52 protein-coding genes and 4 pseudogenes (1 of these 56 only partly in view) are annotated in these 56,196 nt (G+C 60.6%); 25 read left to right on the top strand and 31 right to left on the bottom strand.

Annotated elements, in window-relative coordinates; all coding sequences use genetic code 11:
• Nucleotides 1–367, bottom strand: partial view of an MFS transporter gene (locus K7431_RS19475; RefSeq protein ID WP_012723346.1) — the 5' portion only. 785 nt of this gene lie to the left of the window's left edge; only the first 367 of its 1,152 coding nucleotides appear in the window; its start codon is at nt 365–367; its stop codon lies beyond the left edge, outside the window.
• 349 nt (nt 368–716) lie between these two features.
• Here K7431_RS19475 and K7431_RS19470 point away from each other — a divergent pair, with 349 nt between their 5' ends.
• From K7431_RS19470 to K7431_RS19450, 5 genes are all read left to right on the top strand, one after another.
• Nucleotides 717–1,703: a DeoR family transcriptional regulator gene (locus K7431_RS19470; RefSeq protein WP_043205125.1), complete on the top strand. Its 987-nt coding sequence runs from the start codon at nt 717–719 to the stop codon at nt 1,701–1,703.
• A 302-nt stretch (nt 1,704–2,005) separates the two neighbouring features.
• The gene (gene tssI, locus K7431_RS19465; RefSeq protein ID WP_012723348.1) at nt 2,006–4,024 is read left to right on the top strand and encodes a type VI secretion system tip protein TssI/VgrG; all 2,019 of its coding nucleotides are present in this window, start codon (nt 2,006–2,008) and stop codon (nt 4,022–4,024) included.
• The gene (locus K7431_RS19460) at nt 4,024–4,860 is read left to right on the top strand and encodes a DUF4123 domain-containing protein (RefSeq protein ID WP_012723349.1); all 837 of its coding nucleotides are present in this window, start codon (nt 4,024–4,026) and stop codon (nt 4,858–4,860) included. Before tssI ends, K7431_RS19460 begins: the two co-directional genes overlap by 1 nt.
• The gene (locus tag K7431_RS19455) at nt 4,853–5,632 is read left to right on the top strand and encodes a hypothetical protein (RefSeq protein ID WP_012723350.1); all 780 of its coding nucleotides are present in this window, start codon (nt 4,853–4,855) and stop codon (nt 5,630–5,632) included. Before K7431_RS19460 ends, K7431_RS19455 begins: the two co-directional genes overlap by 8 nt.
• Nucleotides 5,633–5,646: 14 nt before the next feature.
• Nucleotides 5,647–7,797, top strand: coding sequence for a lipase family protein (locus K7431_RS19450; RefSeq protein ID WP_012723351.1), 2,151 nt, complete (start codon nt 5,647–5,649; stop codon nt 7,795–7,797).
• A gap of 9 nt (nt 7,798–7,806) precedes the next feature.
• Here K7431_RS19450 and codA read toward each other — a convergent pair whose 3' ends face one another.
• From codA to K7431_RS19405, 9 genes are all read right to left on the bottom strand, one after another.
• Complete coding sequence (gene codA, locus K7431_RS19445) at nt 7,807–9,042, bottom strand: cytosine deaminase (RefSeq protein WP_012723352.1); 1,236 nt, start codon at nt 9,040–9,042, stop codon at nt 7,807–7,809.
• Nucleotides 9,043–9,069: 27 nt separating this feature from the next.
• Nucleotides 9,070–10,275: a PucR family transcriptional regulator gene (locus K7431_RS19440; protein WP_012723353.1), complete on the bottom strand. Its 1,206-nt coding sequence runs from the start codon at nt 10,273–10,275 to the stop codon at nt 9,070–9,072.
• Nucleotides 10,272–11,540 carry a cytosine permease gene (codB, locus tag K7431_RS19435; protein ID WP_012723354.1) on the bottom strand — a complete coding sequence of 423 codons (1,269 nt, stop codon included), beginning with the start codon at nt 11,538–11,540 and terminating at the stop codon, nt 10,272–10,274. The genes K7431_RS19440 and codB overlap by 4 nt, the downstream gene beginning before the upstream one ends.
• A 191-nt stretch (nt 11,541–11,731) precedes the next feature.
• The gene (locus K7431_RS19430; protein WP_012723355.1) at nt 11,732–12,355 is read right to left on the bottom strand and encodes an NUDIX hydrolase; all 624 of its coding nucleotides are present in this window, start codon (nt 12,353–12,355) and stop codon (nt 11,732–11,734) included.
• Nucleotides 12,356–12,358: 3 nt separating this feature from the next.
• Nucleotides 12,359–12,805 (bottom strand): GNAT family N-acetyltransferase, encoded by a 447-nt coding sequence (locus K7431_RS19425; RefSeq protein WP_043205126.1) that lies wholly within the window; start codon nt 12,803–12,805, stop codon nt 12,359–12,361.
• A 26-nt stretch (nt 12,806–12,831) separates the two neighbouring features.
• A complete protein-coding gene (locus tag K7431_RS19420; protein ID WP_012723357.1) occupies nt 12,832–13,029 on the bottom strand; it encodes a helix-turn-helix transcriptional regulator in 198 nt (65 codons plus the stop codon).
• Nucleotides 13,026–13,400, bottom strand: coding sequence for a hypothetical protein (locus K7431_RS19415; RefSeq protein WP_043205127.1), 375 nt, complete (start codon nt 13,398–13,400; stop codon nt 13,026–13,028). Before K7431_RS19415 ends, K7431_RS19420 begins: the two co-directional genes overlap by 4 nt.
• Before the next feature lie 126 nt (nt 13,401–13,526).
• Nucleotides 13,527–13,883, bottom strand: coding sequence for a 6-carboxytetrahydropterin synthase QueD (queD, locus tag K7431_RS19410; protein WP_003190259.1), 357 nt, complete (start codon nt 13,881–13,883; stop codon nt 13,527–13,529).
• A gap of 1,107 nt (nt 13,884–14,990) precedes the next feature.
• Nucleotides 14,991–16,070, bottom strand: a complete 1,080-nt coding sequence (locus K7431_RS19405) for a hypothetical protein (protein ID WP_012723359.1) — start codon at nt 16,068–16,070, stop codon at nt 14,991–14,993.
• Between the two features lie 158 nt (nt 16,071–16,228).
• On the opposite strand from K7431_RS19405, the gene K7431_RS19400 reads away from it, so the two are divergent.
• The 4 genes from K7431_RS19400 to K7431_RS19385 are packed head-to-tail and all read left to right on the top strand — an operon-like array spanning nt 16,229 to nt 18,868.
• Complete coding sequence (locus tag K7431_RS19400) at nt 16,229–16,531, top strand: PepSY domain-containing protein (protein WP_012723360.1); 303 nt, start codon at nt 16,229–16,231, stop codon at nt 16,529–16,531.
• Nucleotides 16,531–16,842 (top strand): PepSY domain-containing protein, encoded by a 312-nt coding sequence (locus tag K7431_RS19395; RefSeq protein WP_012723361.1) that lies wholly within the window; start codon nt 16,531–16,533, stop codon nt 16,840–16,842. Before K7431_RS19400 ends, K7431_RS19395 begins: the two co-directional genes overlap by 1 nt.
• Entirely contained in the window at nt 16,842–17,510 is a 669-nt protein-coding gene (locus tag K7431_RS19390) for a response regulator transcription factor (RefSeq protein WP_012723362.1), read from the top strand. The genes K7431_RS19395 and K7431_RS19390 overlap by 1 nt, the downstream gene beginning before the upstream one ends.
• Nucleotides 17,507–18,868, top strand: a complete 1,362-nt coding sequence (locus K7431_RS19385) for a sensor histidine kinase (RefSeq protein ID WP_012723363.1) — start codon at nt 17,507–17,509, stop codon at nt 18,866–18,868. Before K7431_RS19390 ends, K7431_RS19385 begins: the two co-directional genes overlap by 4 nt.
• 68 nt (nt 18,869–18,936) lie before the next feature.
• On the opposite strand, the pseudogene K7431_RS31260 reads toward K7431_RS19385, so the two are convergent.
• Together K7431_RS31260 and K7431_RS31445 are read right to left on the bottom strand one after the other, a co-directional pair.
• A pseudogene (locus K7431_RS31260) lies at nt 18,937–19,452 on the bottom strand (methyl-accepting chemotaxis protein); the annotation flags it as partial.
• 342 nt (nt 19,453–19,794) lie between these two features.
• Nucleotides 19,795–20,865: pseudogene (locus K7431_RS31445) on the bottom strand (HAMP domain-containing protein); the annotation flags it as partial.
• Between the two features lie 448 nt (nt 20,866–21,313).
• Between K7431_RS31445 and K7431_RS19375 the strand changes: the two are divergent.
• From K7431_RS19375 to K7431_RS31245, 3 genes and pseudogenes are all read left to right on the top strand, one after another.
• Nucleotides 21,314–22,633 (top strand): Na+/H+ antiporter family protein, encoded by a 1,320-nt coding sequence (locus tag K7431_RS19375; RefSeq protein ID WP_162471077.1) that lies wholly within the window; start codon nt 21,314–21,316, stop codon nt 22,631–22,633.
• A 214-nt stretch (nt 22,634–22,847) separates the two neighbouring features.
• Nucleotides 22,848–23,669: pseudogene (locus K7431_RS31250) on the top strand (cache domain-containing protein); the annotation flags it as partial.
• A 36-nt stretch (nt 23,670–23,705) separates the two neighbouring features.
• Nucleotides 23,706–24,527 (top strand): methyl-accepting chemotaxis protein, encoded by an 822-nt coding sequence (locus tag K7431_RS31245; RefSeq protein WP_370636135.1) that lies wholly within the window; start codon nt 23,706–23,708, stop codon nt 24,525–24,527.
• Between the two features lie 285 nt (nt 24,528–24,812).
• On the opposite strand, the gene trhP is transcribed toward K7431_RS31245, so the two are convergent.
• Complete coding sequence (trhP, locus tag K7431_RS19365; RefSeq protein ID WP_012723367.1) at nt 24,813–26,126, bottom strand: prephenate-dependent tRNA uridine(34) hydroxylase TrhP; 1,314 nt, start codon at nt 26,124–26,126, stop codon at nt 24,813–24,815.
• 224 nt (nt 26,127–26,350) lie between these two features.
• On the opposite strand from trhP, the gene K7431_RS19360 reads away from it, so the two are divergent.
• The 3 genes from K7431_RS19360 (at nt 26,351) to K7431_RS19350 (ending at nt 29,021) form a co-directional block, all read left to right on the top strand.
• Entirely contained in the window at nt 26,351–26,614 is a 264-nt protein-coding gene (locus K7431_RS19360; protein ID WP_012723368.1) for a DUF2790 domain-containing protein, read from the top strand.
• Nucleotides 26,615–26,640: 26 nt separating this feature from the next.
• Nucleotides 26,641–27,849, top strand: coding sequence for a cytochrome c biogenesis protein DipZ (locus K7431_RS19355; RefSeq protein WP_043205129.1), 1,209 nt, complete (start codon nt 26,641–26,643; stop codon nt 27,847–27,849).
• A gap of 104 nt (nt 27,850–27,953) precedes the next feature.
• Complete coding sequence (locus K7431_RS19350) at nt 27,954–29,021, top strand: AI-2E family transporter (protein ID WP_012723370.1); 1,068 nt, start codon at nt 27,954–27,956, stop codon at nt 29,019–29,021.
• 2 nt (nt 29,022–29,023) lie between these two features.
• Here K7431_RS19350 and K7431_RS19345 read toward each other — a convergent pair whose 3' ends face one another.
• The 3 genes from K7431_RS19345 to K7431_RS19335 all read right to left on the bottom strand — a co-directional run bounded on the left by K7431_RS19345 (nt 29,024) and on the right by K7431_RS19335 (nt 30,081).
• The gene (locus K7431_RS19345; protein ID WP_012723371.1) at nt 29,024–29,206 is read right to left on the bottom strand and encodes a hypothetical protein; all 183 of its coding nucleotides are present in this window, start codon (nt 29,204–29,206) and stop codon (nt 29,024–29,026) included.
• 91 nt (nt 29,207–29,297) lie between these two features.
• Nucleotides 29,298–29,492, bottom strand: a complete 195-nt coding sequence (locus K7431_RS19340; RefSeq protein WP_010211349.1) for a hypothetical protein — start codon at nt 29,490–29,492, stop codon at nt 29,298–29,300.
• Nucleotides 29,493–29,727: 235 nt separating this feature from the next.
• Nucleotides 29,728–30,081, bottom strand: a complete 354-nt coding sequence (locus K7431_RS19335) for a hypothetical protein (protein ID WP_012723373.1) — start codon at nt 30,079–30,081, stop codon at nt 29,728–29,730.
• A 156-nt stretch (nt 30,082–30,237) separates the two neighbouring features.
• On the opposite strand from K7431_RS19335, the gene K7431_RS19330 reads away from it, so the two are divergent.
• Nucleotides 30,238–31,056 carry a shikimate 5-dehydrogenase gene (locus tag K7431_RS19330; RefSeq protein ID WP_012723374.1) on the top strand — a complete coding sequence of 273 codons (819 nt, stop codon included), beginning with the start codon at nt 30,238–30,240 and terminating at the stop codon, nt 31,054–31,056.
• 57 nt (nt 31,057–31,113) lie between these two features.
• Here K7431_RS19330 and K7431_RS19325 read toward each other — a convergent pair whose 3' ends face one another.
• A complete protein-coding gene (locus tag K7431_RS19325) occupies nt 31,114–31,767 on the bottom strand; it encodes a YceH family protein (protein WP_012723375.1) in 654 nt (217 codons plus the stop codon).
• A gap of 116 nt (nt 31,768–31,883) precedes the next feature.
• Between K7431_RS19325 and K7431_RS19320 the strand changes: the two genes are divergently transcribed.
• On the top strand, nt 31,884–32,393 hold the full coding sequence (locus K7431_RS19320; protein WP_010211342.1) for a DUF1993 domain-containing protein: 510 nt from the start codon (nt 31,884–31,886) through the stop codon (nt 32,391–32,393).
• A 58-nt stretch (nt 32,394–32,451) separates the two neighbouring features.
• Here K7431_RS19320 and K7431_RS19315 read toward each other — a convergent pair whose 3' ends face one another.
• From K7431_RS19315 to sstT, 3 genes are all read right to left on the bottom strand, one after another.
• On the bottom strand, nt 32,452–34,443 hold the full coding sequence (locus K7431_RS19315) for a UvrD-helicase domain-containing protein (RefSeq protein ID WP_012723376.1): 1,992 nt from the start codon (nt 34,441–34,443) through the stop codon (nt 32,452–32,454).
• Complete coding sequence (locus K7431_RS19310; RefSeq protein WP_012723377.1) at nt 34,440–36,173, bottom strand: DEAD/DEAH box helicase; 1,734 nt, start codon at nt 36,171–36,173, stop codon at nt 34,440–34,442. Before K7431_RS19310 ends, K7431_RS19315 begins: the two co-directional genes overlap by 4 nt.
• Before the next feature lie 166 nt (nt 36,174–36,339).
• Complete coding sequence (sstT, locus tag K7431_RS19305; protein ID WP_012723378.1) at nt 36,340–37,560, bottom strand: serine/threonine transporter SstT; 1,221 nt, start codon at nt 37,558–37,560, stop codon at nt 36,340–36,342.
• Nucleotides 37,561–37,788: 228 nt separating this feature from the next.
• On the opposite strand from sstT, the gene K7431_RS19300 reads away from it, so the two are divergent.
• A complete protein-coding gene (locus K7431_RS19300) occupies nt 37,789–38,943 on the top strand; it encodes an MFS transporter (protein ID WP_012723379.1) in 1,155 nt (384 codons plus the stop codon).
• Nucleotides 38,944–39,070: 127 nt separating this feature from the next.
• On the opposite strand, the gene nhaR is transcribed toward K7431_RS19300, so the two are convergent.
• On the bottom strand, nt 39,071–39,973 hold the full coding sequence (nhaR, locus tag K7431_RS19295; protein ID WP_012723380.1) for a transcriptional activator NhaR: 903 nt from the start codon (nt 39,971–39,973) through the stop codon (nt 39,071–39,073).
• Nucleotides 39,974–40,107: 134 nt separating this feature from the next.
• On the opposite strand from nhaR, the gene K7431_RS19290 reads away from it, so the two are divergent.
• Both K7431_RS19290 and K7431_RS19285 read left to right on the top strand, forming a co-directional pair.
• The gene (locus K7431_RS19290; RefSeq protein ID WP_012723381.1) at nt 40,108–40,359 is read left to right on the top strand and encodes a hypothetical protein; all 252 of its coding nucleotides are present in this window, start codon (nt 40,108–40,110) and stop codon (nt 40,357–40,359) included.
• A 28-nt stretch (nt 40,360–40,387) separates the two neighbouring features.
• Nucleotides 40,388–41,137: a TerC family protein gene (locus K7431_RS19285; RefSeq protein ID WP_012723382.1), complete on the top strand. Its 750-nt coding sequence runs from the start codon at nt 40,388–40,390 to the stop codon at nt 41,135–41,137.
• A 550-nt stretch (nt 41,138–41,687) separates the two neighbouring features.
• On the opposite strand, the gene K7431_RS19280 is transcribed toward K7431_RS19285, so the two are convergent.
• Nucleotides 41,688–42,389, bottom strand: a complete 702-nt coding sequence (locus K7431_RS19280; protein WP_043205131.1) for a hypothetical protein — start codon at nt 42,387–42,389, stop codon at nt 41,688–41,690.
• Nucleotides 42,390–42,637: 248 nt separating this feature from the next.
• Between K7431_RS19280 and K7431_RS19275 the strand changes: the two genes are divergently transcribed.
• The 4 genes from K7431_RS19275 to K7431_RS19260 all read left to right on the top strand — a co-directional run bounded on the left by K7431_RS19275 (nt 42,638) and on the right by K7431_RS19260 (nt 46,458).
• Nucleotides 42,638–43,336, top strand: coding sequence for a glutathione S-transferase N-terminal domain-containing protein (locus K7431_RS19275; protein ID WP_012723384.1), 699 nt, complete (start codon nt 42,638–42,640; stop codon nt 43,334–43,336).
• A gap of 3 nt (nt 43,337–43,339) precedes the next feature.
• Nucleotides 43,340–44,182 carry a PhzF family phenazine biosynthesis protein gene (locus tag K7431_RS19270; RefSeq protein WP_012723385.1) on the top strand — a complete coding sequence of 281 codons (843 nt, stop codon included), beginning with the start codon at nt 43,340–43,342 and terminating at the stop codon, nt 44,180–44,182.
• A gap of 116 nt (nt 44,183–44,298) precedes the next feature.
• Complete coding sequence (hemB, locus tag K7431_RS19265; RefSeq protein WP_012723386.1) at nt 44,299–45,273, top strand: porphobilinogen synthase; 975 nt, start codon at nt 44,299–44,301, stop codon at nt 45,271–45,273.
• Between the two features lie 99 nt (nt 45,274–45,372).
• The gene (locus K7431_RS19260) at nt 45,373–46,458 is read left to right on the top strand and encodes a DUF1615 domain-containing protein (RefSeq protein WP_012723387.1); all 1,086 of its coding nucleotides are present in this window, start codon (nt 45,373–45,375) and stop codon (nt 46,456–46,458) included.
• A 125-nt stretch (nt 46,459–46,583) separates the two neighbouring features.
• Here the strand turns inward: K7431_RS19260 and K7431_RS19255 are convergent, their stop codons facing one another.
• The 4 genes from K7431_RS19255 to K7431_RS19240 form a co-directional block, all read right to left on the bottom strand.
• Nucleotides 46,584–47,438, bottom strand: a complete 855-nt coding sequence (locus K7431_RS19255) for a DUF4349 domain-containing protein (RefSeq protein ID WP_012723388.1) — start codon at nt 47,436–47,438, stop codon at nt 46,584–46,586.
• Nucleotides 47,439–47,719: 281 nt separating this feature from the next.
• Nucleotides 47,720–48,901, bottom strand: coding sequence for an acetyl-CoA C-acetyltransferase (locus K7431_RS19250; protein WP_012723389.1), 1,182 nt, complete (start codon nt 48,899–48,901; stop codon nt 47,720–47,722).
• Between the two features lie 11 nt (nt 48,902–48,912).
• Entirely contained in the window at nt 48,913–49,572 is a 660-nt protein-coding gene (locus tag K7431_RS19245) for a CoA transferase subunit B (RefSeq protein WP_012723390.1), read from the bottom strand.
• A gap of 34 nt (nt 49,573–49,606) precedes the next feature.
• Nucleotides 49,607–50,305 carry a CoA transferase subunit A gene (locus tag K7431_RS19240; RefSeq protein WP_010211319.1) on the bottom strand — a complete coding sequence of 233 codons (699 nt, stop codon included), beginning with the start codon at nt 50,303–50,305 and terminating at the stop codon, nt 49,607–49,609.
• Between the two features lie 134 nt (nt 50,306–50,439).
• Between K7431_RS19240 and K7431_RS19235 the strand changes: the two genes are divergently transcribed.
• Nucleotides 50,440–51,339 (top strand): LysR family transcriptional regulator, encoded by a 900-nt coding sequence (locus tag K7431_RS19235; protein WP_012723391.1) that lies wholly within the window; start codon nt 50,440–50,442, stop codon nt 51,337–51,339.
• A 100-nt stretch (nt 51,340–51,439) separates the two neighbouring features.
• On the opposite strand, the gene K7431_RS19230 is transcribed toward K7431_RS19235, so the two are convergent.
• The 5 genes and pseudogenes from K7431_RS19230 to K7431_RS19210 all read right to left on the bottom strand — a co-directional run.
• Nucleotides 51,440–51,769: a hypothetical protein gene (locus tag K7431_RS19230; protein ID WP_012723392.1), complete on the bottom strand. Its 330-nt coding sequence runs from the start codon at nt 51,767–51,769 to the stop codon at nt 51,440–51,442.
• Nucleotides 51,770–52,274: 505 nt separating this feature from the next.
• On the bottom strand, nt 52,275–53,120 hold the full coding sequence (locus tag K7431_RS19225) for an NAD-dependent protein deacetylase (protein WP_012723393.1): 846 nt from the start codon (nt 53,118–53,120) through the stop codon (nt 52,275–52,277).
• 8 nt (nt 53,121–53,128) lie between these two features.
• Nucleotides 53,129–53,569, bottom strand: coding sequence for a CBS domain-containing protein (locus K7431_RS19220; RefSeq protein ID WP_012723394.1), 441 nt, complete (start codon nt 53,567–53,569; stop codon nt 53,129–53,131).
• Between the two features lie 131 nt (nt 53,570–53,700).
• Complete coding sequence (locus K7431_RS19215) at nt 53,701–55,650, bottom strand: DNA topoisomerase III (protein WP_012723395.1); 1,950 nt, start codon at nt 55,648–55,650, stop codon at nt 53,701–53,703.
• Between the two features lie 167 nt (nt 55,651–55,817).
• Nucleotides 55,818–56,196 (bottom strand): annotated as a pseudogene (locus K7431_RS19210) (IS481 family transposase); the annotation flags it as partial.

Here is a 56,196-nt window from a genome sequence, read left to right as displayed (position 1 = left end):
TGGAATCCACCGTGCCTAAACCGGCACCAAACAGGAACAAACCCGCCATCAGCAACGGAATCGAACTGACCGTCGCCAACACCGGCAAAGCCAGGCAGATCATGATCGTCCCGGCACTCAGCACGCGTCGGCAACCAAAGCGCGATGCCAAGGCACCCGCTGCGGGCATGGCAATGATCGAGCCGACGCCCAGGCACAACAGCAGCAGGCCCAGTGTGCCTTCACTCAGTTCGGCACGGGCTTTGGCATACGGCACCAGCGGTGCCCAGGCGGCAATGCCGAAGCCGGCAATGAAGAAGGCGATACGGGTCGACATTTGCTCCAGCCGCCCGGGAACCACGGGCGCTGAGGTGGAGATGGCAGTCATGAAAAGTCCTTGGTTTGGCGTTCAACGAACGATGTCCGGCGCGACATCCTTGCATATCAGGCGTTGGTGCGCGAGCGGGGTTCCCTTGGCGTTTTGCCGGGCGTGAATTTTATTTTTACACACTTGGAACGGCTGGGCAGTTTGCAGCCACGTAAGAAGTATCGGGTGTGTAGGAGGCGGCCTGGAAGGTGCGTAATCTCCGTGAGGGCTTTTGAACCCCTTCGTGCTCACGGTGATTACCACCTTCCAGGCCGCCTCCCATTGTCGGTAGGTTCTGTAATACGCTGTTGCCTGAGTGTGCAGGCAACCAAACGGACGAACCGATGAAGCTGTTCAGGCAAACCACGCTATGACCCTGTTCTACGATGCTCGCGGCAACATCTATGGCGTGGTCAGCCCAGCCTTGTTAAGAAACAAGGGCATTGAGGTGCCCGACAGCGCGGCGTTGGCCGCGCGTACTCGCAGCCGTTGGACAGCATCGGCCGTCGCTTCCGAATGCGGCTGGGGCGCGATACCACGCCCGGCTGATGCCAAGGCGCATCGCTGTGATGGTTTGTTGGTCGGGCCGTTCCAGGCCGAGCCGCCGTTTGACCTGTTGATCGTTAACACGGATGGCTCTTTGGCCGAGCGCAGCGGCAATGGCTTGACGATTTTTGCCCAGGCGCTGACCGAACAGGCCCTGATGACTGACGCCTGTGAATTGCGCGTACACCACGACAAAACGGATGCGGTATCGCCCGTCGCCACTCGGGTGGAACCGTCCGTTCGTGAGGACGTTGCGGGGTTCTGGCTTGAACTGGGGTTGCCCACGTTCGGACCCTCGGCGGTGGGGGCCCAAGGGGTTGATCAAGCCTTTCTGGAGGGGGCCGAACTGAGCCACATCAGTGAGCTGACGGCGATCAACCCTCAGTGGGCCACGAGTCAATTTGTACGGGTGGGCAACCCCCATTGTGTGACGTTGGTCGAGCGGGTGTCGGCATTGCCCGACAACGCACAAATGCAGCAGCCCGCCCTGTTCGAAGCCTTGAAGGCGATTGCCTTTGCACCTCCCGCAGGCGGTGGGCAACCCTGTGCGGCTGGGGTCAACCTGCAATGGGCGGCGCGAGAGTCCCGCAATCGACTCATCGCGCGCGTGTTCGAACGCGGAGAGGGGCCCACTGCGTCTTCCGGAACCAGCGCCAGTGCCGTGGCATGCGCGGCATGGCGTGCAGGCTGGGTTGAGAGCGGTGATATTGCCGTGGTCATGCCTGGTGGCATTGCGCCGGTGCGCTTGCACACTCAGGACAAGACGTTGCTGAGCGTCAGTCTGTTCGGTGCAGCGCGGCTGCAAGGGTGAGGTTTCTTAACGGCTGACGCTGTGATTTGGCGTCGGCTGTTTCTCTGTTAGTTAGTTATCGTGACGAACTTTAATGTAGGGCATTTCTTATGACTAAGAAGTGGCGCATTGCCTCGTTTTTTCATTTGGTAAAAGACACTTCCAACTTCTTCGTACGAAACTTCTTTTTTATTTTTACGCGGCCGATTCTTCCCCGTAATCGCTAAGCTTTGAGGTGTTCAGGCGCTTTTTTCTCGGTCACTTATTCTTTAGCGAGAGAGAGTATTTCAGGGCGGTCATTCATTAGCGGCGGGTAACAACGGATGGTTAACGCGTTTGTTTCGTCACGTTTCAAACTTATTCTTCCATGCATAAATATCGACTTCCAAGTGCTGGCATTCAACGGCAGCGAGGTCCTTGATCAAGCGTTTTTCATCCACGTACAGGTCGTGAGCGAAAACCCCTCCCTAGCGCTGGAGACGTTGCTCCACCAACCCGCCTACCTGGATTTCGGCGACGCGAACGAAGGCCTGCATGGGCATATCTACGCGATAGGCCGAGATGACCCAGGTCAGCGCACCACGCGCTACCACCTGACCCTGGCACCTCGGCTGGCCTATCTTGCGCATCGGCGCGACCAAAGGATTTTCCAGCGGCGCAGCGTGCCGCAGATCATCGCCGCCGTCCTCGAACAGCATGGCATTCTGGCGGACGCCTACGTGTTCGAGCTGGGCCCCGTGGTTTATCCGCCGCGCACGTTCTGTGTGCAGTACGCGGAAAGTGACCTGCACTTCATCCAGCGGCTGTGTGAAGAGGAGGGCATTCACTACCATTTTCGTCACAGCACGGACGCTCATCTGTTGGTGTTCGGTGACGACCAGACGGTGTTTCGCCGCTTGCCGGTGCAGCGCTATTACCCGGCTGGCGGGCCGCAGGCCGAAACGCAGGTTATCCAGCGTTTCGAGGTGCGTTTGGGCACACGCAGCCAGGCGACGGTGCGCCGCGATCATGATTTCGAACACCCTTCGTTGCTTCTGCAGGACACCGCCGGTTCTGCTCCGGCGCATCCTCTTGAGGATTATCACTACCCAGCAGGATTCAGCGGCCATGTCCGGGGTAAGCGCTTGGCGCGGCGGGGGTTGGAGCGTCACCAACGTGACCGTCTTCGGGCATTGGGCAGGAGTGATCAACCCGCGCTGCGCAGTGGACATTTTCTTGAATTACGCGATCACCCCGACCCGTCCTGCAACGATTTGTGGCTCATCACTTCGGTGCGTCACGAGGGGTATCAACCGCAGGTGCTGGAGGAGGCTGCGCCCGCGACTGACCGGTTCCTGGGGTATCGCAATCGCTTCACGGCGACCCCTTGGCAAGCGGTACATCGACCGTCCCTCAAACATCCCAAGCCGAGCATCCATGGCAGCCAGACCGCAACCGTGACCGGGCCGCCCGGAGAGGAGGTGCATTGCGACGCTTATGGCCGGGTGAAGGTGCGCTTTCACTGGGACCGCCTGAATACGTCGGATGATACAAGCAGTTGTTGGGTCCGGGTGGCGTCCGGATGGGCCGGTGACGGGTTCGGTGCAACGCTGATTCCGCGTGTGGGCATGGAGGTGCTGGTGACCTTCCTGGAAGGGGACCCGGACCAACCGTTGATCAACGGTTGCCTGCCGAATGCGTCGCACAGGTCGGCCTATCCCCTCCCGCAGTACAAGACCCGCAGTGTCTTGCGCAGCTGCAGTTCCCCTGGCGGCGCGGGCGCCAATGAGCTGTACCTGGAGGACCGCCGCGGCGAGGAGTTGATTTATCTTCGCGCACAGCGGGACCTGGAGCAGCAGGTCGGCCATGACAGCCGGTTGGAGGTGGCGGGCGAACGCCGGGAAGTCATCCAGGGTATGAGCACCACTCACCTGGGCAGCGAGGAGCATCGCCAGGTCACGGGTGATCGCAGCGTCGTACTCAAGGCCAGCGATCACCTCGATGTACACGGCGATAGCCGGACCCACGTTGGCCAGACTTTGTTCGTCGAAGCGGGGCAGCAGCTTCACCTCAAGTCCGGTGCCAGCCTGGTGATCGATGCCGGGGCGCAACTGAGCCTCAAGGCGGGCGGCGAGCACCTGGTCATCCAGGCGGGGGGCATCTTCAGCAGTCGGCCCATCACCCTGGGCGGTTCACCCTCCGTGACCCGAGCGGCGAATGCGTTAGCGGCGGCCGACAGGCCAGCGATCTCCGTGGTGCAAGGCTCCCTCATGAACCTGGCCAGCCAACTGGGGGCCGACTACTGCCCGGTGTGCGAGCGCTGCCGCGAAGGCCTGTGTGATCTGCCGGGGAGGGCTGCTTGATGCAGAGCATGCCAGGCCAATGGATGGATCAACAGCATCAGGCAGGACATCGGTTGTGTTTGATCCTTGAGGGGCAGCATGAAGCCTGTCAGCCACTGCTGGCGACGCGCGACGTTTCACAGTATCGCAGCCTCTACGCCGAGACCGACTTGGCGGAACTGGCGGGGCAAGGCCCAGTGATTTTGTTGCTGGAGCAGATGAACGAGCCTGCATTGCTCGGCCTTTTGCAGCAGCCCGAGAACAACTGGGGCTGGCTGGGCAGCCTGCCAAGCGAAGACCTGTACGTCGTGACTCGGCACTGGCGTGACAGGCTGCTGGTGGGCCCGGAAGGTGCGCAATCGATGTACCGCTTTCACGACAACCGCACCCTGGCACGCGCACTGGCCTATCTGCGCGCGGAACATTGGCCGCAATTCCTCGGCCCGTTGTTCAGCGTTTGCTACTGGCACGAAGAGCGCTGGCGCACGGCTGACAACCCGGCCCCCGGTGAACATCCGGTGCCCAACCCCGCGCCTTGGCTGAACACCCCCAACCCGAACGCTGAAGCCATCCTGCAGGCCAATATCCTGCGTTACCTGTTGACCGAGCACAGTGAAGACCTGGTCGCGTTAGCGGAATTCCAGGACCCAAGAATCTGGCTGGCGCAGGTATTGGAGCAGGCTCGCACCTGGCAGTGGCGAAGGCCCGAGCAACTGGAGTTTCTGGTGGTACGACGGTTGGAAGAGGCCACACGGGGCACGGTCGTTCAGTGGGGGCCGCGGGGTGGGGAGGCACCGGGAGAGCATTTTGAACGGGTGGCAGCCCAGTGGGAATTGACAGGAGGAAAAAATGGCTAGGCGAAGGTGGGGCGTGTTGATTGTGCTGGCGATGATAGGGCTGGCGGGGTGCGTGAGCAAACCGGTTGAACGGTTTACGTTGGAGGTGGATTTGCCGGCGGAGTTTCGCTTCATCGGCGGCGCCAACTATGGTCCCGCGACTGGGGAAACGTGCACGTTGCCGAGACGTCGAGGTAAAAGGCCCGAGAGGAAAATCTTTATTGCGCGTTACAAACCGGTGGCTGAACGCGTGAGTTTTGAGCTACCGCTGACGGAGATCATTGAAGGGTGCCCTACGGTTTTGCGCAGTGTGGATTTTAGAACGTATGCGAAGTGGGGGACCCGATATTCAGACGTCGGGGGAGACCTGGCAGGTTTCTCAATCACAGATCCCTCGAACGCCGATATACCTGGGATGCCAGATTCGGGCGTTCAGGAATTGCATAAGCAATGTCAGTGGTTGTTTCGGACGGCGGGGCCGCAACACGCGATCATCAAGGTTCTTTCATGCAAGGCTTTTGAGGTGGCCCGTCACCCACACGGACAGGGATCAGGACACGTGGTGCAGCGGGATCAGTTGCCGGGAAAGACACTCAGGGTGACGCTGACTTTAATTGACGAGGAAGAACCGTATTTTGACGGTACCTGGGTGGCAGTACCTGGCGGATGGAAGCGTTGTAAAGGTAGCAGCTTTGAAGACCTGTACGCGTTTTGCAACGGTAATACCACCGACTTTAAGCCTATAAAAATGCCCGATGGTCGCATCTGTGATGTCTACCCATCGTGCAAGTAACAAGGAGCAAACTCATGATGTTGGACGCGCGGAAGCAACCTTTTTTCAGTGATAACAAGCCGGCTTGTCCATTGCGCGGGCATTGGGTGAGTTTTTGCCTGGCAGATGAACTCGGCGTTGGGACGGCCTACGGTGGGTTGCCTTACACCCTTCACGATAGCGCGGGGCAAGAATACAAAGGCAGGCTGGACGGAAACGGATTCGCCACACTCAAAGATATTTACTGTGGGCCTGTGGCCCTTGTTTTTGACGACCTGTATTCAGGAACGGAGCCGTTGTATCAGCAACTGATGTCGCGCCGAGCTTACAAGCTCCCTATCACCGAGCTTCAAATTCGGGCGGAACACACTCGATTTGCTCGCTCCGACGGTCGGCGTACTGAGGGTGATCCGGCTCAACCAACAACCAGTCGGTTTTATCAAGTTGAAGTTCGCGACTTGGTCCGTCATGTCGCCCACTTGCCACCGGTTACGCAGCGAACTCATCAACCCCAGCGGCACGCGTTAAAGATGCTGGAGGACCTTGGCTTCGGGCCGCCCCAATCGACCTTGGCGGGGATCGTATTATTTCCCAACAACCATACCGTCCTGGAGGTTCGGCCACTGCGAGCGTTGCGTCCGATGCTTTCAACCGAAGACAGCTTCTGTGCCTTGAACCTGTATCAGCTGGCGTTGATGGCCACCTTGAGTTATTGCAATTTCGGCCAGGAGCCACCTCAACGGCCTCGGGACGCAGTTCGATTCCCCTTCGACCCAAGCGTCGGTCATTTTTTTGCTGAAAAGCTCTCGGGTTATCACGAAGCCTGGCGAGTCGATGCAGATCAACAGCAACGGTTCTATCCGCTCTACGAAGAGGTCCCGTATTCCCGGCGCTTCGAGATTTTGCCTTTCGATCCCACGCTGTACCCCCAAAACCGACCGGAATTGGCGGAGAAGCAGGAGCACCCCGCGAGTTTGCATTTTTTTGACGATGAAGAATTTGGTACTGACACGCAGGCATTTATCAGTCATCACGATGAGGTGATCCTGATTGCGGTACGGGGTACTGCCAGCGCTGCAGATGGGCTACGGGATGCAGACGCTCATCAGGTGGCTTTCGCCGAGGGTATCGGCAAGGCGCACGAAGGGTTTTATCAGGCTTATCGGGCGATGCGTGATTTCGTGCTGCATTACCTCACTCAGTTTCACACCGGCCAACGAATAATCATCTGCGGCCACAGCCTGGGTGGCGCAATCGCTTTGCTCTTGGCAGAAGGCCTGCGCCGAGCGCCGGAGGGGAACTACAACATCCTCCTCTACACCTACGGTGCCCCGCGCGCCGCCGACTCCGAATTCACCCTCGGTGCCTCAAGCCTGGTCCACCACCGCATCGTCAACCACAACGATCCGGTCCCCAGCGTCCCGGCTCCGTGGATGAACACCACCGCCAAACTCTGGATCCCCGGCGCCGTCACGCTCTTCAGCGCTCCCGCGTCCGGTGGCCTGCTGTTTGCGGCCGGCCTGGTACGTTTCGGTGGCAATCCCTACCAGCACCATGGCGAACAGCAACACTTCATGCCGATCATGCTCGCAGATGGCACGCATTCTTCAGTGTTGTGGAAACCTGGTTGTGAGTCCATCCAGGAAGCCGGCTGCAACCGAGCGTTGCAACTCCACGGTGACATGCCTGACCGTGACAACCTGCTGAAACAGCTGTTTCAGGCCAATCAGCACTTCATGACCGCCAGCTATATCCCAGCCGCCTGGGCGACGCTACGTCGGTGGCAACAAACCCAGGAAAGTAGCGGGCCCTTGGTCACACCGAGAGAATTTGAACGGCTCGATCACGCACTCGAAACCATGCGCCAGCAACTGCGCAACAAACGCCGCGAACTGGTCCGCCTGAAGCCCGCCAACGATCGGGGCTATGAGCACAACGAAGCCTTGAACGCCGAGATCGACCGCTTGCACACCAGTCGTGAGCGCCTTGCGACCCTGCGCTGGCGCCGTTTGGAAGCCCGTGATGTCTACGGCAGTCAAGCCCACAGCGCCAGCTTGCAACCGAGCCTCAGGCGCTGGTTCAGCCACCGTGAAAACCGCGAGCTGGCCCAGGTCGCCAGTATCCCTCCCGCCATGCCTGGCGAATGGGGGAGGGCGCAAACACTGGATATCGACTCGATTGCCTGAACAGAGCCTTTACACAAACTCCACCTGCGCCGGCTGACGTTTCATCAAGACCTTGCCGTTGCGGATCGAGTAAAGCGGCAGGCCCTGGCTACGGATGACCTCGTAGTCGCTGTGCGCCGAGAGGATCAGCAGGTTGGCTGGCCGTCCAGGCTCCAGGCCGTATCGTTCGCCCAGGGCCATGGCTTTGGCGCTGTTGTCGGTCACCAGGTCCAGCGCGCTTTGCAGGTTGCGGTAGCCAAGCATGTGGCAGATGTGCAAACCGGCTTCCAGCACCCGCAGGATGTTGCCGTTGCCCAAGGGGTACCAGGGATCAACGATGGAGTCTTGGCCGAAGCACACGTTCATGCCGGCCTCCAGCAGTTCGTTGACCCGAGTGACGCCACGGCGTTTCGGGAACGTATCGAAGCGGCCTTGCAGGTGAATGCTCTCGGTGGGGCAGGAAACGAAGCTGATACCGGAGTGCCCCAACAGGCGGAAGAGCTTGGCGCAGTAGGCATTGTCATAGGAGCCCATGGCGGTGGTGTGGCTGGCGGTAACGCGAGCGCCCATGTCACGGCTGCGGGCTTCTTCGGCCAGCACTTCGAGAAAGCGCGAATGCGGGTCGTCGGTTTCGTCGCAGTGCACGTCCACCAGGCAGCCGGTGCGTTCGGCCAGGTCCATCAGGAACTTCACCGAACTCACGCCCTGGTCGCGGGTGTACTCAAAGTGAGGGATGCCGCCGATTACATCGGCGCCGAGGCGAATGGCTTCTTCCATCAGTTCGCGACCGTTGCGGTATGACTCGATGCCTTCCTGGGGGAACGCGACGATCTGCAGGTCGATCAGGTGCGTACTTTCCTGGCGCACTTCCAGCATGGCCTTGAGCGCCGTGAGGTCCGGGTCGGTGACGTCGACGTGGGTGCGCACATGTTGGATGCCGTGGGCGGCCAGGGCCTGGATCGTTTTTTTGGCGCGGGTCTTGGTGTCTGCCTGGGTGATGGTGGCCTTACGTTCGCCCCAGCATTCGATGCCTTCGAACAGGGTGCCGCTCATGTTCCAGCGCGGCTCGCCTGCGGTCAGTGTGGCGTCGAGGTGGATATGGGGTTCGACGAAGGGCGGAATCACCAGATTGCCGGCGGCGTCCAGGTCGTCGGCCGCGGCAGTCGTTGTACCCGATTGGGGGGTGATGCTGGCGATCCGGCCATGTTCCAGGTGCAGATCATGCAGGCCTTCACGGTTGCGCAGGCGGGCGTTGATGATGTGCATGGGCAAGTTCCTCTTGGCTAAAAACAATCAGGCAGACAGCCGCCAGATCATCAGCGCAATGCCAATGTCCAGGCGGTCATAAGCGTTATCCAGCGTCAGGCCGCACAGGGCTTCGATGCGCTGGACACGGTGTGTCAGGGTATTGCGGTGCACGGCCAGCCGTTGGGCGGCGGCCACAAGGTTACCATTCTCGTGAAACCAGGCTTCCAGGGTCGGCATCAGGCTGGGGCCATGGTGCACGTCGTGGCGCAGTAATGGGCCGAGGCGTTCATTCAGGAATTGGTCGAGCAGGGCGCGATCACGCACACCGCTGAGCAGTTTGAGCACGCCCAGTTCGTCGTACATGCAGAGCCCGGCCCGCTCGCTGAAACGCCGCGCAGCGGCCAACGCCTGGCGCGCTTCATCCTGCGCCTGGGCCAGGCGTACCGGTGGGTGCGCGGCGGCGCTGAGGCCGATAAACAGTTTGAGCGGCGCCAGGCGCAGGTTCAGCGGGTTGAGCCAGTTGGCCAATTGCTGGCGGTTGGCCAAGGCGGCGACAGCGTCCGGCGCCGGCAGCAGCAGTGTCCATTGCCCGGCCCGTCCGAGTACCGGCAACCCGGCAGACACCTGACGCAAACGCCGACTGATAGCGTCATGTTGCCGCGCCAGCTGCGCCTCTACATAGGCGGCATCGCCCTGGGCAAACAGCCATTCGCTGCCTTCCAATTGCAGTTGCACAACCTGCCAGTGCCCGGCCAGCGACAGGCCCAATTGCACTGCACGATGCAGCAGCAAATCCAGGGATTGGTAATCGCCGGTCAGCAAGCGCTCCAACACATCGTGCCGCGAGCGCCCCAATTGCTCGGACTGGATCAGCGCCGAGCCAATGGCCTGGGTCACCAGCACCATTTTCAGCGAATAAGGCTGTTCGATCAGTGGCATGCCGGCGGCTTCGGCAGCCTCCAGCAAACGCGGGGGAATCGCCTGGATATATGCCGGCCCCGTGAGTATCACCAACCCAGCCACTTGGCGCTGACAGGCTTCATCCAGCAATTGCAGCAAGTTGGCTTCATCCCGTGGGTGATTGATCCCGGTCACGAACACCAGCTCGCCGCCCAAGACCCATTCGGCAATCCCGCTGTTCTCCGCGACATAGGGCCAGCGCACGGTATTATCCAGGCCAACGGCGCCTGCGCGCAGGCGCATTGATTCCAAGCCCGGCAGGGCCAGTACATCGGCAAGGGTCAGGCTCATGCGCGGGCGTCAGCCAGCGGCGCGCGCACCCGGAGTACGGTGGTGAGCACGATGTAGGTCAACGACGCAGCAACGATGCCCACCAACGGCGCGACCCAGGGCGAGCTGAAGGCCAGCACCGTGCCCACCGCATACGCCACCAGCCCAGGCCAGTTGAACGCCGGCAGGCGAGCGTCGGCCAGGCGCGGATAGTGGCCGCGGTAACGGTAGAAGAAGTCCGCCATGATCACCCCGCCAATCGGTGGGATCACCGTGCCCAGCAGGATCAAGTACGGCACCAGCAGGTCGTACATGCCAAGCAATGCCAGCAGGGTGCCGATCACCGCGCCGGCCAGGGTCACGGTCTTGCGCCGCTTAGTGCGCAGCAGGTTGCAGCCGGCCACCGCGAAGTTATAAATGGTGTTGTCCTGGGTGCTCCAGATGTTGAGCAGCAACATGGCCATCGCTGCCATGGCAAAGCCCTGCAGCAGCAACACTTCGACCACATCCGGTTGTTGATAGACGATGGCACCGTAGGCGCCGATCAGCACCATCAAGCCGTTGCCGATAAAGAAACCGATCAGGCTGGCCAGCACCGCCACCTTGGCCGAACGCGAAAAGCGCGTCCAATTGGTGGCCTGGGTCGCGCCGCTGACAAAGGTGCCGAACACCAGAGTGATTGCCGTGGACAAGTCCAACGCACCGCTCGGCACCACCGCCAACAACCCCTCCAGCCCGCCGACTTTCACGGTCGCTACCCACATCGACAGACACAGCAGGATGCCCATCGCCGGCACCGCGATGTAGGACAGAATCTCCAGCCCGCGATAACCAATATAGGCCGTGGCGCAAAACACCAGGCCAAACAGCACCATCAACGCCAGCACGCTGCCCTGGCTCAGTTCGAAATACTTGCCCAGCACCACGGCGGCCGTGGCGGTACCCCAGGCGTACCAGCCAATCTGGGTAAAACCGAGGATCAAGTCGCTGAGCTTGCTGCCCAGTTCGCCGAAGCAGAAGCGCCCCATCAGCACCGAATTCAGCCCGCTCTTGAACGCGATGTAACCCAGGCCTGCGGCGTAGATACCCAACAACAGGTTACCCAGGGCCACGACGCCGAGCATGTCGATAAAGCTGAACGCCACCCCCAGCTTGCCGCCGGCAAACATGGTCGCGGTAAAAAACGTAAAGCCCAGCAGCACCATGGCGGTCGACGCCAGGCCTTTGCGCGCATGCATCGGGACTTCGCTGAGGGGGTAATCATTGCCCGGTTCTTGCTGCGTCATGTGCCTTGCTCCCTGAATGAGTGACGCAGGCCTACTGCACCGTGCGTGCCAAACCGGCGGCAGTGACAGGCGCACGGTCGACGCTGTGCATCGTGCACACTATTTATAGCCAAACACGGGAGAAACGCAGGAAGAGTTGTACGCCGTGCCCAGTCGGGCACGAAAGCGGTGCAGCGGTGATACAAATTGGATCAGTCGAACAGCGTGTAGGTCGTCTCGCCGCGATGAAAGGCGAATGCCGCCTCCAGATCACTTTCGATGGTGCGCCCACGGGACAGCGGCGGCAGCGCATCGAGGCGGAAAAAGCCCACTTCCGTAGTCTCGAAACCCGCCATCGGTGCGCACTGATCCACCGGTTCACACAGGAAGTACAGCTTGTAGAAGTCCCGCACGTCCGGACGATACAAACCCTTGGCCTTGTGCGTGACGCTGTACAGCGCCCGCGCGGTGACCGTCAACCCGGCTTCCTCGCGAATCTCCTTGACGATGTTTTCCGCTGCCGACAAACCGATATCGGCATAACCGCCCGGCAACGCCCAGCAGCCATCGGTCAACTCGCGCACCAGCAGAATTCGGTCGTCCTCGATGATTGCACCCCGTACGTCGATCATCGGTGTCGAATAGCGCTGGGCAAAGTCGGTGACTAACCCGGTGATGCGCTCCAAAGGCACATTGCCCAATTGCGCGAGCATGCTGTGGGCAATCGCGGCAATTTCTTCCAGGCGCTCGCGCTCGAAATCATCAGTGCAAAAGTGCAGCCCCGTGGACGCCAACGCCTGCAAGCGTTTGGCTTGGGCCAGCCAGGTGTTTTCCATGGGTTACTCCTGGAGTTGTTTGGTCATGTATACGCGGTGCAGGCCATGTTCTTCGGCCCGGTGGGTTTCGACATAGCCACGGCGCGTGTACAGCCTGATGTTCTCGGCCATGGTTTCATTTGTGTACAGGCGGATGGCGGCGAAGCCTGCGGCGAGCGCCTGTTGCTCGGCAAAATCCATCAGCAACCGCCCGAGGCCCAGGCCCTGGGCATCCGGGGCGACGGCCAGATTATCCAGCAGCAGTGCGTCATCAGCATCCAGCAGGATGATAAAACCCTGAACCCGCCCGGCATTTTCCAGCACGTGTACGCCTCCGGCTTTCACTTGTTGGTGATAATCCTCCAGCATCGGCCCTGGCTTGCGGCCGATCCGTTCGATGTACGGCGAGTAGGCCGCCTGGACGATAGCCTCGATGGCAGCAACATCAGCAACAGTGGCGAGGCGCATCATTGCAATGTGCTCCTTTGGACAGTCGATCAATCTGTCGGCGCTTCGAAGATCCCTTCGATAGGCCGTTCGAACACCTTGGCAATCTTGAACGCCAACGGCAAGCTTGGGTCGTAGCGGCCGGTCTCGATGGCATTGATGGTCTGGCGCGATACGCCAAGGCGCTCGGCAAGGTCGGCCTGGGACCAGCCCAGTTCCGAGCGTAACTGACGCATCAGGTTATTCATTGGTAGCGCCTTGTGCCGATGATCGTGGCCACGCACCAGACGCCACCCATGATCGGCCACACCATAAAGGCCGATAAGCGTGGGAAGCCGGCAGTTTCCAGGAAGCCGTAGCTGAAGGTCGTGAGCGCCGTGCACACAAACGCCACGGCCAGCGCGTCCAGCTGGATCTTGCGGCCCATTTCATCCATGGCGTTCAGCCGGCGGATGATCGTAACCGCCATCGCGATCATCGGAATCACTGGTAGCAAGGCCAAGGCGATTTTTGCGGCGCCGTCGGACATGGACGACACATAGGCGCTGGAAATGACGACGCACAGCATGTACGCCAGCATTATCACCGCGAATTCCACCAGAAAGCGTTTGACCGACATGACCCTCTCCACAAGTAAAGGGTGCTTTACATTAGGTTTGGATTATTGCCGTGTCAAGGATGCTTTACATTGGGGGTGGCAGACGTAAAAAAACCACCCGCAGGTGGTTCTTCAACGCGCAATCGCTTACTCGCCGCGATAGATGCAACCGCTGGTGCAAGTCTCGTGGATGCGAATCGCACTGAGCTCAGGCAGCAGGGGTTTCAGCTCATTCCAGATCCACTTGGCCAGCACTTCGCTGGTCGGGTTTTCCAGGCCTGGGATGTCATTGAGGTAGTTGTGATCGAGACGTTCATAGAGCGGTTTGAAAATCGCCTTGATCTCCGAGAAGTCGCGAATCCAGCCGGTATGGGGATCGAGGTCGCCGCTCAGGTGGATCGCCACCTTGAACGAATGCCCGTGCAGGCGCCCGCATTTATGGCCTTCCGGTACGTGGGGCAGGCGGTGGGCGGATTCGAATGTAAATTCCTTGAAGATTTCCACAGTGTTTTCAGCTCGGTCGGTGTCTGGCAGGCGGCGAGTTTAACAGCTTGATCCCTTGGCGCGCATACCGTCCCTCGCTGTATAGGTATCTACTCGGGGTATGGCGCTGGAACTGTGTTGAGGGAGCTTGCTCCCGTTGGCTGCCTGACAGCTGACCGCCATCTAACGGTTACCCCGCGATCCAAATGTGGGAGGGGGCTTGCCCCCGATAGCGGTGTGTCAGTCGATTCATCAGGTGACTGATTCAGCGCCATCGGGGCCTCGGCATCTACACAATTCTGGCTATGGCGCTGAACCTGTGGCGAGGGAGCTTGCTCCCGCCGGCGGCCTGACAGCTGACCACAATCTAACGGTTACCCCGCGATCCAAATGTGGGAGGGGGCTTGCCCCCGATAGCGGTGTGTCAGTCGATTCATCAGGTGACTGATTCAGCGCCATCGGGGCGTCGGTATCTACACAATTCTGGCTATGGCGCTGGACCTGTGGCGAGGGAGCTTGCTCCCGCTGACGGCCTGACAGCTGACCGCCATCTAAATGTTACCCCGCGATCCAAATGTGGGAGGGGGCTTGCCCTCGATAGCGGTGTGTCAGTCGATTCATCAGGTGACTGATTCAGCGCCATCGAGGCATCGGTATCTACACCACTCTGGCTATGGCGCTGGACCTGTGGCGAGGGAGCTTGCTCCCGTGGCGGCCTGACAGCTGACCTGGATGCTGGATCAGACCGGGTACATATCCGTTATTTAGGTAACGGCCGCTATGGGTTCCGCTTTTACAGCGGCTCACTTTTGAAAAGCGCAAAAGTAAGCAAAACGCTCTTGCCCCAACACTCGGCACCTCGCTCACGCTCGGTGTGCCCGTAATCCGACAGGGATTTGGGGGGCCGCCGCCACGCGCCATCCATGGCGCGGGGCGGCTAAACCGGCATCCCTGCCGGTTTACCCCCCAAATCCCTGTCGAATTCCGGCCAGCGTGTTTGACGGGGCGCCTGAGATCAAAAGCGAGATCAAGATCAAGATCAAGAGCGGCTCGCTTCGCATCGTGGTTAGTGGTTGAGGGGCTGCACAGTTGTGTCGATAACTTTGGTTATCGCTGGTAAGCCGCCGTCTACAAGACTTGTAGTCTCTCGCCCAATCCGCCGTTATCCGCCAATGCCAGAAACTCATCCCCTAGCCGCCGGCTTTCGCTCATCGCTGTCTGCCAGTATTTGTTGCGGCTTGGGTCGTCGCCCATGAAGCGCTTGAAGTCGCTGCGGTCCGGGAGTTTGCCGTGGGGCAGACGGGCGAGGTAGTCCTTGGATGGCGCCAGCAGTAACACGTCCTGCAGGCCCTGTGGGTTGCTGCGCCGCCACGGCAGGCCCTTGTCGAACCAGCCGGGGATGACCCGGTCGGTGAAGTGCGGGTACAGCACGATGTCATCGCCGTGGTAGGGCAGGTCGAGGTGGTAGTCCAGCAGGCCGCCGTCGCGGTAGGTGCCGGCGCCTGCGCCGGGCAGGTCGCGCACGCCTTGCATGACCATCGGGATTGAGCCCGACGCCAGCAGTGCCTGGCGCAGGTTGCCCAGTTCCAGGGCCAGGAAGCGCGAGGGGAAATCCTTTAGCGGGTGCACGGGCGGGGCCTGGCGCGGGTCGTGGATGATCAGCCGTTCGAAGTGCCGCGACAGCCGCGCGCGGCCGCGCAGGTTGTCGGCGATTACTGAGGACAGGCCCAGCCCGAGGCGCCCACGGTGGTCATCGGCAAGCAGGCCATGGCTCTTGACCACCATGATGTTGAGGCGGTAGTCCGGGTTGTCCAGCACCCGTGCATCGCGGCCGGCCAGCAGGTCGTCGAGCATGCGCCGGCAGCTGTGGCTGACTTCGGCCATGGTCACGCCTTTGGCAAAGCGCTGTTCGTTATATAAGCGGCCAAGGTCCAGCAGGCCTTGCACCGGGTCGGGCAGGCAGGCGCTGGCAAACCGCCACGAACCGATGGACGCGCCGATCAGCGCCCGCTCGCGTGGTGCGCGGGGCAGCCAGTTGCCGAACAGCGCCAGGTCCAGGCCCTGGATGCCCAGCGCCTTGGGGCCACCGGCCGCGCCGGGCAGGATGCCGACATCGGCAGGCTTGAGGCCTTGCTCGCGAATCCGGGCAAAGGCGCGTTTGCCGGCCTTGAGGGTCAGGGCGGGAAACTTGATGTGGATGGCTGTCATACCGGTCTCTGTTGAAGCGAGCGGGGCAGTATAGAAAATCTCGCGGGATGAGGGAAAAAGGTCAGGCCTGGAATTGCCATGGTGGCAATTCAGTTTCAGTTAAGTTGCAGCGCGTACGGTGGCTGGCGTAGGAAAACATCCTGTAACGGAGACTTATCATGAAGCGCCTCACCGCTCTGGTTGCCGCCGGTATCATCGCTCTCACGGCGACCCAGGCCCGAGCCGTGGACCCCGACAAGCCACTGAAAGTGCCGGCCACTGTTACTATTGTCGCCTTTGACCAACTGGAAGCGGCGGCCCTGGCCCTGCACCCCGGTTCAACACTGCTGGATACCGACCTGGACGAGGCCTATGGCAAGTACGTCTACGAGGTCGAATTGGAAGATGCCCACGGCATCGAATGGGATGTTGAATTGGACGCGCTCACCGGGCAGGTTCTCAAGAATCATCAGGATACGTAATGAAGGTAAATTTACGCGCCGGCAGTCGCGTGGCGCTGGTGCTCATGGCATTTTGCTCCAGCCTGGCGGCCCGCGACCTCAATCAGGATGAAGCCTTGGCACTGCGCCAGCAGGGAATAATCCTGCCGCTCGAACAGCTGTTGCATCAGGCCATGGCGCGCTATCCCGGCTCACGCCTGCTGGAAGCCGAGCTGGAAAAGAAACACGGGCAATATGCCTATGAAGTGGAACTGGTGACCACCGACGGTGTGGTGCGCGAGATCAAGCTGGACGCGAGCACCGGTGTGCTGATCAAAGACGAGGAAGACTGATGCGCCTGCTGCTGGTGGAAGACAACGTACCCTTGGCCGATGAACTGTTGGCTGGCCTCCAGCGCCAGGGCTATGCCGTCGATTGGCTGGCCGACGGGCGCGATGCCGTTTACCAGGGGCGAAGCGAGCCCTACGACCTGATCATTCTCGACCTTGGCCTGCCCGGCCTGCCTGGACTCGAGGTGCTGGCACAGTGGCGTGCCGCCGCGTTGGCAATCCCGGTGCTGATTCTCACCGCCCGCGATTCCTGGGCCGAGCGCATCGAAGGGCTCAAGGCCGGCGCGGACGATTACCTGGCCAAACCCTTTCACCCTGAAGAGTTATACCTGCGTATCCAGGCGTTGTTGCGCCGTTCCCATGGCCAAACTAACCAGCCCACGTTGCAAGCCGCCGGCCTGCACTTGGATGAAGGCCGCCAGTGCGTGTTGCGCGATGGCGCCGAGATCCAGCTGACCGCCGCCGAATTCCGCCTGTTGCGCTATTTCATGCTGCACCCCGAACAGATCCTGTCGAAAAGCCACCTGGCCGAGCACCTGTACGATGGCGAGACCGAGCGGGATTCCAATGTGCTGGAAGTGCACGTCAATCACCTGCGCCGCAAGCTGGGCCGCAGCGTGATCGAGACCCGGCGCGGCCAGGGTTACCGGTTTGGCGCCAACCCTGCATGAGGTCGATCCAGCGGCGCCTGAGCCTTGGCCTTATCAGTGTGATGGTGATCGTCGGCGTGGTGCTGGCGCAGACCAGCCTGTGGTTGTTCGAAGCCGGTTTGCAGCGCTACCTGGAAGCTGGTCTGCGCAACGATGCCGAAAACCTGCTGGTGGCTCTGGTGCGCGGACCCAACGGCGTGCAGCTGGATGAACAACGCCTGTCGCCGGCCTATCAGCGGCCGTTTTCCGGGCACTACTTCCGCATCGATTTTGCCGAGACCCACTGGCGCTCCCGCTCCTTATGGGACCAGGAACTGCCGCGCCTGCCCGAGATCGGGCTCAAGGGCAATCTGCAACTGGGCCCGGAAGGCCAGCAATTGCTGGTGTTGCGTTCGGACTACAAACGCTTCGGCCAGTCGATTTCCATCAGCGTGGCCCAGGACTACACCCCGGTGCGTGAAAGCTTCCGCCTGATGCGTCAGATCGGCCTGGTGCTGGGGTTGGCGGCGCTGCTGCTGGTGTTGGTCCTGCAGCGGGTCACCGTACGCCGCGCATTGCGCCCGCTGGAAACCGCGCGCAACCAGATCGCCCAACTGCAGCAGGGCCAACGTTCGCAGCTCGACACCCAGGTACCGCTGGAGCTGGAGCCGTTGGTGGCGCAGATCAACCACTTGCTGGCCCACACCGAAGACAGCCTCAAGCGCTCGCGCAATGCCCTCGGCAACCTTGGCCACGCGCTCAAAACCCCGTTGGCGGTGCTGTTGAGCGCGGCATCGAGCGAAGCGCTCAAAGATCGTCCTGAGGTGAGCAAACTGTTGCGTGACCAGTTGGAGCAGGTGCAACAACGCCTCAACCGCGAACTTAACCGCGCCCGCCTGGCGGGTGAAACCCTGCCCGGTGCGTTGTTCGATTGCGATAAAGAACTGCCTGGCCTGCTCGCCACCCTGACCATGATCCACGGCGAGCACCTAGACCTCAGCTACCACGCTGCGCCCGGCCTGCAGTTGCCCTGGGACCGTGAAGATCTGTTGGAACTGCTCGGCAATCTGTTGGACAACGCCTGCAAATGGGCGGACGCCGATGTGCGCCTGAGCATCATCGAGACTGAGCACAGCTACCGGTTGGCGGTGGAAGATGACGGTCCCGGCATTCCCGAAGCGCAGCGTGACCAGGTGTTCAGCCGTGGCGCGCGCCTGGATGAACAGATAGACGGCCACGGCCTTGGGTTGGGGATCGTGCGGGACATTGTCGAGGTGTGGGGCGGGGTGTTGCAGTTGCACGAAAGTGAGTTGGGTGGGTTGAAAGTGCTGATCGAATTACCCCGTGTGAGGGGGCTTGCTTCCGATGGCGGTGTGTCAGCCAACGCCTCTATCGACTGATTCATCGCTATCGGGAGCAAGCCCCCTCCCACTGTTGATCTGCGTCAGTTCAGGTGGCGTGCAGTCGCTCAGACGCGGAACTGATCCATCAACCCCTGTTGTTGATTCGCCAGGCTGTTCAATGCTTGGCTCACCCTGGCCGACTCATTCGCCTGCTCCGACAGCGACTCGGTCACATCGCGAATGGTTGCCACATTGCTGTTGATCTCCTCGGCCACTGCGCTTTGTTCTTCGGCGGCGCTGGCGATTTGCAGGTTCATGTCGCTGATCACTGTGACCGCATCGCCAATCTGACGCAGGGCAGTCACGGCCTCGCCGACTTGTTCGACGCTGCCCTGGGCCTGGCGATAGCTGTTACCCATGGCGCCGACGACATCGACGGTGCCGCTTTGCAACTGCTCGATCACCAGGCGGGTTTCTTCCACCGATTCCTGGGTGCGTTGCGCCAAGTTGCGCACTTCGTCGGCCACCACCGCAAAGCCACGGCCGGCCTCACCGGCGCGGGCGGCTTCGATGGCGGCGTTGAGGGCCAGCAGGTTGGTCTGCTCGGCGATGCCGCGAATCACTTCCAGCACCGAATCGATCTTCTCGCTATTGGCGGCCAGGCCTTCGACTTGGGCCATGGCGGTGCTCATGTCCGCCGCCAGGTGGCCGATGTTGGCGGTGGTGCGGTCGATCACGGTCAGGCCGTCGCGGGTCGCCTGGTCGGCTTCGCGGGCCGCTTGCGCCGCCTGCGCCGCGCTGCGCGCCACGTCCTGGGCGGTGGCGCTCATTTCGTGGGAGGCGGTGGCCACCTGATCGACCTGGCGGTACTGCTGTTCCATGCCGGCGCTGGTTTGCGTGGCAATGGCGGCGGACTGGTCGGCGGTGCCACGGGCGTCCTGCACCGAGCGTTTCACCTCGGCGATGATCGGTTGCAGCTTGTCGAGGAAACGGTTGAACCAGCCGGCCAGTTGGCCCAGCTCATCCTGTTTGTCGTAGGCCAGGCGGCGAGTCAGGTCGCCTTCGCCGCTGGCGATGTCTTCGAGCATGTGTGCCACGCCGAGGATCGGCCGGGTCACACTGCGCGCCATCAGCCACACCAGGATCAGGCCGACCACGGCTGCAATCAGGCCCAGGCTCAGTTCCAGCAGGGTGCCCTTGGCATTGTCGGCATCCAGTTGGGCTTTCAGCGCTTCGGCGGGGGCCACCAGGACGTTCTCTGGCACGTCCAGCAACACGCCCCACGGTTTGCCCTCCGGAATCGGCGCAAACGGTGCCAGTACCTTGAGCTGATGGTCGCTGCGCAGGCTGCGGATCTGTGTACTGCCGGCCAGGGCGCTGATCAACTGCGCACCGTTGGTGGTGTCGACCTGGTCCAGGCGCTGGCTGAGTTTGCTCGCGTCCGGACTGTAGCCGGCGAGCAAGCCGGTGGGGCTGAGGATGCTGACTTGGGTCTGACCGTCATACAACTTCTGGCTGGCCTGTTGGCTCACGGCCTGCAGGCTGTTGAGGTTGATGTCCACCGACAACGAAGCGATGACGTTGCCATTGACCATCAGCGGGAAGACGATGCTGGTCATCAGCACGTTTTGCCCATCGATCTTGTAGAAGTAGGGCTCGATCACGCAGGGTTTGAGGGTCGTACGCGGGCAGGTGAACCAGGCGTTGGCCTTCTCGCCGCTGGGGCTGAGCTGGGTATTGGACATGTCGCTTTCCGGCAACGCCATCGAGGTCAGCTTGCCCGGCGTCGGTTGCGACCAGTACAGGGCGAAGCGGCCCTTGTCATTACTGCCCAGTTCGGCCTGGCCGGCGAATAACTCATCCTTGCCGTCCAGGGCGTTGGCTTCGAACACCAGGGATAAACCGAGCAAGTCCGGGTTGGCCTGCAGGGCGGCCTTGACTTGGCGGGTCAGGTCTTCACGGGTGTCGAAGGCGTCGAGGAAGCGCTTTTCAGCCTGCTCACGCAAAAACAGCACCTGGCGGGAAAAACCGTGGCCGTATTGGTAGGCGTCCATGAATTGGCGACGAATGCCCAACGCTTGCACTTCACCCTGCGCCTCGATGCGCGCCTGGGCGGCTTCATCCAGCATCTGCATGCTGGAGGCTTTGACCTGCTGAGAGCTCTGCGCCATGCGATACAACGAAAGACCCACCAGCAGGGTCACGATCCCCAGCAGGCACAGGCCGGCGAGCAGGGTGATTTTCCATTGAATAGAGAGCTGCCTAAGCGACATCGGAAATCCTTAACCTAAAATACAAACAGAGGCTCTGTATCGGCGGTTTCAGAGGTTTCTTTATTAAAACAGTCATCCTCACCACAGGTTTTTTGACATGCGGGCCCACCTGCTGCAAAGTGCGCGCCCTCTAATAAGACCTCCTTCAAGCCTGCACGCTGGCTGCCATCCGATGGCTGCCTGGGCGCGGGCATGCCTGTTTTTTATGTTTCTGCTTGAGGTAACCATGATTAACGCAGTCATTGCCGCGGTCGGCACCATGCTGGTGCTCAGCCTGTCCCGCGTGCATGTGGTCATCGCCATCATCGTCGGTGCCCTGGTCGGTGGCCTTACCGGTGGCCTGGGTATCGACGCCACGCTCAAAGCCTTCAATGGCGGCTTGGGCGGTGGTGCAACTGTGGCGTTGTCCTACGCCTTGCTCGGCGCTTTCGCCGTAGCGATTGCCAAATCCGGCCTGGCCCACGCCCTGGCCGACAAGGCGCTGCTGCTGGTCGACCGCCAGGAAGCCACCGGCGGCAGTCACGTCAAATGGCTGTTGATTGGCCTCCTGTGGGTGGTGGCGATTGCCTCGCAGAACATCCTGCCGATCCATATCGCGTTCATCCCGCTGTTGGTGCCGCCGCTGCTCTACGTGCTGACCAAGTTGCAACTGGACCGCCGCCTGATCGCCTGTGTGATGACCTTCGGCCTGATCACGCCCTACATGTTCCTGCCGGTAGGTTTCGGCAATATCTTCCTCAACCAGATCCTGCTGGCCAACGTGGCCAAGAGCGGGGTGGATATCAGCCAAGTCAACGTCACTCACGCCATGAGCCTGCCGGCGCTGGGCATGGTGGTTGGCCTGCTGGTGGCGGTGTTTGTCAGCTACCGCAAAAAGCGCGTGTACGACCTGGAGAAAATCGAGCGGGTCGAACAGGTCGCGGTGCAATACAACCCGCTGACCCTGCTGGTGGCCGGCGTGGCGATTGCCTCGGCGTTCATCATCCAACTGTGGCTGGACTCGATGATCATCGGCGCCCTGGCCGGGTTTTTGATCTTCTCGGTGTCGGGCATCGTGCGCTGGCGCGACACCGACGACCTGTTCACCGAAGGCATGAAGATGATGGCGATGATCGGCTTCATCATGATTGCCTCGTCGGGCTTCGCCGAAGTGCTCAAGGCCACCGGTGACGTGCGTTCGCTGGTGGAAACCTCGGCGGCGTTCATCGGCCATAGCCGTGGGGTGGGCGCGCTGCTGATGTTGCTGGTGGGTTTGCTGGTGACCATGGGCATCGGTTCGTCGTTTTCCACGGTGCCGATCCTGGCGGCGATTTTTGTGCCGCTGTGCGTGCAACTGGGCTTCAGCCCGGTGGCCATCGTGTGCATCGTCGGCACGGCGGGTGCCTTGGGCGACGCCGGCTCACCGGCCTCGGACTCCACCCTCGGCCCCACCTCCGGCCTGAACATCGACGGCCAGCACCACCACATCTGGGACACCGTGGTGCCGACGTTCCTGCACTACAACCTCCCGTTGCTGGCGTTCGGCTGGCTGGCGGCAATGACCCTTTGATCTTCTGACTTGTAGTGAGCGGGCTTGTCGAATCGTCGCACCGCCCGCGCTGGGGGGCGAAGCCGCCCCAAATAGATCCATCCCATTTTCTCAGGGAGACATCAGTGCCTGGTTTGGGGCGGCTTCGCCCCCCAGCGCGGGGCAAGCCCGCTCACTACAGATATCTCTTGTGCGGCCGATAGCTTTTGAAGTCGCCTAATAAGAGAGAAAAGCCATGCGTCTGAGCCTCAAGGCCAAAGTCCTTTCACTCGCCGTAGTGCCGGTGTTGCTGTTCGCCGTGGTCATCAGCCTGACCACCGTCTGGATCCTGCAGGGTCAGGCGCGCAACGAGGTGGAGGAAACCCGCCAGCGCCTGCTCAACGATGCCAAGGCCACTCTGCAAAGTTATGTCGAAGTGGCCATGACCACCATCAAACCGCTCTACGACGCGGCGGCCCCCGGTGATACCGCCGCGCGTACCGAGGTGGTCAAGCTGCTGTCCAACACCCGCTACGGCAAAGATGGCTACTTCTTCGGCTACGACTCCGAGACCATTCGCCTGTTCAAGGGCAACAGCCCCGACGGCGTCGGCAAGAGCTTCAAGGACAACCGCGACCCCAATGGCGTTTACGTCAACCGTGACTTGGTCAAGGTCGGCAAGGACGGCACCCACTACCTGCAATACAGCTCGACCCAGCCGGGGCAGACCGAACTGGTGCCGAAGATGGGCTACACCGAATACCTGCCCAAATGGGACATGGTCATTGGTACGTCGGTGAACCTGGATGGCATCGAGGCCCAGGTCGCCGTGGTCGAAGCCAAGGTTGAGAAACGCATGGAAGGCGTGCTGCTGAGCATTCTCGGCGTGGCCGTGGTGGTGCTGTTGGTGATCGCGGCCGTCGGTATGGTCATGGCCAATACCATCCTGCGCCCGCTGCACCTGATGAAAGCCAACCTCGACGATATCGCCGCCGGGGAGGGCGACCTGACCCGCCGCCTGGCCATCACCAGCCAGGACGAGCTGGGCGATCTGGCGGGCGCGTTCAACCGTTTTGTCGACAAGATCCACGGCCTGGTGCGCCAGATCACCGAGATGACCACCCAACTCACCGGCCTGGTCAGCCAGGTCTCCGATCAGGCCCAGCGCTCCGAGCAGGCCATGGAGCGCCAGCGCCACGAGACCGACCAAGTCGCCACCGCGATCAACCAGATGTCGTCCGCCGCGCAAGAAGTGGCGCGCAGCGCCCAAGGCGCTTCGGTGGCCGCCCAGCAAACCGATGCCGAAGGCCAGGCCGCCAAGCGCGTGGTAGACGGCAGCATCGCGCAGATCCATGCGCTGGTGAACGACATCCGCAGCAGCGGCGTGTCCCTCGACAGCTTGCAACAGGACGTGTCCTCCATCGTCAGTGTGCTCAGCGTGATCCGCTCTATTGCTGAACAGACCAACCTGCTGGCGCTCAACGCCGCGATCGAGGCCGCACGGGCAGGGGAGGCCGGGCGTGGTTTTGCGGTGGTGGCGGATGAAGTGCGCGCGCTGGCCAGCCGCACGCAGACCAGCACCCAGGAAATCCAGGGCATGATCGACCGCCTGCAAAAAGGCACCGAAGCCGCCGTGGACGCCATGCGCCGCTCCAGCGATGCTGGCGACGGCACCTCGGCCAAGGCCAACGAAGCCGGGGCGTCCCTGGACACCATGGCGCAGTTGATCGGCACCATCAATTCGATGAACGCGCAGATCGCCAGCGCCGCCGAAGAGCAGACCGCCGTGGCCGAAGAGATCAATCGCAGCGTGCATCAGATCGCCGTGGCGGTGGACAGCGTCGCCGATGAGACCCAACTGGGTGCCCAGACCTCGCGCAGCCTGGCGGATCTGGGTCAGCGTTTGGGGCAACTGGTCGGCCAGTTCAGGATCTGATCAGCCATAGCTTCAGCGTATGTTGGCCTAACGTTAATACGAATATACCTATCACCGCCCCTCAGTGAGACGTGAGCCCTTACCACAACAGGGGCTCATCTCATGTCACTTGCCGACCTTACCGACCCGCTTCAACGCCTGGCTGAACTCGATACCCACACGGTTTCCGATGCACTGGATTTCCTGCAACTGCCTGGCGCCGTACCTGCGGATCGCCTACGCCTTGGATGAGGGTTCGTTGCGCCAAGCCTGCGCGGCGATCCACCGGTTCTGCGTGGCGACCCGTTAGACGTCGCGCATCAGCAAACCAAAGCGCACGTCCATCTCGGCCGGAAGCGGCACATACACCGTGTGCCCATCCCCCGGCGCCACGTCGATGGCCTCGCCCTTGATGGTGTGCAAGGTGGCCAGGTCAAAGTGAAAGTTCCCGGCGGGCGTCATCAATTCCAGATGATTGCCCACGGCAAAACGGTTCTTCACCTTGACCTCGGCCAACTCGCCCCGACGCTCGCCGGTCAGCTCCCCGACGAATTGCTGGCGCTCCGACACCGAACTGCCGTTCTGGTAGTTCTGGTATTCGTCGTGCACATGGCGGCGCAGGAAGCCTTCGGTGTAGCCGCGCTGGGCCAGGGATTCGAGGTCGGTCATCAGGTGGCGGTCGAAAGCGCGACCGGCTACCGCATCGTCGATCGCCTGGCGATACACCTGGGTGGTGCGCGCGCAGTAGAAGTGCGATTTGGTGCGGCCCTCGATCTTCAGCGAATGCACGCCCATGTGGGTCAGGCGCTCCACATGCTGCACGGCGCGCAGGTCCTTGGCGTTCATGATGTAGGTGCCGTGCTCGTCTTCGAAGGCGGGCATCTGTTCATCAGGGCGGTTGGCTTCTTGCAGCAGGAAGACGTGGTCGGTGGGCGCGCCTATGCCCAGCGTGGGCTGACATTCCTGGACGATATCGCCCGTGGCGTTTTCCACCGCCGGGGTCGCCTGGTACTTCCAGCGACAGGCGTTGGTGCAGGTGCCCTGGTTGGCATCGCGCTTGTTCATATAGCCCGAGAGCAGGCAGCGCCCGGAATAAGCCATGCACAGGGCGCCGTGTACAAACACTTCCAGCTCCATGGCCGGTACTTGCTGGCGAATCTCGTCGATTTCTTCCAGGGACAATTCCCGTGACAGGATCACCCGGCAGATCCCTTGCTGCTGCCAGAACTCCACGCTCGCCCAGTTGACCGTATTGGCCTGCACCGACAAGTGGATAGGCATCTGCGGGAAGTGGCGGCGCACCAGCATGATCAGCCCCGGATCGGACATGATCAGTGCATCCGGGCCCATGGCGATCACCGGGGCCAGGTCCTTGAGGAAGGTCTTCAACTTGGCGTTGTGGGGGGCGATGTTGACCACCACGTAGAAACGCTTGCCCAGGGCGTGGGCTTCCTGGATGCCGAGGGCCAGGTTGGCGTGGTCGAACTCGTTGTTGCGTACCCGCAGGCTGTAGCGCGGCTGGCCGGCGTACACCGCATCGGCGCCATAGGCGAAGGCGTAGCGCATATTCTTCAGGGTGCCGGCGGGGGCGAGCAGTTCGGGGGCGAGGATGGGAGGCATGGGCACGGGTCGCAAAAGGTCGCGAAGGTAGCCGAGCGGCAGCGGCGGTTTATTGATCCAGGTCGTCCTTTGAGCTTTTTGTATCGCTGTGTATCGACGGGCGGCGTGGATACGTGGGGATTTACACGCACGGGTTTTCGACACAGACGCGATACCTGCGGGCCTTCTAATGGATTCCAGCGAGGCACACCGCCTCTCGTCATCGAACCCTGGAGCCTAACGCCATGAACACCAACGCCATGTACGCCGCCTGCCTGTGTGCTGCCCTGAATGTCTGCACCTTGTCGGCCCGCGCCGAAGCCAGCGTCACTGCGCACACCTACGACTACAGCACTCACTTGGACATCAAGCAGGTAGTGTCCATGACTCAGGATCCCACGCCAGCCTGCGGCGTGGTCAATGCGCGCATGACCTACCTGGACTCCCACGACAGGACCCAGGTGCTGGACTACCTCAAGTTCGGCGACGGTTGCATCGGCGATAACTGATTGCTTGCGGCCATAAGGTGAACATCATGCTACTGATCGCATTCCTGGGCGGCATCCTGACCGTCCTCAGCCCTTGTATCCTGCCGGTGGTGCCGTTTCTGTTCGTCGGGGTTGGCCGAACCCGCCGTTCGATCCTGCTGACGCTTGGCGGCATGGTCCTGACCTTCGCGCTGGTGTCCAGCCTGGCGGTGACCAGCAGTGAGTGGGTGGCACAGGCCAGTAATACCGGCCGCCAAGGGGCGCTGATGGTGATGGTGCTGTTTGCGCTGTCGTTGATCTCGGCGCGGGTTGGCGCCTGGTTGGCGCGGCCGTTCGTGCTGTTGGGCAACCGCATTGACCCCGACCACCGTGCACAGTCCGGCGCGCTCAAATCGCTGTTGATCGGCGTCGCCACCGGCTTGCTGTGGGCGCCGTGTGCCGGACCGATCCTGGGCGTCATTCTGACCGGTGCGATGCTGCAAGGCGCGAATGCGCAGACCAGCGTGTTGCTGGTGGCATATGGTTTGGGCAGCGCGTTGTCGCTGGGCACCTTGATTGTTGCGGGACGCGGCCTGGTCAACCGGCTCAGGGCCTCGATTCCGGTCACCGGCTGGCTGCGCCGTGGGGCAGGGGTGGCGGTACTGGCGGCGGCGGTGGTGATGTCCACCGGGGCCGACAAAACCCTGCTCGCGGGTACGTCGTCCGAAGGCGTCAGCAGCTTGGAAAAAGGCGTGCTGGAACAGGTTCCCAAGGGGGTGGATGACCGGGTGAGCAAGGTCAAGGCCGATCCGGTACCGGCTAACGCGCAGGGCGCGATGCCGTCGCTGTACGGCGCGGTCGAGTGGCTCAACTCACCCGAACTCACGCGCGAATCCTTGAAGGGCAAAGTGGTGCTGGTGGATTTCTGGACCTACGACTGCATCAACTGCCAGCACACGCTGCCCTATGTGAAGCAATGGGCGCAGAAGTATGGGCAGCAGGGCTTGGTGGTGATCGGCGTGCACACCCCGGAATACGGCTACGAGCGCATCCTCAGCAACGTCAAGGACCAGGTGCGCAAGCTGGGTATCACTTACCCGGTGGCTGTCGACAACCACTACGCGATCTGGCGCAGCTTCGACAACCAGTACTGGCCCGCCCATTACCTGTTCGACGCCGACGGGCAACTGCGTTACACCCACTTTGGCGAAGGTCGTTATGAGGTTCAGGAACAGATGATCCAGGCGTTATTGGACGAAGCTAAAGCCCTCAAGTGAGGCGGTCTATGCTTGTTCGATAACCCAGGGGCACTCCCAGGTTTCGCTGCGGACTAAGCAACGGGGCCTACACGGGGCTGCTGCTTTTCTGACATGGATCGGACATGAATCAAACCAACCTGCAATTCAAAACCCTGCTGTTGCTCCTGGGCCTTGTGACCATCGCCTTCATCTGGATATTGCTGCCGTTCTACGGCGCAGTGTTCTGGGCGGTGATCCTCGGCATCATCTTTGCCCCGATGCAGCGTCGCCTGCAGCAGCGCTTTGGCTGGAACCGCAACTTCACCTCCCTGGCGACCTTGAGTGCCTGCCTGATCATCGCGATCCTGCCGGTGATCATCACCAGTGCCTTGCTGGTGCAAGAGGGCGCGACGCTTTATAAAAATGTGGAAAGCGGCAAGCTGGACGTGGCGGGGTATATCGAGCAGTTCAAGAACGTGCTGCCGCCGTACTTCCAGCACCTGCTCGACCGCTTTGGCATGGGGAACCTGGAAGGCTTGCGGGAGAAAATCGTCAAGAGCGCAATGCAAGGCAGCCAGTTCTTTGCGACCCAGGCGTTCAGCTTCGGCCAGGGCACGTTTGATTTCCTGGTGAGCTTTTTCATCATGCTGTATCTGCTGTTCTTCCTGCTGCGCGATGGCCCGGAGCTGGTGCGCAAGGTGCGCACGGCGGTGCCGTTGGCCGAGCCGCAGAAGCGCCGGTTGCAACTCAAGTTCAATCGCGTGGTGCGTGCCACGGTCAAGGGCAACGTGCTGGTGGCCGTGACCCAGGGCGCGTTGGGCGGGTTGATCTTCTGGTTCCTGGATATCCCCAGTGCGTTGCTCTGGGCGGTGCTGATGGCGTTTCTGTCGTTGCTGCCTGCGGTGGGCGCCGGGATTGTGTGGGGGCCGGTGGCCGCTTACTTCCTGTTGAGCGGTTCGATCTGGCAGGGCGTCGTGCTGGCGCTGTTTGGCGTGTTTGTGATCGGCCTGGTGGACAACGTGCTGCGCCCGATCCTGGTGGGCAAGGACACCAAGATGCCGGACTACCTGATCCTCATCTCGACCCTGGGCGGCCTGTCGGTGTTTGGCTTGAACGGCTTTGTCATCGGGCCGCTGGTGGCGGCGCTGTTCATGTCCAGCTGGGCGTTGTTTGTGGAAAGCAAGCCGCGAGTCAAATTGCCATTACCGTAAACCTAGGCATGCAGCCTGAAGGTCGAGGCTTGTTGCAGCTGTTTTTCGGCTGCGGACAAGGACGTGAGCGGGCCGCTGATGGCCTCGCCATCGCGAACTACGTACCAGCACGCGAGCAAACCCAGCTCCCGAAGTGGGGCGGGGACGGCGCTGCCGATGACGGACATGATCTGAACAGTGGGCATAAGGACCTCCAATCGCTATGGGGGTCACCTTACGGGGCTGGGCGGCCGAGGAAAAATCACCTGGCTCGATAGTCGACATCGACGCGAGGCGTCAGTCCACGACCTGGTCGAGCATGTTCACCACTTCCTGCTCGCTGAGCAGGCCTTTGCGCACCAGGTTTTCCGCCAGCAGCGCGAGGAACTTGGCGCTGCGGTGGCCTTCCAGGTGCTTGAGCTCGGTGAGGGCGCTGTAGACCTTGCTGGATGTACAGAGGCCGGCGGTGCGGTGTGGGTTTTGCGTGGGCATGGTCAGTCGTCCTTGTTGTTATTGAGTGGACAGAATCGATAGTGGAAGTATGTCGTGACATAAACATGACAGCGCGAGGCCCGTTCGGGCAAGTAGACATTGATGTCGATGATGTGCGAATACGCGTCTGGCATTGTCCTCGGAACGACCTTGGCGCGATAAATCCAGACTTACCAGACAAAATCCAGGCAAAAAAAGGCCCCGCAACCTGCGAGGCCTGTTTCAGATCAGTCGATTACCAGCCGCGGCCGTAGTAGCCGTGGGGAGGGCCGTAGTAGCCACGCGGTGGGCCGTAATAAACCGGCGCCGGACGGTAGTAAACCTGTTGTTGCACATACACCGGTGGTGGGGGTGCGTAATAGACCGGCGGCGGAGCGGCATACACCGGCTGCGGTTGCACATACACCGGCTGCTGCACATAGACCTCACGCGGCTGGCTGGCAACCACGGAGCCCACGACTGCGGCGCCGACTAAAGCACCCAATACGGCCGGGCCACCCCAACCACCACCGTGGGCGGAGGCTTGGCCTGCCATAGCGAGTGCGCCAACAAGCAAGGCGATCTTGGGGATTGTACGAATCATGGTCATTCCTCGGTTAGCCCCTGCGCTTGTGGTCTGTAATCAATAGACTCAAGTAATGTCGCGGGGATACTTTTAAGACAACGTATTTCTGAAAAACAGCACAGCCGCTAGGTAAAGGTTGTGTAAGGTCTGTACCGATTTGCTTACTCAAAGGAGTTACCCATGCAGATGCACCCCAACAAGGACACTCGGCTGTGCATGTCACTGTCGGCGCGCCCTGGTAATTTCGGCCTGCGTTTTCATAACCATCTGTACGAACAGCTGGGTCTGAACTTCTACTATAAAGCCTTCAGCAGCCAGGATTTGCCCGGCGCGATCGGTGGTATCCGGGCGCTGGGCGTACGCGGCTGCGGGGTGTCCATGCCGTTCAAGGAGGCCGCCATTGCCTTAGTGGACGAACTCGACGATTCGGTTCAAGCCATCGATTCCCTGAACACCATCGTCAACACCGATGGGCACCTCAAGGCCTACAACACCGACTACATCGCCATCGAGCAGTTGCTGAAAAAGCACGCGGTGCCGAAGGACTACACGTTTGCCCTGCATGGCAGCGGTGGCATGGCCAAGGCCGTGGCCAGTGCCTTGCGCGACGGTGGTTACGCCAATGGCGTCATCGTCGCGCGCAACGAGACGGCGGGCCGGGCGTTGGCAAAGCATTTGGGTTATGAGTGGCAAGCCGAACTGGGGGACTTGCGCCCGCAGGTGCTGATCAACGTCACGCCCATCGGCATGACCGGCGGGCCCGAAGCGCAGGCGTTGGCATTTGAGGCGAATGCTATCGACGCGGCCGACACCCTTTTCGATGTCGTGGCGATCCCCTCCGAAACGCCGCTGATCGTGCGCGGGCGCGCCAAGGGCAAGCGAGTGATCACGGGGTTGGAAGTGATAGCAATCCAGGCGTTGGAGCAGTTTGTGCTTTACACCGGGGTACGACCGACGCAGGAGCAGTTCGAAAAAGCCGTGGCATTCGCCCGAACCTAAAGAGCACTGAAAATCAACTGTGGGAGGGGGCAGGCTCCCTCCCATATTTTTTCCGCGTTACAGCGGCTCCAATTTGGCCAGCCGCTCTTCCAGCAGTGCAATCCGCGCTTCCAGTTCTTCGATGCGTTCCACAGACACGCCACTGCCAGCCCCGCGCTCCACCGGACTCCCGCGTGCCGCGATAATCACCTCGATATCCGCCGGGTCCCCCAGCGCATGGGTATAACGATCTTCCCGCTGCCCCGCCTGACGCGGCACCAGTAACGCCAGCCCCCGTGCAATCAGGCGCTCCAGTTGGTGCACCACCTGCTCGGCATCTTCGAAGTCGTGCATGCGCCCGCTGCGGGTCAGCAGTTCATTGACGGTCTGCGGCCCGCGCAAAAACAGCAGCCCGGTCAGGATCACCTGGGCCGGCACCAGTTCCAGCGCCTTGTCCACGCGATGCTCCCAGCGGTCGGCACGGCTGCCCATGACCAAGCGGGTAAAGCCTTGGCCTTCGAGCACACGCAGGCTCTGGCCGACCTGGCCCTGACTGAGGTTCATCACCGGCTCGCGGCTGGTTTTCTGGTTGCAGGCCAGCACCAGGGCGTTGAGGGTCAAGGGGTAGGTTTCCGGGTTGGTTGCCTGTTTTTCGATCAGGCAGCCCAGGATGCGGATTTCCGTGCTGTTGAGGCGCGGCTCAGGCGTGTCGGTGTCGTGCTCGGCGGTCATCGCGCTTTCCCTATGCTGTGAAGGTCCTTAGCCTAATCCCGAAAAAATAAAAGACAAGCGGCGAGCATGTCTATAATCGCCGCTGGTTCAAACCGTGCCATAACCATGAGACTGCCATGACTATTTCCCTGTACGCCGCCTCCATCCCGGTCTTCAAGCAAATGCTCACCGCCCTGAGCGGCGTGTTGACCAAGGCTGAAGCCCACGCCACCGCCAAGAACATCGAGCCGAACGCGCTGCTGCAAGCACGCCTGTTCCCGGACATGTTCCAACTGGTGCGCCAGGTGCAGATCGCCGTCGACTTCGCCAAGGGCGTTTCCGCACGCCTGGCCGAGATCGAAGTGCCGAAATATGAAGACACCGAAGTTACCTTCGCCGACCTGCAGGCGCTGATCGCCAAGGTGCTGGCGTTTGTCGATACCATCAAGCCAGAGCAGATCGACGGCAAGGAAGGCATCGAGATCATCACCCGTCCCGGCACGCCGAAAGAGAAGCGCTTCAGCGGCCAGTCCTACCTGCTGACCTACGGCCTGCCGCAGTTCTTCTTCCACGTCACCACGGCTTACGCCTTGCTGCGCCATAACGGTGTGGAAGTGGGCAAGCGCGATTACATGGGCGCTTTCTAAGCCCAGTAATCGGGAAAACGCCCGGGGCCGTTCTTCGCCGAATGACCCTGGGCGTTTTTTATTCCATCCCCGTGTGGACAAACACCCCGGCAATTTTCTCCGGCAGCGGGGTAGACGAGACCAGCACAAGCCGCTGGCCTGCGCGAGTCATTGCCATGTAGAGCTTGCGAGCATTCTGTTCAAGCTCGTCCGCCGTGATGCCAACCTTCTGCTCGATAATCCTGAGCAATTTTTCCAGCCCAACTAGAAACACGACGGTAGCTTCCAGCCCGGTTGCACTTTCAACTGTCGCGATTCGCAGTGTTTCATCATGACCAGGTATGACGTCTGGATCATTCATATCCCAGATTCGCTCAGCGCCGAAACGCTTCTTCAGCGTTTTCATTAACAGCGCTTTGTCTATGCCCTTGCCATACAGCAGCAACATCGCCGACAGCGGTAATTCATAGCTGTCCCGATGCGCTGTAATTTCATTGCAGGTCTGTACAACGGAATCCTGGGGAGAGGGCGACTTAACAAACAGCGGCGGTGTGCCTGCTTCCATACCGTCGAAGTCTGGTTGTAGATACTCGTCCGGATCGGTCTGTGTAATGCCGGCCAGCATCTGACTGGCCGCGCTCAGTATGGCCTGGGTGGTGCGATACGATTTGCGCAGCTTTTTGGTCTTGCCCGCCACATCCAGGCCGACCCTTTTCCAACTGAGGCGACTCTTCAGAAAGCCCTGATTCGGATCAGCGCATAAAAACAGCGTGCCCTCGGTTTTTTCCAGGGTGAGTTTGATCAGTTGGAACCACGAGGGAGCGAAGAACTGCGCCTCGTCCACCAGAATGTGCTGATAGGCGTCCAGCGTGTCTGGGCGATTGGCCAGGCACAGATCACGGGGGAGGGAGCTCCATAAACGCAGCCCGTGCTGATTGAACAAGGCTTTGGTCACCCGTTCGTACAGTCCCCAGACTTGTTGTCGCTCCTCTTTGCGCAACGCAAAGCCCTGGCCTGCCCTTTCTACCTTGAGATAATCAGGCTCATCGATGACGACGTTGTCGTTGATAAAGTTGAACTCATCAAGCAACTGGTTATTGTCTGGTTTCAGTTCCCGGTATTCCGTGTCGCGAAAATGCTGAATAAGACCTATGGCTTCGGTAGTGAACTTAGGCATCTTCAATGTTTCTTTAAACAGCGACCTCCATTGCCTTGAGATCCAGCTCAGTGCCGTCATGATGGTGAGGTTCTTGGGGATCTCCCCATAGACGCGCTGCAGGCGGTGTTTCAGATCTTTCACGACGGGCACGTTGTGAATCAGCATGAGCACCTGCTGGTCAGGGAATTTCCTGGCCAGGATATAGGCGCGACTGGCAGCAATAAGCGTTTTGCCGCTGCCTGCTACGCCATTGATCAGCCGCACGGAAAAATCACCCGCCATTTCCGTTTGCTCATCCGGAAGGTCCAGGTCGAGCTTGCTCGCCCACTCTTGCTGAGGGTCCAGAAAGTAGCGCAGCGTGCGGGCACTGTTGTCTCGCGAAAAATGACGGCGCGTTGAGCAGAGCCCGGCTATTTCGGCCTCGGAAAAGTAACGGCCCATAATGGTCTGCCGGGTTTCCGAGGACAGCGCTTTGAGCAGCTTGGGCAGTTGTTCTGCACCGGACTCAAGGAACGTCTTCTTCGACATCAGCCGGATTCCCCGACCTTCGCAATGCCGTGACCAAAGGATTTTGCTCTGATCTGAGTCGCAGCCCCACATGACCACCATTTTGCGCATGGCCGGGATACCGGTCTGGGTCTCGAATGTTCCCAGTTTCTCCAGCATCTGACTGAATGCTGTCTGCTCTGCGGTCAAAAACAGCTGGTCCGGGTCCAGCGTATCGTAGGGCAATTCGCACACCATCAGCGCCAGCCACTCAAGCTCACCGCGCTGTAGGAAAAAATCCGGTGCCCAGCGGTCTTGGGTCAGGCACTTGCGGACGACGTAGTCATCCTCAAGTTTCTTGAGTACCCGCTTGCACTGTTGCTGGGAGCCGCTACTGCGCTGCCATTCGGGTATGAACAGCGTCATAGTGGGAAATCTACCTTATGGCATTGGCTGATCAACTGGCGGTATTGCTCGGCCCAGGCCTGTGCGGCTACGCTGGAACAGATGATCCCGTGCTGCAGCTCCGGGCCGATGATGATCAGCTTGGTCATGGCGCGCGTAATGGAAACGTTGAGGCGCTCGGGCTGAAAGAAAAATGTCCCGATTGCGCTGATAAACGCTTCGTCGCCACTGCACAGGGACAGGATCACCAACTCCCGCTCCTGACCCTGCATACGCTCGACGGTGTCCGCCACTATGGTCTTCGCAGCCTCGCTACCGAACTGTTTGGCCAGCGCCTTACGAATGGCTCGACCCTGTGCACGGTAGGGCGTCACGATGCCAATTTCATGGAGTGGCAGCCCCATGTCGTGCGCTTGCTGGCATAACTGGACGACGCAGCGTGCATCTGCCGGGTTGCGGTTCCGCGCTTTTGTGTCCTGCGTCGGGATGAACACTGCACAGTATTGCGGATCAAGCGCCTCGCTGACATCTGCCTGATGAATGGGTGACAGGAGACGGTCCCTGTTGTGGCCGGCAGCGCGTAATTGCCCGCCGTAATACATTTGGCTGGGCCACTGGGTCAGCCAGCGATTCATTCGGTAGGTTTCTTCAAGCATCACCGTGTGATCGGCATCCTGAGCCGTCAGGCGGGCGAACACAGACATGGATTCTTTCGACAGTACCGAGCGAGAAAGCAGTACGGGAGGGAGTTGTTTCTGGTCACCGATGAAAATAAAGCGTTTACCCTTGCGCATTGCCATCAGAGCGAGAGGTACGGTGATCTGACTGGCCTCGTCGAAGATCACCGTGTCGAAATTGTAATTGGACAACGAGGAACACGTTGCAAAAGGCGTGGCGCCAATCACATAACCTTGGCCTGCCTCGGGCATTCCTTCCCATCTGGCCGGTTCGGCTGCCCAATCCACGTGTTTGTCGAGGTCTTCCCGGCGGCCACCGACCTTGAGGGTCGGCACATCGCGCGCAGCAATCTTGCTCAGGGCGTTGTTGATGGCCATGTGTGTATGCGACGTGACGAACACCTGTTCGCCGCGCTCGACCAGCAACTGAGCTATCAGGGCCAGGGCTCTGGTCTTGCCGGTACCGGGTGGACCTTGAATGCAGGCGACCTGTTCAGCACCGAAGGCAAAACCCACGGCCTCGGCTTGTTTCTGGTTGCAACCTTCATTGAGCGCGATCTGCTCGGCGTACTCGAGGTCTGCGTCATGGAAGCCAATATTGGGCGCATCGCCGAGCAAGGGAAGAATCGCGTTATTGCCGTGTACGTCGCTCTCAACATCCTGCAAGGTTTGAATATATTTCGGCGTCAGGTCCATGCCATCAGGGTCCGCGTAGCAAACACCTTCCTGATAGCTCTCCCAGATCAGCATCGCCTGATCCGAACTTAGAAGCCAGCGGTCGTCCTCTTCCTTTTCGAACTTCATGGCTTGGCAGAGCAGCGGGCCTTGGGCATCGCCCAGATGCAGACGCAGCAAGTCACCCGCGCGAAAGCGCGATTCGTTGTCGCCGAGGTAGGCCCACAGTAATTTGGCTGTATCGCCTCGTTCGAGTCGAACGAAGCTCTGTGTCCAGCCCTGTAACACCTTGTCCTTCAAGGGACGTTCCCATACCTCTTGAAGTTTTTGCCAGTTGGCGGCCTGTTCGGCGTATACGAAGTCGTACAGTTTTTGAATCAGTGAGTGCGGTCCGGGCATGGCGGTGAACAATCCTTATCGACCGAGGCATGTGGTGGCAGTGTTACATAATGTTTGTCGTGGTTGCGAGCCGGCACATGGTACGGAAAGCTCCATGATCCACTACAAAAAAAGCCCGGCGCCGTTCTTCATTGAACAGGGCCGGGCTTTTTTTACGCTGGCTGTTTTAAACCGGCTGTTCTTCCTTGCCCAGGCAAGCAGCCGCGGTGAACAACACGTCAGTCGACGAATTGAGCGCGGTTTCCGCCGAATCCTGCAGCACGCCGATGATGAAACCGACAGCCACCACCTGCATGGCAATCTCACTGGGGATGCCAAACAGGCTGCACGCCAGCGGAATCAGTAGCAGCGAACCGCCAGCCACGCCGGAAGCGCCGCAGGCGCAGATGGCCGCGACCACGCTGAGCAGCACGGCAGTCGGCAGGTCGACGGCAATGCCCAAGGTGTGCACGGCCGCCAGGGTCAGCACGGTGATGGTGATCGCGGCACCGGCCATGTTGATGGTGGCGCCGAGCGGGATCGATACCGAGTAGGTGTCTTCATGCAAGCCCAGGCGTTTGCTCAACGCCAGGTTGACCGGGATGTTCGCCGCCGAACTGCGGGTGAAGAACGCGGTGATCCCGCTTTCGCGCAGGCACATCAGCACCAGTGGGTAGGGGTTGCGGCGCAGCTTCCAGAATACGATGGCCGGGTTGATCACCAGTGCCACGAACAGCATGCAGCCGATCAGCACCAGCAGCAGGTGGGCGTAGCCGAGCAGGGCGCCGAAACCGGAGGTGGCCAGGGTCGATGCCACCAGGCCGAAAATGCCCAGCGGCGCAAAGCGGATCACCACGCGCACGATCAGCGTGACGCCGTTGGACAGGTCGTCGAGCACCGTGCGGGTGGTTTCGCCCGCATGGCGAATGGCAACCCCCATACCGATGGCCCAGGCTAGGATGCCGATAAAGTTGGCATTCATCAGCGCGCTGACCGGGTTGTCCACCACGCTCAGCAGCAGGCTTTGCAGCACTTCACCAATGCCGCCCGGCGCGCTGACGGTCGCGTCATGGGTCGCCAGCACCAACGAAGAGGGAAACCACATACTCGCGATCACCGCGACCACGGCCGCGGCGAAGGTGCCCAGCAAGTACAGGAACAGGATCGGCTTGATATGGGTTTCCTGGCCGTGCTTATGGTTGGCGATCGACGCCATCACCAGCACAAATACCAGGATCGGTGCCACGGCCTTGAGCGCCGCGACGAAGACCTTGCCGATAAATCCGGTGGCCTTGGCGGCCTCGGGCAACAGCAAGGCCAACAGGATGCCGGCGATCAAGCCAATGACGATTTGCGTGACCAGGCTGACGCGCGCGAGTCGATGCAGGAGGGAAGGGGCAGCAGTCATAAACACTTGTCTCTAGTTTTTGGAGGCACAGCGGCACAGGCAGAAAGGGCTGTAGGACGCGGATCGCGAAGTCTAGCATGCTGTAGGAAAAGTCCTTGGTGGTGCGGCATCGCGTCACCCAGGAGCCCAAGCTCTCGCAAAATCCTGTTAAGATTGCGTCCTCTCATTTTTCCTATCCTTCAGCGAGCCCTCAGGGCTGTCGTTGATGTCGTCGTTTCTGGAGTTTTCATGTTGTTTCCCATCCTGCTGCTGTCGGCCGCCGGCTTTACCGTGCTGACCACAGAATTCGTCATCGTCGGCCTGCTGCCGTCCATCGCCCGTGACTTGAACGTCAGTGTGTCCCAGGCCGGGCTGCTGGTGACGTTGTTCGCGTTTACCGTGGCGGCCTTTGGTCCGTTTCTCACGGCGTACTGCGCGCGCTTCCCACGCAAGCGGCTGTTTATCAGCATCCTGATCATGTTTGGCGTGGCCAATACGGTGGCGGCGCTGGCACCGAATATCTGGGTGATGGCGCTGGCGCGGTTGATTCCGGCGTTGGGCTTACCGGTGTTCTGGGCCTTGGCCAGTGAAACCGCAGTGGACATCGTCGGCCCTGAATACGCCGGGCGCGCCATCGAAAAGATCGGTTTCGGCATCGTCTGCGCCACGGTGTTCGGCATTCCGGTGGGCACGCTGATTTCCGATATGTTCGGCTGGCGCAGCGCGTTTGCCATCCTTGCGATCGTGGCGGTGGCCAAGGCCTTGCTGCTGTTTATCTACCTGCCGGTGACCCAACCCAAGAACGATCAAGTGACGTTGCGCTCGCAGTTCAAGATCCTGCGCAATCCGTTGATGCAGGGTCATATCCTGCTGTCGATCCTGGTGTTCAGTGGCATGTTCACGGCGTACACCTACCTGGCCGACATCCTTGAACGCCTGGCCGGTTTCGACGGCACGTTGGTGGGCTGGTGCTTGATGGGCTTTGGTGCAGTCGGCTTGATCGGCAATTCCTTGGGCGGGCGCGCGGTGGACCGCCATCCGTTGATTGCGTCCATGGTGTTCTGCGGCTTTATGATCGCCGGCATGGTCGCGCTGGTGCCGGCGATTCACTCCACCGTCGGCCTGGCGGCGGCGATGGCCGTGTGGGGCGTGACCCAGGCGGCGATGTTCCTGGTCAGCCATGTGCGCTTGATGAAGGCCGCGCCCCACGCGCCGGCGTTTGCCGCGTCGCTGAATATCGCCGGGGCCAACCTGGGGATCGGCCTGGGCGCGATGGTCGGTGGCCATGTGATCGACACCCTCGGCCTGGGCAGCCTGGGCTTTGCCGCGTCGGGGTTTATCCTGGTGTCGATCCTGCTCGCATTGTGGCTGATGACCGCGAAATCGATGTCGACCTGTGCCTGACTCATGTGGGCGCGGGCTTGTTGTGGTGAGCAGGCTTGCCCGGCGCTGGGCCGCGAAGCAGCCCTTGGGTCGGCGGTGAACCCGTCGGGGGACAAGCCCCACTCACCGCAGCACGCCCACATTATGCTCAGGGCAGGGTGGTAAACAGCTCCCGTCGAGCGCCCTCGGTAATCGCCACGATGCCAGGGTGCTTGACCTTGCGCTCCACCGAGATCGCGTAGAACGACTCGGTCACGGCCACGGTCTGGCCAATCAGCGCCACGCCGTACTGGCGCACCACTTCATCGGCAATCACGCTGGGGGCGATAAAGATCCCACTGCCGGATTGACCGAATGCCTGCATCAACGCGCTGTCATCGAACTCGCCGATGATCTTCGGTTGAATCTGCTGCTCGGCAAACCAACGCTGCAAACGGCTGCGCACGACGGTTTCCGCACCCGGAATCAACAGCGGTGCGCCGTGCAGGCACTGTGGGAAATCACCACCGTATGCGTCAGCCAGCGCCTGGGTGGCGAAAAAACTGATGCCACATTCGCCTAACTTCTGGCTATAGCCTTTGATGTCGAGGTGGGTGGGCATGGGGCTGTCGGAAATCACCAGGTCCAGGCGCTGGATCGCCAGGTCGGCCAGCAGGCGTTCGAGTTTGTCCTCGCGGCAGGTGATACGGATCGGCTCACTCAATTCCATGGTCGGCGCGATCAGCCGGTAGACGATGGACTTGGGCACCACGTCCGCCACGCCGACACGGAACAGGATCTGCTGCTCATCGGGTTGTGCACGCAGCAGGGCCTCCAGTTCGTTGCCGGTCTGGAACATCTGCTCGGCATAGGGCAGGGCCCGGCGCCCGGCTTCGGTCAGTTCAAGCTGGCGCCCGACCCGCTGAAACAGCGCGATACCAAAGGTCTGCTCGAGCAGGCTGATCTGCCCGCTGATCGTCTGGGGCGTGAGGTTGAGTTGCTCACAGGCGCGCACGATGCTGCCGGTCTTGGCCACCACCCAAAAGTAGTGCAGTTGTCGGTAATTGAGCATGGCGGCCATCACTTCGTAAAAACCGAAGTATACGCGAGAAAAATACGAATTTTCCTGAACTGTTCACCTGCATAGAATGCCTCGCTATCGCGGGGCCACTATTTGGACCCAATGGTTCTAACGAGGAAGACATCATGAAACTCAATTCCCTGGGCACGGCAGCGCTGCTTGCGCTTTCATTGGTGGTGATCAGCGGTTGCGATCAGGTCGAGAAAAGTGCGCAGCAGGTGCTGGGCAAAGCCACCGAGTCGGCCAAGCAAGCGATCGATGACACCCACAAGGCCGCCGAGCAGGCGTTGAGTGAAGCGACAAACGGCCTGATCACGCCACAAAAAAAGGATGATCAGGAAGAAAACGAGTCTGAATCGAACAGCAAAGAAGCCTAACTTCCCCGTACAACGTCAGGACTGACCTATGGATTACCTTTTACAACTGGCTGCCAGCCCCACTGCCTGGATTGCCCTGGCCACCTTGATCGTCATGGAAATCGTGCTGGGCATCGATAACCTGATCTTTATCTCGATCCTCACCAATAAATTGCCGGAGAAGCATCGGGCCAAGGCGCGCCGTATTGGTATCAGCATGGCGTTGATATTGCGCCTGGGCCTGTTGAGCACCATCGCGTTCATCGTGCAACTGACCACGCCGGTGTTCGAAGTGTTCGGCCAGGGCTTCTCGTGGAAAGACATGATCCTGATCGCCGGTGGTTTGTTCCTGGTGTGGAAGGCGACCACCGAGATCCATCACAGCATGGACCCGGAGCCCGAAGAGAAAGCCAGCGTCGGCAATACGGTCGCCATCGGCTTCGCCGCCGCCATCGGGCAGATCCTGCTGCTCGACCTGGTGTTCTCCATCGACAGCATCATCACCGCCGTGGGCATGACCGAGCACCTGCCGATCATGATCATTGCCGTAGTGACCTCGGTGATCGTGATGCTGGTGGCGGCTGAGCCGTTGGCCAAGTTCATCAACGACAACCCGACCGTCGTGATGCTTGCCCTGGGCTTCCTGATCATGATCGGCATGACCCTGATCGCCGAAGGCTTCGGTGCCCATGTGCCTAAAGGCTACGTGTACGCGGCCATGGCGTTCTCCGCAGCGATCGAATGCTTGAACATCGCCCGCCGCAACCGCCACAAACGCTTGCTCGCCGCCCGGCAGTAACAGCAGAAACAGACGGCTCGCTACGCTAACCACGATGTGAAGCGAGCCGCTCTTGATCGTGATCTTGATCTAGCTTTTGATCTCAGGCGGCCCCCCAAATCCCTGTCGGATTACGGGCACACCGAGCGTGAGCGAGGTGCCGAGTGTTGGGGCAAGCGCGTTTTGCTTACTTTTGCGCTTTTCAAAAGTGAGCCGCTGTAAAAGCGGAACCCATAGTGGCCGTTACCTACATAACGGATATGTACCTGGTCTGATCCAACATCCAGGTGAGCTGCCAGGCCGCCAGCGGGAGCAAGCTCCCTCGCCACAGGTCCAGCGCCGTACCTAGAGTGGTGTAGATACCTATGCCCCGATGGTGCTGAATCAGTCACCTGATGAATTGACTGACACACCGCTATCGGGGGCAAGCCCCCTCCCACATTTGGATCGCGGTCTAACCGTTAGATGGCGGTCGTCGGTCAGGCCGCCAGCGGGAGCGAGCTCCCTCGCCACAGGTCAAGCGCCATACCCGTATACCTAAGCTCCCAGAAGCCCAGCCGGCCCTTTGCCGTCAGGATTCCGCGCTGACCTGCGTAGGGTCCGGGCAGCTCTGATCGCCGTTGTTCAAGCCTTGCTTGTAGTTGCGGCTCAGCAGCGAGGCCTTGCCGTTGTGCCACGTCAGCGTCAACACATACAGCGTGTCGTAGTCGCTGCCGGACCAGTCGTGGGTGATGGTGTGTTTTTCCCCCGACGCTTCACTGGCCACCTTGTTGATCAACTCCGGCAGGTAACCGTGGGACCAGGCGGTGTAGATGATGGAGTTGTGGTATTTGTCCTCAACCAGTTCATCGGCGAGGGCACTGGTGTCATTCGCGGAAAACTTGATGTTCACCGGCAGGCCCAACTTGATGGCGCTGGGGCTGATGGTCATCAGGGGGCGAATATAGCTGTAGGAATTGTCTAGCTCGCCTTCCTCGACATTCCGTGTCGGGTTGGCCGCAAAGACGAAATTGGCTTTGCCGAATTTTTCCGGGAGCACCGTGGCCAGGTTCATCGCACGGTTGAGGCCCTGGCAATTGAGTTGGCCCAGGCCACCGGCGGGTTTTTCGCCGTGGCGCAGGAAAACCAGGGTTTGTACCCCATCCACCGGTTCGGCGCTGCTGATGCGCGATTCCAGGGTGAGGCCAACAGCGCCGCCTGCCAGCAGCAGCGGTAACATAATGTATGAATATCGTTTCAGGCGCAGCGCAAGGCACAGAGGCTTGATTGTCATGAGTGTCGAGTCTTCAGTGCATCGAATTAAGGCGGACAAGCCCGGCCCAGTACGCATCCAGCGTCCTGCGGTGTTCCCTGTCGATGTAGCGAGGTGCCTCCATTCACCGGACGAGCGCACTTGAGAGTGCCCATAGGCGTATTGGTTCGCCTGCGAGGGATAATAGCCAGCCGATGTTGCGCATTGATGACCCATGCAGGACACCGTGCGGATGATTATGATGGGGCTTTCTGCCCAGGGATTTCACAATGAACCCGCTTGCCGCTTTCCCGATCAACAGCAAATGGCCGGCTCAACATCCCGAGCGTTTGCAGCTGTACTCGCTGCCCACGCCCAACGGGGTGAAAGTGTCGATCATGCTCGAAGAACTGGGCCTGCCCTATGAGGCGCATAAAGTCAGCTTCGAGACGCAGGACCAGTTGTCTCCCGAGTTCCTTTCCCTGAACCCCAACAACAAAATCCCCGCCATCATTGACCCCAATGGCCCCAGCGGCCAGCCGCTGGCGCTGTTCGAGTCCGGTGCGATCCTGATCTACCTGGCAGAGAAAACCAGCCAACTGCTTTCCGAAGACCCGGCCACCCGCTATGAAACCATCCAGTGGCTGATGTTCCAGATGGGCGGTATCGGCCCGATGTTCGGCCAACTGGGGTTCTTCAACAAATTTGCCGGCAAGGCCTACGAAGACAAGCGCCCTCGCGACCGCTACGCCGCTGAGTCCCGGCGCCTGCTGGACGTCCTGGAAAAACGCCTGCTGGGCCGCACCTGGATCATGGGCGACGCCTACAGCATCGCCGATATCGCCACCTTTCCGTGGGTTCGCAACCTGATCGGCTTCTATGAATCCGGCGACCTGGTGGGCATTGCCGACTTCCCCAATGTACTGCGCGCGCTGGACGGTTTTGTAGCGCGGCCAGCCGTGATCCGTGGCCTTAATATTCCGAGTTGAAACATGCAGACTTTCGATTTCAAACAGCTGGACGTATTCAGCCGCGTGTCGCTCAAAGGCAACCCGCTGGCGGTGGTGTTCGATGCCGACAGCCTGTCCGACCGGCAGATGGCGGATTTTGCCAACTGGACCAACCTCAGCGAAACCACGTTCCTGCTGACCCCCCGCGACCCCAGGGCTGACTATCGGGTGCGAATTTTCACCACCCTGCAGGAACTGCCCTTCGCCGGGCACCCGACGCTCGGCAGTTGCCACGCGTGGCTGCAGGCAGGCGGTATTCCACGCGGCGAGGAGATCATCCAGGAGTGCGAAATCGGCCTGGTGCGTATCCGTCGCCAGGGCGATGAACTGGCGTTTATCGCACCGCCATTATTGCGTTCCGGGCCGGTCGAGGCCGCCGTGATAGAGCGCGTGCGTCAGGCGTTGCACGTGGCGCCCGACGCCATTGTGCGCAGCCAATGGGTCGATAATGGCGCGGGCTGGCTGGCGGTGATGTTGGCCGATCGAAACCAGGTGCTGGACCTGCAACCGGATTACTCGCAACTGCTCGGTTTGGCGGTGGGCGTGATTGCGCCGTGTGACCCCGCTCGCGACGATGTGGACGCGCAGTTCGAAGTGCGTGCCTTTATCGCAGGCGATGGCGCGCAGGAAGACCCGGCCACTGGCAGCTTGAACGCCGGGCTGGCCCAATGGTTGCTCAGCGAGGGCCTGGCGCCCGAGCGCTATGTGGTCAGCCAGGGCACGGCCATAGGACGGGCGGGGCGGATTCACGTTGAGCGCCAGGGCGATGAAATCTGGGTCGGTGGCGCGGTGGCGGTGTGCATCGAAGGGCATGTACGGCTCTAGATCAATAAATTGTTACGGCACACGCAATACACTGTTGGCCCCTTGGCGTTTGTGCTGCCGGGGCCTGGGGCATAAGCTTTCGCCCTAAAGTTTTCTGCCACTTTTTCAGGATATCCATGACCAGCCAGTTCCCCCAAGCCCGTCCACGCCGCCTGCGCCGCTCTCCGGAGCTGCGTGGTTTGTTCCAGGAAAGCGAGTTCACCCTCAACGACCTGGTGCTGCCGATTTTCGTCGAAGAAGACATCGACGACTTCGTGCCCATCACCAGTATGCCGGGCGTGCTGCGTATTCCTGAGAAGAAACTGGCCGGTGAGATCGAGCGCTACGCGCGTGCCGGCATCAAGTCGGTGATGACCTTTGGCGTGTCCCACCACCTGGATGCCAGCGGCAGCGACACCTGGAAAGAGCGCGGCCTGGTTTCGCGCATGTCTTCGATCATCAAGGATGCCGTGCCGGAAATGATCGTGATGTCGGATACCTGCTTCTGCGAATACACCGATCACGGCCACTGTGGCGTGATGCACGGCGCCCATGTCGACAACGATGCGACCTTGGTCAACCTCGGCAAGCAAGCCGTGGCCGCTGCGCGTGCCGGTGCCGACGTCATCGCCCCGTCGGCGGCGATGGACGGCCAGGTCCAGGCGATTCGCCGTGCCCTGGATGACGCGGGCTTCACCCATATCCCCATCATGGCGTATTCCACCAAATTCGCCTCGGCCCTCTACGGCCCGTTCCGCGAAGCCGGCGGCAGTGCGCTCAAGGGCGACCGCAAAAGCTACCAGATGAACCCGATGAACCGCCGCGAAGCCGTGCGCGAATCGCTGCTCGACGAGCAGGAAGGCGCGGATGCGCTGATGGTCAAGCCGGCCGGTGCCTACCTCGACATCATCCGCGACATCCGCGAAGCCTCGCGCCTGCCGGTGGCGGCGTATCAGGTGAGCGGCGAGTACGCGATGATCAAGTTCGGCGCCCAGGCCGGTGCGATTGATGAGGACCGTGTGGTGCGTGAGACCTTGGGCTCGATCAAGCGCGCGGGCGCGGACTTGATCTTCACCTACTTCGCGATGGACCTGGCGTTGGCGGGGATCTAAAGCCACCGCATACTCAAATGTGGGAGGGGGCTTGCTCCCACATTTGCCTGCGTCGTTTGTGGGGTAGTATTTCAATTCCGCCGCCTCAGGAAGCTTTGAATGTCTTCGTCTCGTCTTCCCCTTTTACTCTGTTCGCTACTGGTACTGGCCGGTTGCTCCACCACGCGCAACCCGCAACAGCCGGAGCGTAGCGAGGCCGAGGTGAAGGCGCAGATCGTGCGCTTGCTGCCGGCCAAGGTGTCCGATCGCAATGGTTGGGCCCAAGACATCTACACCGCCTTCGACACCCAGAAAATCTATCCCAGCACGGAAAATATCTGCGCCGTGCTGGCGGTGAGCGAGCAGGAATCTACGTACCAAGTCGACCCGCCCGTGCCGAACATGGGCAAGATAGCCCAGGATGAAATCCTGCGGCGTGCCGGAAAAATCCACGTGCCGGCGTTTGTCGTGCGCAGTGCGCTGCAACTGAGTTCGCCCACCGGCAAGACTTACGCCGACCGCCTGAACGCGGCGCGCACGGAGAAGGACCTGAGTGGCATCTTCGATGACTTCATCAGCATGGTGCCCCTGGGTAATACACTGTTTGGCGGTTTCAACCCGGTGCACACCGCAGGCCCGATGCAGGTGAGTATCGACTTCGCGCAGAAACAGGCACGCGGTTATCCCTACACGGTGGACGGCACTATTCGCCGCGAAGTTTTCACCCGCCGTGGTGGCCTGTACTTCGGCATCGCGCACTTGCTCGGTTACCCGGTGAACTATGACCAGCCGCTGTACCGTTTTGCCGACTTCAATGCCGGTTGGTACGCCAGTCGCAACGCCGCATTCCAGTCCGCCGTCAGCCGTGCCTCGGGTACCGAGTTGGCGCTGGATGGGGATTTGATTCGCTATGGTTCATTGCTCCCCGGCACCACCGAACTGGCGGTGCGCTCATTGGGCGCAAAGCTGGATATGCGCAACCCCAGCATCCGCAGCCAACTGGAGCAGGGTGAGCAACTGGATTTCGAGGACACCACGCTCTACAAGCGCGTGTTTGCCCTGGCTGACAAGGCCGCGGGCAAACCGATGCCACGGGCGATCCTGCCGGGCATCGTGCTCAAGAGCCCCAAGATCACCCGCAACCTCACCACCGCATGGTTCGCCAAGCGCGTGGATGAGCGGTATCAGCGTTGCATGAAACGCTGATCAACTGTGTGGTGAGCGGGCTCCTGTGGTAAGCAGGCTTGCTGTGGTGAGCTGGCTTCCTGTGGTGAGCGGGCTTGCCCCGCGCTGGGGTGCGTAGCGCCCCCCATCAAGTACGATGCGGTCTATCAGGCATCACTCGGCGGCTCACTCTGCGCCTGCTTCGCACCCCAGCGCGGGGCAAGCCCGTTCACCCCAGGACGGCTCCTCACCACAAAGCGTCGCCACAACCACACCCACAACCACACGACCGGAAACGCCAGGATCACGAACGGCAACACATAGCTTGACCGTTCCAGGGCGTCGGCTGTGCCTTCCACCAGGTTGTCGCCCAGGTTGCTGAACATGCGGCTGAAGCGTGACTGCTGATTGGCGCCGTCAGAGGAGCGGAAATTCAGCGTCACACGGTTGGTGTCGAGACGACGTTGCTGGCCGGCGGCAACCTGGGCCAGCTCCTGGAGTTCGTTTTCGATAGCGGCCTGTTCCTTGCTCAAGACGATCAGGTCACTGACGGTGATGTCCTTGCGTTTGGCCAACTCATCCAGGCGTTGTTGTTGGGCTTGCAGGCGGTCCTGGCGGCGGCGTACGTCGGCGACGGCATCGGCCAGGTCCTCGGCGGTGGTTATGCGCTGGCCGAGTTTGCCGCCTTCTGCGGCCATCGCAACGATCGGCTCCACACCGGTCGGCGCAATGCGCAGAATGATCTGGCCGCCGCTGCTGTCTTCGGTGATGCCGAGGATATTGCAGGCACCGAAGCGTGCCGTTTCGCAGGCCTCGCGGGTGGCCTGCATACGAGGGGCGAGCAGGGCGCCGGGCAGGGCCAGGCTCAGCTCGTGCTCGTAGGCCAGTTGTGCCCCGGCCCGGCCCTGTTCGCCGTTGATCACCGTGGCGCGGGAGTGGTCCTTGGGCGAACAGCCTGCAACGGCCAACGCTGCCAGCAGGAGCAACAGGTAGGGTTTTGGTTTGCCGTCCAGGTGGCGCATTGCTGTTCCTTGGGATCAGGGGGGATTTGACGGCGATTAAAGCGGGTCTGGCGGATTAACGCAAAGCATCGTGGGGCAGAAGTGAGTGGCGCGGGCGAGTGCGGTGTTTGTCGTGCCACGCAGTCGCCCGCTCCCATAGATGGACTGCGTTTTTTCAGGAATACCACATGAAGAAAAGGCCTGGTTTTCGTGGAACCAGGCCTTTTCCGTGTTGCTCTTTAGTGCAGGGGGCTGCTGCGCAGCCCAGCGGGAGCAAGCTCCCTCGCCACATGCTCCTTGAATCAGCTGCGTTCTAGGGCCAGGGCCACGCCTTGGCCGCCACCGATGCACAGGGTCGCCAGGCCTTTCTTGGCATCGCGTTTGATCATTTCATGCAGCAGGGTCACCAGTACGCGGCAGCCTGAGGCGCCGATCGGATGGCCGATGGCGATGGCGCCACCGTTGACGTTGACCTTGTCGGTGTCCCATTCCAGCTCTTTGCCCACGGCCAGGGATTGGGCGGCGAAGGCTTCGTTGGCCTCGATCAGGTCCAGGTCGCCCAGGCTCCAACCGGCTTTGTCCAAGCAACGGCGAGTGGCCGAAACCGGACCGATGCCCATGATGGCTGGGTCGACGCCGGCATTGGCGTAGCTGGCGATGCGCGCGAGTACCGGCAGGCCGAGGGCCTTGGCCTTGTCGGCACTCATCAGCAGCACCGCAGCGGCGCCATCGTTGAGGCTGGAGGCATTGCCGGCGGTGACACTGCCGTCTTTCTTGAAGGCCGGTTTCAGCTTGGCCAGGGACTCGGCGGTGGTGCCGGCGCGCGGCTGTTCATCCACGGCGAAGGCCACTGGGTCGCCTTTGCGCTGGGGAATCAGGATCGGTGTGATTTCGTCGGCAAACCGCCCGGCTTCAATGGCGGCGACGGCTTTTTGCTGGGAAGCCGCGGCGAACGCGTCCTGGGCTTCTCGGCTGATGCCGTATTTGTCGACCAGGTTCTCGGCGGTGATGCCCATGTGGTAATCGTTGAACGCATCCCACAGGCCGTCGGTGATCATGCTGTCGATCATCTTGGCGTGGCCCATGCGCAACCCGGTGCGCGCGGCGGGCAGTACGTAGGGGGCCAGGCTCATGTTTTCCATGCCGCCGGCGATGATTACGTCGGCGTCACCGCAACGAATGGCCTGGGCGCCCAGGTGCAGGGCCTTGAGGCCGGAGCCGCAGACTTTGTTCAAGGTCAGGCTGGGCACGGCGTGGGGCAGGCCGGCAAGGATCGAAGCCTGGCGCGCCGGGTTCTGGCCGCTGCCGGCGGTGAGCACCTGGCCGAGGATTACTTCATCCACTTCGGCCGGGTCCAGGCCGGTCTGTTCCAACAAGCGACGGATCACGGCGGCGCCCAGTTCGGGTGCCGGGATAGTCGCCAGCGAACCCTGGAAGCTGCCCACGGCGGTGCGGGTGGCAGCAACAATCACGACGTCTTGCATGGGATCTGTCCTCACTGGAAGTGCATTTCTGGAACGTGGTCCGGGACGATCAGTTTACCGGCGGTCTTGCTCACAATCTCTTCAACGCTGACGCCAGGTGCGCGTTCCTTGAGGACAAAAGCGCCATTTTCGATTTCCAGGTACGCCAGGTCGGTCAGCACACGCTTGATGCAGTTCGCACCGGTCAGCGGCAGGCTGCATTGCCTGAGCAGCTTGGATTCACCGTCCTTGGAGGCGTGGGTCATGATCACGATGATGTTTTCTGCACCGGCCACCAGGTCCATGGCGCCGCCCATGCCTTTGACTAGCTTGCCGGGGATCATCCACGAGGCGATGTTGCCGTGTACGTCGACTTCAAACGCACCGAGCACGGTGAGATCGACGTGGCCGCCACGGATCATTGCAAAGGACTCGGCCGAGGAGAAAATCGACGCACCGATGCGCGCGGTCACGGTCTGTTTGCCGGCATTGATCATGTCGGCATCAATGGTTTCTTCAGTCGGGAACGGTCCCATGCCGAGCAGGCCGTTTTCCGATTGCAGCATGACTTCCATGCCTTCGGGGATGTAGTTGGCGACCAGGGTCGGAATGCCGATGCCCAGGTTCACGTAGAAACCGTCCTGCATTTCGCGGGCGACGCGTTGAGCCATTTGTTCGCGGGTAAGAGCCATTTTATGAGTCCTTATTGTTCGGGCTGGGGGCGGATTATTTGCGCACGGTGCGCTGTTCGATGCGCTTCTCGAACGTGCCGCAGATGATCCGGTCGACGTAGATGCCAGGGGTGTGGATCTGCGCCGGGTCCAGCTCGCCCGGTTCGACGATTTCTTCGACTTCGACCACGGTGATCTTGCCGGCGGTGGCGGCCAGCGGGTTGAAGTTCTGAGCGGTGTGGCGATAGATGACATTGCCGAAGTGGTCGGCTTTCCAGCCTTTGACGATGGCGAAGTCACCGGTGATGGATTCTTCCATCAGGTACGGGCGGCCGTTGAATTCGCGGGTTTCCTTGCCTTCGGCGACCGGGGTGCCTACGCCGGTAGCGGTGAAGAAAGCGGGAATGCCGGCACCGCCTGCGCGCATTTTCTCGGCCAGGGTGCCTTGGGGGGTCAGCACCACTTCGATTTCGCCGCTGAGCAATTGCTTCTCGAACAGTGCGTTTTCGCCGACGTAGGAGGCGATCACCTTGCTGATCTGCTTTTCTTCCAGCAGCACGCCCAGGCCAAAACCGTCGACGCCGCAGTTGTTGGACACCACGGTCAGGTCGCGGGTGCCTTTGCGCTTGATCTCGGCGATGAGGTTTTCCGGAATGCCGCACAGGCCAAAACCACCGGAGAGCACGGTCATGCCGTCTTCCAGGCCTGCCAGCGCTTCTTCATAGGACGCCACGCGTTTATCGAAACCTGCCATATGCACCTCTTTTTCTTGTGTGTGGGCCAGCCAATGAACCGAGTGTTGCTCCGACGGATTGATTTGTTAAGTTGTTTTTTAAGGTTGATTGATTTAGAAAACAGCATAGTCGACCCGCCGCCCGGAGCAACCTCATGACCGTCAAACAGATGCGCGCGTTTCTCGCCGTGGCCCAGAGCCTGAGTTTTGCTGCCGCCTGCGAGCGCCTGCACCTTTCCCAGTCGGCGCTGAGCCTGACCATCAAGGGCCTTGAAGAAGGCCTGGGTGGGCGCCTGTTCAGCCGCAATACGCGCAATGTAGCGCTGACACCCGAAGGCGAATCCCTGCTTCCGCTGGCACGCCGGCTGATTGCCGATTGGGACAACGCCGAGGATGAGCTGCGCCAACGGTTCACGCTGCAGCGTGGGCGAGTCACGGTCGCGGCGATGCCGTCGTTTGCGGGCAACTTGTTACCGCCGATCCTGAAGATATTCCGCGCACGTTACCCGCAGGTGAACGTGACGGTGCATGACTTGATCAACGAGCAGGTGCTGGAGATGGTGCGTGACCGCCAGGTGGAGTTGGGCGTGGCGTTCGAGCCGTCAGAAGGGTCGTCGCTGGCGTTCACGCCGTTGTACCTGGACCGCTTCATCGCTGTGGTGCCCGGTGATTCGCCGTTGGCGGGGTGTGCCGAAATCGATTGGAAGACCTTGCTGGAGCAGCCGTTCATCACCTTGCAACGGCCGTCCACGGTACGGGTGATGCTGGAAGAACACTTGGGCGCTCTAAAGATGAAGCTGCCGGTCGCACTGGAAAGCCATCAATTGGCGACGGTGGGCAAGATGGTTGCCAGCGGGCTTGGCGTCAGCGCGGTACCCGCGTTGTGCGCACGGCAGATGGAAGAGGCGGGTGCTCATTGCATCACTTTGACCGACCCGGTGATCGAGCGACCGATTGGGGTATTGACCAAGCCGGGGCATGAGCTGTCAGCGGCGGCGCAGGCGTTGTTTGATATTTTTCAGGATGAGGCCGCGAAAGGCCGGTTTCCGCTCTGATCACTGCAGGCGCCGGCTGTTGTTGATAACAGAATAACGATGGCAATAAAAAAGTCCGCTCGGCTTACCGGGCGGACTTAATGTGTTAATTAGTTTCTTATCAGCAGTATCTATCAATTACCTTAACGTGCGATTGGCCCTTGAGGTTCTGCCATTCGGTGTTAAGTGTGTGGAAGACTTGCTCGATAAAATTACGATCGGCTGCCGCTTTCTTACCAACATAACCCTGGCCGCGACGGTAAACCTTCAGGCGCGCTGCCAGTTCGCGGTGATTGCGGTCGAACTCGGCCTCTTCGGTATTGGGCTCCAGGCAGTCAAGTTGCACTTCGCCCGATTTGCCAATCCACAGGATATGGTCGTCGAGTGTGTCTTTCTGCGCTGCGAACATCTCAGCCAATTCATCGATAGTTGGTTGGTTGTTCAGATTCATGTGTAAGCCCCTTGACCAGTTGGCGATCTATCAGTTGGTTCGTTAAAACTTCTTTAGTTGTCTCCGGTTGCGAAAACCGGGCGTCAGCAACGGTCTGCCGAATACGGGCAGGGTCTTGAACCTGATGCATGTAGTCTTGCTGATGAGCTGCTACGCAATGCTTTCATAACGAAGACAAGCCGCATTTGAGCGCCTTGTACCGAGCCCTTTGGGCCGGTCAGCTTCATCAATCCGCCTTGTGGGCAGTGCACATCCGGAAAAAACAGCTCGGCGGTCAGACGAGCTTGTTCAAAACGCTGGTTGCCAACGCTCCCGATCCGGGAGACGTCTCGATAATGCAAGGACAAAATCGTTACGTCAACGGTTATGTAGTGATTATTTTTGCTCACTACATAAATTGCTGTGGGGACGGGAGAATGCGGGAAAACGTGACTTGAGCGTCATTTTTTGTGCGGTGGGTCGCGAGACTGAGAGGGCAAACTCAACACCGTTCAATGTGGTTGTGCTAGCCGAGTCGATCGACCAACAACGGCAACAACCGCTCGCACGATGCCTCGATTTTCACCTGCAGCAGTTCATCCCCCCGGGTCTTGCCCAGGTTGATGGCAATCACGGGCTTGCCGTGTTCGACCATCGCTTTGCACAAGCGAAACGCCGAATAGGCCATGAGCGATGACCCTACCACCAGTAACCCCTCGGCATGTCCTACCGCAGCCATCGCCCTGGCCGCTGTCGCCGGCGCGACGTTCTCACCAAAAAACACCACATCCGGCTTCAAGCGCTCGCCATTGCAATGGGGACAGTGGGGGACGTGGAAGTGTTCTTCAAAGGCTGGGTCGAGCAAGGTGTCGCCATCCGGGGCCTGCACGGCATGGACTTGCGCCAGATAGGGATTGTCGATTTCCATCTGCCGCTGGATCACACCGCGCTCGCTGCGCTGTTGGCAGTCCAGGCACAGCACCCAATGCAGGCTGCCGTGCAGTTCGATCACATCGTGGCTGCCGGCCTGATCATGCAGGGTGTCGACGTTTTGTGTGATCAGCCCGCTGATGCGCTCGCGCTGCTGCAAGGTTGCCAACGCCAGGTGTGCCTGGTTCGGTTGCGCAATGCGTACCCTTGGCCACCCCAGCATCGCCCGTGCCCAATAACGGCGACGTGCCTGCGGGGTGGCGAGGAACTCCTGGTACATCATCGGTGCCCGGCCTCGGCTCACGCCTTCGCTGTCGCGGTAATCGGGAATGCCCGACGACGTGCTGATCCCCGCACCGGTCAACACCAGAAAACGCCGTTCGGCCATGGCCCGGTGCAGGGTGTCGAGGTGGTCCTCTTGATGTTCCAGCGTGTCGAGCATGGGGTCCCCTATTCGCCGCGGATGTACTGCTCCAGCTGTTTGATCAGGTCAGCCTGGTCGGCGATGGCTTCTTTGACCAAGTCGCCGATGGACAGCAGGCCCAACAGTTTGCCGTCTTCGACCACCGGCAGGTGACGCAGGTGACTGTCGGTCATGATGTTCATGCACTCATCGACCTTTTTATGGGAGTCGACGGTGATCACCGGAGAACTCATGACTTCATCGACCCGAGTGGTGACCGACGACAGGCCTTTGAGGATGAGTTTACGTGCGTAATCACGTTCGCTGATGATCCCTACCACCACGCCTTCCTTGATGACCGGCAAGGCCCCGACGTTTTTCTCCGACATCCGGACCAGTGCTTCAAACACGGTGTGGTCGTGTTTGATGGTATGGACCTCCTGGTTTTTCTGGTCCTTGCTTTTGAGCACTTGTGCAACGGTTTTCATGGCGGCCACTCCGGTGTTGTTGTTAGTTAGTCAGGGTCCCCTTACAGAATCCTAGACGGCCCACGCCGAGGCAAGGTCCAAAGCGGCGTTAAACCCGTCGAAAAGCGTCATTCGCCGGTTTTTTTCAGTATTCACCCAGCATTTGTCGGCTTTTTTGCCCGCTTGGGGCTGGCTGTCGTCTTGCGTGGCGCGCTCTTGCGTTTGTTTTTCCACGGCGTAGCGCCTCGACCTGCCGGGCTGGCCGGGCCGGTGATGGTCATGCGCATGCCATTGCAGCGCGCCACCTGCTTGCTCATCCAGGCCGCCTGTTTGGCGACGAATTCTTCCAGGCTCATTTCGCCGCTTTGTACCATGTCCAGCGCCTGCTCCCAGATCGCGGTAGTGCCAGGGTCGGCGATGGCGCGGGGCACCGCGTCGATCAGGCTGAACGCCGCCGGTGTCGCCGACAGCGCCTTGCCGTTCTTCACCAGGTAACCTCGGTCGAGCAACCCTTGGATAATCCCGGCGCGGGTGGCTTCGGTGCCGATGCCGGTGGTGTCCTTGAGCTTTTGCTTGAGCAGCGGGTCTTCCACCAGCTTGGCGACGTTTTTCATCGCCTTGATCAGGTCGCCTTCGGTGAAGGGCTTGGGTGGTTGGGTCCAGAGGTCCTTGAGGTTGACCTTGGCCACCGCGTAATCCTGGCCCTGCACCAATGTCGGCAATGCCTGCGGCACAGGCGCTTCACGGCCCTTAGCCGGTGTGAGTGCTTCGGGCAGGGCGCGTTTCCAACCCGGCTCGATCACCACTTTGCCCACCGCACGCAATGCTTGGCCCGCACAGTCGAAATCCGCTTGGGTGCGATCGTATTCATGGTTGGGCAGGAACTGCGCCAGGTAGCGCGCGCGAATCAATGTGTACACCGCACGATGCTTACCGGTCAGTTGCCCAACCTCCTTGCCGGCACCGGTCGGGATGATGCCGTGGTGGGCGCTGACCTTGGCGTCGTTCCACGCCCGCGAGCGACGCTGGGGATCGATATGCGGCATCAATGCGTTTACCGCTGCATCAGCGCGTCCCAGCGCAGCCAGAATTTTCGGCGCTTCGCTGTGCTGACTGACCGGCAGGTAGCCGCAATCGCTGCGGGGGTAGGTGATGACTTTGTGGGTTTCATACAGCGACTGGGCAATATCCAGGGTTTCCTGAGCGCCGAGGCCGAGTTTCTTGGAGCAGATTTCCTGCAGGGTGCCGAGGTCGAAGGGCAGGGGCGCGACCTCACGCATGCGTTCGGTGCGTAGCTTCACCAGTCGCGCCGTGGCGGCATTGGCCATGGCATCGGCGGCGTCACGCGCCAGTTGCGGGTTGAGGCAGCGGCCCTGGTCATCACAGGCCTCCTCGGCCGCGCGCCATTGGGCGGTGAAGGTCATGCGCTCGTGGTGCAGGTCGACATCGATGGCCCAGTAAGCCACCGGCACGAAATCCGCAATGCTGCGGTCGCGGTCCACCACCAGGCGCAGGGTCGGCGTTTGCACCCGACCTACGGGCAATACGCCCTGGTAACCGGACTGGCGCCCGAGCAGCGTGAACAGGCGGCTCATGTTCATGCCGATCAACCAGTCGGCGCGGGAGCGGCCCAGGGCCGAGTGATACAGGCTGAAGGTCTCGGCGCCGGGTTTGAGGGCCGCCAGGGCCTTGCGAATCGAGGCATCGTCGAGCGCCGACAGCCACAGCCGCTGGATCGGCCCGCGATAGCGGCAATGCTCCACCAACTCGCGCGCGATCATCTCGCCTTCACGGTCGGCGTCGGTGGCGATCACCAATTCCTGCGCTTCGCCCAGCAGTCGCTTGACCACCTTGAATTGGCTGGCGGTCTTGGGTTTGACCAGCATCTTCCATTTTTCCGGGACGATGGGCAGGTCGGCCAGCACCCAGCGTTTGTACTTGGCATCGTACGCATCGGGCGGGGCGGTTTCCAACAGGTGGCCGATGCACCAGGTGACTGTGATCCCATTGCCCAGCCAGCAACCGTCGCCCCGGCGGCTGGCGCCGAGCACGGCCGCAATATCCTTGGCCTGGGAGGGTTTTTCACAGAGGTACAGCCGCATGGTCATCACATCAGATGGGGTTGATGCCTTGCAGGATGCTTAGTCTGAGGGATTTGAGCAACTGTTATCTGTATGGATGTACAGCAATTTATGTAGGCGCTGGGGAATAAATGTGGGAGGGGTGTAGAACCGTAGACATCGTTTACATCTGAAACCGGGGACATCGTTTACACATTTGAGGCTTGGACGCGGGTCATACCTCGTCCAAGCCTCCCCAAGGGATAATCACACAGGTACAAATCCCAGACATCATCCTCAGCTTCTTTGAGCCCTATCCTTTCCCCGGATAATGCCTCGCTGACAAATACCAACTTGCCATTCCACTTGATCGATCCATCCTGCCTGACACTTCGAACCCGCATTTCTGCCGGATACTCCACATCGGGTAAGCATCCTGGATAAAGTCGGGTAGACGGCATATACACATCTCCCGGACGTTTCATACCAAGCGCTTCATGAGGGCGTACGTAATTGAACTCATGTTTGAAATGCTCCAGCAAAAGCTGCTGCTCAACCAAATTGCTCCCTAGCGGTAGCTCAAGTTTC

The sequence above is a fragment of the Pseudomonas fluorescens group sp. genome, assembly GCF_020093335.1.
GTDB classification, from domain to species: Bacteria; Pseudomonadota; Gammaproteobacteria; order Pseudomonadales; family Pseudomonadaceae; genus Aquipseudomonas; species Aquipseudomonas petroselini.
The sequence above is the reverse complement of the archived record's forward strand: the minus strand, read 5'-3'. Positions and strand labels throughout refer to the sequence as shown.

Coding starts and splice junctions, on each gene's coding strand:
- K7431_RS19355 (WP_043205129.1), top strand. CDS start 26,641: ATGCTACTGATCGCATTCCTGGGCGGCATCCTGACCGTCCTCAGCCCT.
- tssI (WP_012723348.1), top strand. CDS start 2,006: ATGGTTAACGCGTTTGTTTCGTCACGTTTCAAACTTATTCTTCCATGC.
- K7431_RS19320 (WP_010211342.1), top strand. CDS start 31,884: ATGACTATTTCCCTGTACGCCGCCTCCATCCCGGTCTTCAAGCAAATG.
- K7431_RS19220 (WP_012723394.1), bottom strand. CDS start 53,569: ATGAAAACCGTTGCACAAGTGCTCAAAAGCAAGGACCAGAAAAACCAG.
- K7431_RS19260 (WP_012723387.1), top strand. CDS start 45,373: ATGTCTTCGTCTCGTCTTCCCCTTTTACTCTGTTCGCTACTGGTACTG.
- K7431_RS19350 (WP_012723370.1), top strand. CDS start 27,954: ATGAATCAAACCAACCTGCAATTCAAAACCCTGCTGTTGCTCCTGGGC.
- K7431_RS19235 (WP_012723391.1), top strand. CDS start 50,440: ATGACCGTCAAACAGATGCGCGCGTTTCTCGCCGTGGCCCAGAGCCTG.
- K7431_RS19345 (WP_012723371.1), bottom strand. CDS start 29,206: ATGCCCACTGTTCAGATCATGTCCGTCATCGGCAGCGCCGTCCCCGCC.
- K7431_RS19390 (WP_012723362.1), top strand. CDS start 16,842: ATGCGCCTGCTGCTGGTGGAAGACAACGTACCCTTGGCCGATGAACTG.
- K7431_RS19440 (WP_012723353.1), bottom strand. CDS start 10,275: ATGAGCCTGACCCTTGCCGATGTACTGGCCCTGCCGGGCTTGGAATCA.
- K7431_RS19285 (WP_012723382.1), top strand. CDS start 40,388: ATGGATTACCTTTTACAACTGGCTGCCAGCCCCACTGCCTGGATTGCC.
- K7431_RS19290 (WP_012723381.1), top strand. CDS start 40,108: ATGAAACTCAATTCCCTGGGCACGGCAGCGCTGCTTGCGCTTTCATTG.
- K7431_RS19335 (WP_012723373.1), bottom strand. CDS start 30,081: ATGACCATGATTCGTACAATCCCCAAGATCGCCTTGCTTGTTGGCGCA.
- K7431_RS19430 (WP_012723355.1), bottom strand. CDS start 12,355: ATGGAAAACACCTGGCTGGCCCAAGCCAAACGCTTGCAGGCGTTGGCG.
- K7431_RS19315 (WP_012723376.1), bottom strand. CDS start 34,443: ATGACGCTGTTCATACCCGAATGGCAGCGCAGTAGCGGCTCCCAGCAA.
- sstT (WP_012723378.1), bottom strand. CDS start 37,560: ATGACTGCTGCCCCTTCCCTCCTGCATCGACTCGCGCGCGTCAGCCTG.
- K7431_RS19275 (WP_012723384.1), top strand. CDS start 42,638: ATGAACCCGCTTGCCGCTTTCCCGATCAACAGCAAATGGCCGGCTCAA.
- K7431_RS19330 (WP_012723374.1), top strand. CDS start 30,238: ATGCAGATGCACCCCAACAAGGACACTCGGCTGTGCATGTCACTGTCG.
- K7431_RS19425 (WP_043205126.1), bottom strand. CDS start 12,805: ATGATGCGCCTCGCCACTGTTGCTGATGTTGCTGCCATCGAGGCTATC.
- K7431_RS19385 (WP_012723363.1), top strand. CDS start 17,507: ATGAGGTCGATCCAGCGGCGCCTGAGCCTTGGCCTTATCAGTGTGATG.
- K7431_RS19250 (WP_012723389.1), bottom strand. CDS start 48,901: ATGCAAGACGTCGTGATTGTTGCTGCCACCCGCACCGCCGTGGGCAGC.
- K7431_RS19420 (WP_012723357.1), bottom strand. CDS start 13,029: ATGAATAACCTGATGCGTCAGTTACGCTCGGAACTGGGCTGGTCCCAG.
- K7431_RS19470 (WP_043205125.1), top strand. CDS start 717: ATGACCCTGTTCTACGATGCTCGCGGCAACATCTATGGCGTGGTCAGC.
- codA (WP_012723352.1), bottom strand. CDS start 9,042: ATGCACATCATCAACGCCCGCCTGCGCAACCGTGAAGGCCTGCATGAT.
- K7431_RS19310 (WP_012723377.1), bottom strand. CDS start 36,173: ATGCCCGGACCGCACTCACTGATTCAAAAACTGTACGACTTCGTATAC.
- trhP (WP_012723367.1), bottom strand. CDS start 26,126: ATGCCTCCCATCCTCGCCCCCGAACTGCTCGCCCCCGCCGGCACCCTG.
- hemB (WP_012723386.1), top strand. CDS start 44,299: ATGACCAGCCAGTTCCCCCAAGCCCGTCCACGCCGCCTGCGCCGCTCT.
- K7431_RS19225 (WP_012723393.1), bottom strand. CDS start 53,120: ATGCTCGACACGCTGGAACATCAAGAGGACCACCTCGACACCCTGCAC.
- K7431_RS19215 (WP_012723395.1), bottom strand. CDS start 55,650: ATGCGGCTGTACCTCTGTGAAAAACCCTCCCAGGCCAAGGATATTGCG.
- K7431_RS19280 (WP_043205131.1), bottom strand. CDS start 42,389: ATGACAATCAAGCCTCTGTGCCTTGCGCTGCGCCTGAAACGATATTCA.
- K7431_RS19400 (WP_012723360.1), top strand. CDS start 16,229: ATGAAGCGCCTCACCGCTCTGGTTGCCGCCGGTATCATCGCTCTCACG.
- K7431_RS19245 (WP_012723390.1), bottom strand. CDS start 49,572: ATGGCTCTTACCCGCGAACAAATGGCTCAACGCGTCGCCCGCGAAATG.
- K7431_RS19340 (WP_010211349.1), bottom strand. CDS start 29,492: ATGCCCACGCAAAACCCACACCGCACCGCCGGCCTCTGTACATCCAGC.
- K7431_RS19450 (WP_012723351.1), top strand. CDS start 5,647: ATGATGTTGGACGCGCGGAAGCAACCTTTTTTCAGTGATAACAAGCCG.
- K7431_RS31245 (WP_370636135.1), top strand. CDS start 23,706: ATGACCACCCAACTCACCGGCCTGGTCAGCCAGGTCTCCGATCAGGCC.
- K7431_RS19270 (WP_012723385.1), top strand. CDS start 43,340: ATGCAGACTTTCGATTTCAAACAGCTGGACGTATTCAGCCGCGTGTCG.
- K7431_RS19325 (WP_012723375.1), bottom strand. CDS start 31,767: ATGACCGCCGAGCACGACACCGACACGCCTGAGCCGCGCCTCAACAGC.
- K7431_RS19460 (WP_012723349.1), top strand. CDS start 4,024: ATGCAGAGCATGCCAGGCCAATGGATGGATCAACAGCATCAGGCAGGA.
- nhaR (WP_012723380.1), bottom strand. CDS start 39,973: ATGCTCAATTACCGACAACTGCACTACTTTTGGGTGGTGGCCAAGACC.
- K7431_RS19360 (WP_012723368.1), top strand. CDS start 26,351: ATGAACACCAACGCCATGTACGCCGCCTGCCTGTGTGCTGCCCTGAAT.
- K7431_RS19405 (WP_012723359.1), bottom strand. CDS start 16,070: ATGACAGCCATCCACATCAAGTTTCCCGCCCTGACCCTCAAGGCCGGC.
- K7431_RS19255 (WP_012723388.1), bottom strand. CDS start 47,438: ATGCGCCACCTGGACGGCAAACCAAAACCCTACCTGTTGCTCCTGCTG.
- K7431_RS19240 (WP_010211319.1), bottom strand. CDS start 50,305: ATGGCAGGTTTCGATAAACGCGTGGCGTCCTATGAAGAAGCGCTGGCA.
- K7431_RS19230 (WP_012723392.1), bottom strand. CDS start 51,769: ATGAATCTGAACAACCAACCAACTATCGATGAATTGGCTGAGATGTTC.
- codB (WP_012723354.1), bottom strand. CDS start 11,540: ATGACGCAGCAAGAACCGGGCAATGATTACCCCCTCAGCGAAGTCCCG.
- K7431_RS19455 (WP_012723350.1), top strand. CDS start 4,853: ATGGCTAGGCGAAGGTGGGGCGTGTTGATTGTGCTGGCGATGATAGGG.
- K7431_RS19415 (WP_043205127.1), bottom strand. CDS start 13,400: ATGTCGGTCAAACGCTTTCTGGTGGAATTCGCGGTGATAATGCTGGCG.
- K7431_RS19300 (WP_012723379.1), top strand. CDS start 37,789: ATGTTGTTTCCCATCCTGCTGCTGTCGGCCGCCGGCTTTACCGTGCTG.
- K7431_RS19395 (WP_012723361.1), top strand. CDS start 16,531: ATGAAGGTAAATTTACGCGCCGGCAGTCGCGTGGCGCTGGTGCTCATG.